The organism is Roseomonas genomospecies 6 (genome assembly GCF_008365375.1).
Lineage (GTDB): Bacteria > Pseudomonadota > Alphaproteobacteria > Azospirillales > Azospirillaceae > Azospirillum.
Genome location: NZ_QOKW01000017.1, coordinates 1 through 57,671, shown reverse-complemented (window position 1 = coordinate 57,671; position 57,671 = coordinate 1). Strand labels below are relative to the sequence as shown.

The 57,671-nt window shown below is 66.4% G+C and carries 50 protein-coding genes, 5 tRNA genes and 1 pseudogene (1 of these 56 running past the window's edge); 9 read left to right on the top strand and 47 right to left on the bottom strand.

The window, feature by feature from the left end:
* From rseP to dnaE, 9 genes are all read right to left on the bottom strand, one after another.
* Positions 1-832, bottom strand: partial view of an RIP metalloprotease RseP gene (gene rseP, locus DS843_RS20060; protein ID WP_149470606.1) — the 5' portion only. The gene continues 302 nt to the left of window position 1, outside the view; only the first 832 of its 1,134 coding nucleotides appear in the window; it begins with the start codon at positions 830-832; its stop codon lies beyond the left edge, outside the window.
* Between the two features lie 54 nt (positions 833-886).
* Positions 887-2,077, bottom strand: coding sequence for a 1-deoxy-D-xylulose-5-phosphate reductoisomerase (locus tag DS843_RS20055; RefSeq protein ID WP_149470605.1), 1,191 nt, complete (start codon positions 2,075-2,077; stop codon positions 887-889).
* Positions 2,078-2,083: 6 nt separating this feature from the next.
* Positions 2,084-2,932, bottom strand: coding sequence for a phosphatidate cytidylyltransferase (locus DS843_RS20050; protein WP_149470604.1), 849 nt, complete (start codon positions 2,930-2,932; stop codon positions 2,084-2,086).
* Complete coding sequence (locus DS843_RS20045) at positions 2,877-3,614, bottom strand: isoprenyl transferase (RefSeq protein ID WP_149470603.1); 738 nt, start codon at positions 3,612-3,614, stop codon at positions 2,877-2,879. The genes DS843_RS20050 and DS843_RS20045 overlap by 56 nt, the downstream gene beginning before the upstream one ends.
* A gap of 4 nt (positions 3,615-3,618) precedes the next feature.
* On the bottom strand, positions 3,619-4,140 hold the full coding sequence (gene frr / locus DS843_RS20040) for a ribosome recycling factor (RefSeq protein WP_286192212.1): 522 nt from the start codon (positions 4,138-4,140) through the stop codon (positions 3,619-3,621).
* Between the two features lie 52 nt (positions 4,141-4,192).
* Complete coding sequence (gene pyrH, locus DS843_RS20035; RefSeq protein ID WP_149470601.1) at positions 4,193-4,948, bottom strand: UMP kinase; 756 nt, start codon at positions 4,946-4,948, stop codon at positions 4,193-4,195.
* A 54-nt stretch (positions 4,949-5,002) separates the two neighbouring features.
* Positions 5,003-5,932, bottom strand: a complete 930-nt coding sequence (gene tsf / locus DS843_RS20030; RefSeq protein ID WP_149470600.1) for a translation elongation factor Ts — start codon at positions 5,930-5,932, stop codon at positions 5,003-5,005.
* A gap of 115 nt (positions 5,933-6,047) precedes the next feature.
* Positions 6,048-6,836, bottom strand: coding sequence for a 30S ribosomal protein S2 (rpsB, locus tag DS843_RS20025; RefSeq protein ID WP_149470599.1), 789 nt, complete (start codon positions 6,834-6,836; stop codon positions 6,048-6,050).
* 222 nt (positions 6,837-7,058) lie between these two features.
* A complete protein-coding gene (gene dnaE, locus DS843_RS20020; protein WP_149470675.1) occupies positions 7,059-10,541 on the bottom strand; it encodes a DNA polymerase III subunit alpha in 3,483 nt (1,160 codons plus the stop codon).
* 165 nt (positions 10,542-10,706) lie between these two features.
* Between dnaE and DS843_RS20015 the strand changes: the two genes are divergently transcribed.
* Both DS843_RS20015 and DS843_RS20010 read left to right on the top strand, forming a co-directional pair.
* Positions 10,707-11,303, top strand: a complete 597-nt coding sequence (locus DS843_RS20015) for a hypothetical protein (protein ID WP_149470598.1) — start codon at positions 10,707-10,709, stop codon at positions 11,301-11,303.
* Between the two features lie 82 nt (positions 11,304-11,385).
* Positions 11,386-12,273, top strand: a complete 888-nt coding sequence (locus DS843_RS20010) for an EamA family transporter (RefSeq protein WP_149470597.1) — start codon at positions 11,386-11,388, stop codon at positions 12,271-12,273.
* A gap of 4 nt (positions 12,274-12,277) precedes the next feature.
* Here DS843_RS20010 and DS843_RS20005 read toward each other — a convergent pair whose 3' ends face one another.
* The 38 genes from DS843_RS20005 to DS843_RS19820 form a co-directional block, all read right to left on the bottom strand.
* Positions 12,278-13,135 carry a dienelactone hydrolase family protein gene (locus DS843_RS20005; RefSeq protein ID WP_149470596.1) on the bottom strand — a complete coding sequence of 286 codons (858 nt, stop codon included), beginning with the start codon at positions 13,133-13,135 and terminating at the stop codon, positions 12,278-12,280.
* Positions 13,136-13,233: 98 nt separating this feature from the next.
* Positions 13,234-13,929 carry an ABC transporter ATP-binding protein gene (locus tag DS843_RS20000; protein ID WP_149470595.1) on the bottom strand — a complete coding sequence of 232 codons (696 nt, stop codon included), beginning with the start codon at positions 13,927-13,929 and terminating at the stop codon, positions 13,234-13,236.
* Positions 13,922-15,166 (bottom strand): lipoprotein-releasing ABC transporter permease subunit, encoded by a 1,245-nt coding sequence (locus DS843_RS19995; protein ID WP_475849258.1) that lies wholly within the window; start codon positions 15,164-15,166, stop codon positions 13,922-13,924. Before DS843_RS19995 ends, DS843_RS20000 begins: the two co-directional genes overlap by 8 nt.
* Before the next feature lie 154 nt (positions 15,167-15,320).
* Positions 15,321-16,634 carry a proline--tRNA ligase gene (gene proS / locus DS843_RS19990; RefSeq protein WP_149470593.1) on the bottom strand — a complete coding sequence of 438 codons (1,314 nt, stop codon included), beginning with the start codon at positions 16,632-16,634 and terminating at the stop codon, positions 15,321-15,323.
* 124 nt (positions 16,635-16,758) lie between these two features.
* Positions 16,759-17,157 carry a hypothetical protein gene (locus tag DS843_RS19985; RefSeq protein ID WP_149470592.1) on the bottom strand — a complete coding sequence of 133 codons (399 nt, stop codon included), beginning with the start codon at positions 17,155-17,157 and terminating at the stop codon, positions 16,759-16,761.
* Between the two features lie 9 nt (positions 17,158-17,166).
* Positions 17,167-18,048 carry a hypothetical protein gene (locus tag DS843_RS19980; RefSeq protein WP_149470591.1) on the bottom strand — a complete coding sequence of 294 codons (882 nt, stop codon included), beginning with the start codon at positions 18,046-18,048 and terminating at the stop codon, positions 17,167-17,169.
* A 445-nt stretch (positions 18,049-18,493) separates the two neighbouring features.
* Positions 18,494-19,063 (bottom strand): DNA-3-methyladenine glycosylase I, encoded by a 570-nt coding sequence (locus DS843_RS19975; RefSeq protein WP_149470590.1) that lies wholly within the window; start codon positions 19,061-19,063, stop codon positions 18,494-18,496.
* A 19-nt stretch (positions 19,064-19,082) separates the two neighbouring features.
* Positions 19,083-19,331: a DUF1467 family protein gene (locus DS843_RS19970; RefSeq protein ID WP_149470589.1), complete on the bottom strand. Its 249-nt coding sequence runs from the start codon at positions 19,329-19,331 to the stop codon at positions 19,083-19,085.
* Between the two features lie 136 nt (positions 19,332-19,467).
* Positions 19,468-19,872 carry a methylmalonyl-CoA epimerase gene (mce, locus tag DS843_RS19965; RefSeq protein ID WP_149470588.1) on the bottom strand — a complete coding sequence of 135 codons (405 nt, stop codon included), beginning with the start codon at positions 19,870-19,872 and terminating at the stop codon, positions 19,468-19,470.
* 33 nt (positions 19,873-19,905) lie between these two features.
* Entirely contained in the window at positions 19,906-21,570 is a 1,665-nt protein-coding gene (locus tag DS843_RS19960; protein ID WP_475849253.1) for an MBL fold metallo-hydrolase, read from the bottom strand.
* Positions 21,571-21,620: 50 nt separating this feature from the next.
* Positions 21,621-22,394: a type III pantothenate kinase gene (locus tag DS843_RS19955; protein ID WP_149470587.1), complete on the bottom strand. Its 774-nt coding sequence runs from the start codon at positions 22,392-22,394 to the stop codon at positions 21,621-21,623.
* A gap of 1 nt (position 22,395) precedes the next feature.
* On the bottom strand, positions 22,396-23,157 hold the full coding sequence (locus DS843_RS19950) for a biotin--[acetyl-CoA-carboxylase] ligase (protein WP_475849252.1): 762 nt from the start codon (positions 23,155-23,157) through the stop codon (positions 22,396-22,398).
* Positions 23,158-23,186: 29 nt separating this feature from the next.
* The gene (gene nuoN, locus DS843_RS19945; RefSeq protein ID WP_149470585.1) at positions 23,187-24,635 is read right to left on the bottom strand and encodes an NADH-quinone oxidoreductase subunit NuoN; all 1,449 of its coding nucleotides are present in this window, start codon (positions 24,633-24,635) and stop codon (positions 23,187-23,189) included.
* A gap of 10 nt (positions 24,636-24,645) precedes the next feature.
* Entirely contained in the window at positions 24,646-26,172 is a 1,527-nt protein-coding gene (locus DS843_RS19940; protein ID WP_149470584.1) for an NADH-quinone oxidoreductase subunit M, read from the bottom strand.
* A 24-nt stretch (positions 26,173-26,196) separates the two neighbouring features.
* Positions 26,197-28,278 carry an NADH-quinone oxidoreductase subunit L gene (nuoL, locus tag DS843_RS19935; RefSeq protein WP_149470583.1) on the bottom strand — a complete coding sequence of 694 codons (2,082 nt, stop codon included), beginning with the start codon at positions 28,276-28,278 and terminating at the stop codon, positions 26,197-26,199.
* Between the two features lie 9 nt (positions 28,279-28,287).
* Entirely contained in the window at positions 28,288-28,596 is a 309-nt protein-coding gene (nuoK, locus tag DS843_RS19930; RefSeq protein WP_014240130.1) for an NADH-quinone oxidoreductase subunit NuoK, read from the bottom strand.
* A gap of 2 nt (positions 28,597-28,598) precedes the next feature.
* A complete protein-coding gene (locus tag DS843_RS19925) occupies positions 28,599-29,213 on the bottom strand; it encodes an NADH-quinone oxidoreductase subunit J (RefSeq protein WP_149470582.1) in 615 nt (204 codons plus the stop codon).
* A gap of 35 nt (positions 29,214-29,248) precedes the next feature.
* Positions 29,249-29,737: an NADH-quinone oxidoreductase subunit NuoI gene (nuoI, locus tag DS843_RS19920; protein ID WP_014240128.1), complete on the bottom strand. Its 489-nt coding sequence runs from the start codon at positions 29,735-29,737 to the stop codon at positions 29,249-29,251.
* A gap of 94 nt (positions 29,738-29,831) precedes the next feature.
* Positions 29,832-30,842 (bottom strand): NADH-quinone oxidoreductase subunit NuoH, encoded by a 1,011-nt coding sequence (gene nuoH, locus DS843_RS19915; protein WP_149470581.1) that lies wholly within the window; start codon positions 30,840-30,842, stop codon positions 29,832-29,834.
* Positions 30,835-32,907, bottom strand: a complete 2,073-nt coding sequence (nuoG, locus tag DS843_RS19910; protein ID WP_149470580.1) for an NADH-quinone oxidoreductase subunit NuoG — start codon at positions 32,905-32,907, stop codon at positions 30,835-30,837. Before nuoG ends, nuoH begins: the two co-directional genes overlap by 8 nt.
* A 15-nt stretch (positions 32,908-32,922) precedes the next feature.
* Positions 32,923-34,215: an NADH-quinone oxidoreductase subunit NuoF gene (gene nuoF / locus DS843_RS19905; RefSeq protein ID WP_137140375.1), complete on the bottom strand. Its 1,293-nt coding sequence runs from the start codon at positions 34,213-34,215 to the stop codon at positions 32,923-32,925.
* Positions 34,216-34,225: 10 nt separating this feature from the next.
* A complete protein-coding gene (gene nuoE / locus DS843_RS19900) occupies positions 34,226-34,846 on the bottom strand; it encodes an NADH-quinone oxidoreductase subunit NuoE (protein ID WP_149470579.1) in 621 nt (206 codons plus the stop codon).
* Positions 34,843-35,991 carry an NADH-quinone oxidoreductase subunit D gene (locus DS843_RS19895; protein WP_286192211.1) on the bottom strand — a complete coding sequence of 383 codons (1,149 nt, stop codon included), beginning with the start codon at positions 35,989-35,991 and terminating at the stop codon, positions 34,843-34,845. The genes nuoE and DS843_RS19895 overlap by 4 nt, the downstream gene beginning before the upstream one ends.
* Positions 35,992-36,059: 68 nt before the next feature.
* Positions 36,060-36,689, bottom strand: coding sequence for an NADH-quinone oxidoreductase subunit C (locus tag DS843_RS19890; RefSeq protein WP_149470578.1), 630 nt, complete (start codon positions 36,687-36,689; stop codon positions 36,060-36,062).
* A gap of 25 nt (positions 36,690-36,714) precedes the next feature.
* A complete protein-coding gene (locus tag DS843_RS19885; protein ID WP_014240121.1) occupies positions 36,715-37,257 on the bottom strand; it encodes a NuoB/complex I 20 kDa subunit family protein in 543 nt (180 codons plus the stop codon).
* On the bottom strand, positions 37,248-37,616 hold the full coding sequence (locus DS843_RS19880) for an NADH-quinone oxidoreductase subunit A (RefSeq protein WP_149470577.1): 369 nt from the start codon (positions 37,614-37,616) through the stop codon (positions 37,248-37,250). Before DS843_RS19880 ends, DS843_RS19885 begins: the two co-directional genes overlap by 10 nt.
* A gap of 329 nt (positions 37,617-37,945) precedes the next feature.
* Positions 37,946-38,022 (bottom strand) — tRNA-Asp (locus DS843_RS19875).
* Positions 38,023-38,190: 168 nt separating this feature from the next.
* A tRNA-Val gene (locus tag DS843_RS19870) sits at positions 38,191-38,265 on the bottom strand.
* Between the two features lie 116 nt (positions 38,266-38,381).
* On the bottom strand, positions 38,382-38,654 hold the full coding sequence (locus tag DS843_RS19865) for an HU family DNA-binding protein (protein WP_149470576.1): 273 nt from the start codon (positions 38,652-38,654) through the stop codon (positions 38,382-38,384).
* Positions 38,655-38,817: 163 nt separating this feature from the next.
* Entirely contained in the window at positions 38,818-41,232 is a 2,415-nt protein-coding gene (lon, locus tag DS843_RS19860) for an endopeptidase La (protein ID WP_094306026.1), read from the bottom strand.
* Between the two features lie 284 nt (positions 41,233-41,516).
* Complete coding sequence (clpX, locus tag DS843_RS19855; protein WP_014240114.1) at positions 41,517-42,785, bottom strand: ATP-dependent Clp protease ATP-binding subunit ClpX; 1,269 nt, start codon at positions 42,783-42,785, stop codon at positions 41,517-41,519.
* 216 nt (positions 42,786-43,001) lie between these two features.
* A complete protein-coding gene (gene clpP, locus DS843_RS19850; RefSeq protein ID WP_149470575.1) occupies positions 43,002-43,637 on the bottom strand; it encodes an ATP-dependent Clp endopeptidase proteolytic subunit ClpP in 636 nt (211 codons plus the stop codon).
* Positions 43,638-43,739: 102 nt separating this feature from the next.
* Positions 43,740-45,074, bottom strand: coding sequence for a trigger factor (gene tig, locus DS843_RS19845; protein ID WP_149470574.1), 1,335 nt, complete (start codon positions 45,072-45,074; stop codon positions 43,740-43,742).
* Positions 45,075-45,165: 91 nt separating this feature from the next.
* Positions 45,166-45,250, bottom strand: a tRNA-Leu gene (locus DS843_RS19840).
* A gap of 149 nt (positions 45,251-45,399) precedes the next feature.
* Positions 45,400-46,944 (bottom strand): malonyl-CoA decarboxylase, encoded by a 1,545-nt coding sequence (locus DS843_RS19835; RefSeq protein ID WP_149470573.1) that lies wholly within the window; start codon positions 46,942-46,944, stop codon positions 45,400-45,402.
* Between the two features lie 108 nt (positions 46,945-47,052).
* Positions 47,053-48,534 (bottom strand): NAD(P)H-hydrate dehydratase, encoded by a 1,482-nt coding sequence (locus DS843_RS19830; RefSeq protein WP_149470572.1) that lies wholly within the window; start codon positions 48,532-48,534, stop codon positions 47,053-47,055.
* A gap of 129 nt (positions 48,535-48,663) precedes the next feature.
* A tRNA-His gene (locus DS843_RS19825) sits at positions 48,664-48,739 on the bottom strand.
* Between the two features lie 109 nt (positions 48,740-48,848).
* Positions 48,849-48,924 (bottom strand) — tRNA-His (locus DS843_RS19820).
* Positions 48,925-49,249: 325 nt separating this feature from the next.
* Between DS843_RS19820 and DS843_RS19815 the strand changes: the two genes are divergently transcribed.
* From DS843_RS19815 to DS843_RS19785, 7 genes and pseudogenes are all read left to right on the top strand, one after another.
* On the top strand, positions 49,250-49,588 hold the full coding sequence (locus DS843_RS19815) for a P-II family nitrogen regulator (protein ID WP_014240107.1): 339 nt from the start codon (positions 49,250-49,252) through the stop codon (positions 49,586-49,588).
* A gap of 241 nt (positions 49,589-49,829) precedes the next feature.
* Complete coding sequence (glnA, locus tag DS843_RS19810) at positions 49,830-51,239, top strand: type I glutamate--ammonia ligase (RefSeq protein ID WP_149470571.1); 1,410 nt, start codon at positions 49,830-49,832, stop codon at positions 51,237-51,239.
* A gap of 263 nt (positions 51,240-51,502) precedes the next feature.
* Positions 51,503-55,030: a type I restriction-modification system endonuclease gene (hsdR, locus tag DS843_RS19805; RefSeq protein WP_149470570.1), complete on the top strand. Its 3,528-nt coding sequence runs from the start codon at positions 51,503-51,505 to the stop codon at positions 55,028-55,030.
* 10 nt (positions 55,031-55,040) lie between these two features.
* Positions 55,041-55,556, top strand: coding sequence for a hypothetical protein (locus tag DS843_RS19800; protein WP_149470569.1), 516 nt, complete (start codon positions 55,041-55,043; stop codon positions 55,554-55,556).
* Positions 55,557-55,566: 10 nt separating this feature from the next.
* Positions 55,567-57,018: a class I SAM-dependent DNA methyltransferase gene (locus DS843_RS19795; protein ID WP_149470568.1), complete on the top strand. Its 1,452-nt coding sequence runs from the start codon at positions 55,567-55,569 to the stop codon at positions 57,016-57,018.
* Positions 57,015-57,506 carry a restriction endonuclease subunit S domain-containing protein gene (locus tag DS843_RS19790; RefSeq protein WP_149470567.1) on the top strand — a complete coding sequence of 164 codons (492 nt, stop codon included), beginning with the start codon at positions 57,015-57,017 and terminating at the stop codon, positions 57,504-57,506. The genes DS843_RS19795 and DS843_RS19790 overlap by 4 nt, the downstream gene beginning before the upstream one ends.
* 50 nt (positions 57,507-57,556) lie before the next feature.
* Positions 57,557-57,671 (top strand): annotated as a pseudogene (locus DS843_RS19785) (IS5/IS1182 family transposase); the annotation flags it as partial.

Here is a 57,671-nt window from a genome sequence, read left to right as displayed (position 1 = left end):
GCGGACCGCCCAGCTCCTCCGTCCCGCGCGACCCCTCGACCATCTGGCCAAGCGCCACGAAAGTGCCGGAAATCATGCCGACGACCTCACGGCCCGCCTGCCACATGGCCGTCAACGGGTCGTGCCGCTTCGTCTCCGCCCCGCCGCGCATGATGCCGAGCTGGCCGATGCGGTGGGTGTTGCCGAGTCGGTCGGTGACCTCCCGCACGTCCGGAGTCGCCGTCAGATTGACCGTGCGCCCGTCGCGCTGAACCACCATCTCCAGCGCCGCGCCTGGCTGCATGGACACGATCTGCCGGATTTCCTCGAATCGCTGGATGCCGCTGCCGTTGATGGAGACGATCAGGTCGCCCGGCTGAAGCCCGGCGCGCTCCGCAGCACTGCCCGGCTGCACGCCGCCGACGTCCGGCGGGGTGAAGGACTGGCCGGCGGTGGCGAAGAGGATGGTCAGGGCGACGATGGCGAAGAGGAAATTCGCGATGGGTCCCGCCGCCACGATGGCGGCCCGCTGGCCGAGCCGCTTGTGGTGGAAGGACACCTCCCTCTCCGCCGCGGACATGCTCTGCGTGTGGGCGCCGGGCGTGCTGGCCGGATCGGCGTCGCCGAACATCTTCACATAGCCGCCAAGCGGGATGGCGCTGAATTTCCAGCGCGTTCCGGAACGGTCGGTCCAGCCGAACAGCTCCGGCCCGAAGCCGATGGAGAAGACCTCGATGCGCACGCCGTTGCGGCGCGCCACGAGGTAGTGACCGAGTTCGTGCACAAACACGAGCACGGTGAGGACCAGCAGAAAAGAGAGAAGCGTGGTCCCGAAGCCGCCCATGACGTCCATCACATCCTTCGCATTCCGGCGCGGCCCGACGACGGCCCCCGTCCGGAAAAAGACTCAGCGTCCCAGCGCCGAAACTCGATCCGCCGCGGCCCGGCGCGCCTCGGAGTCGGTGCCGCGCACCTCCTCCAGGTCGCGAAGCGGCCGGTGCGGCAGCGCCCCCAGAACCTCCTCGACGATCCGTTCGATGTCGAGAAAGCCGATCCGGCGGTCGAGAAACGCCTGCACGGCCACCTCGTTGGCGGCACTGAGAATAGTAGGAGCGCCCCCCCCGCTTTGCAAGGCGGCCCGGGCCAGCCGCAGGGCCGGGAAACGCACGGGGTCCGGCGCCTCGAAGGTCAGGGTTGCGGCCCTCACGAGGTCCAGCCGTTCCGCGGGCGTGGGGATGCGCGCCGGCCAGCCGAGCGCGTAGGCGATGGGCGTGCGCATGTCCGGCGTGCCGAGCTGCGCCAGGACGGAGCCGTCCACATATTCGACCAGCGAGTGCACGACCGACTGGGGGTGGACCAGCACGTCGATTTTCTCTTCGGGAACGCCGAAGAGGAAATGCGCCTCGATGATCTCCAGCCCCTTGTTCATCATGGTCGCGCTGTCGATGGAGATCTTGGCGCCCATGTCCCAGGTCGGATGGGCCACCGCCTGCTCCCGCGTGGCTGCCGCCATGAAGGCGCGGTCCCGCGTTCGGAACGGACCGCCGGAGGCGGTCAGGATCAGGCGCCGGACGCTGTCCAGCCGGTTGAAATCGAAGACCTGGTAGATGGCGGAATGCTCGCTGTCCACCGGAAGCAGCGTGGCGCCGTGGCGGCGCACCTCCTCCATCATCAGGGCGCCGGCGCAGACCAGCACCTCCTTGTTGGCGAAGGCGACGCAGGCGCCGCGGCGGACGGCGGCCAGGGTCGGCTCCAGGCCGGCGGCGCCAACGATGGCGGCCATGACCCAGTCGGCGGGCCGCTCCGCCGCCTCGGCCACGGCCTGCGGCCCGGCGGCGGCCTCGACGCCGGTGCCGGCCAGTGCCTCCTTGAGGTCGGCGTAGGCGGCGGGGTCGGCGACCACGGCCAGCTTCGGACGGAGCTGCCGCGCCTGCTCGGCCAAAAGGGCGACGTTGCGGTTGGCGGTCAGCGACTCCACCGGGAAGCGCTCCGGATCGCGGGCGACGAGATCGACCGTCTGCGTGCCGACCGACCCGGTCGAACCGAGAATCGTCACGCGGCGCGGCGCGTCCGCCGCCCCTTCAGCCTTCACAACCATACCCCGTCACCACCATGCGATTGCCGTGCCGATGCTCGCGTGGAACAGGGCCAGCACCGGGGCCGCGGCGAGCAGCCCGTCGATGCGGTCCAGGATGCCCCCGTGACCAGGAATGAGATGGCCGCTGTCCTTCACGTTGTAACGACGCTTGACCGCGGATTCGAAGAGGTCACCCGCCTGCGCCACGACGGCCAGGATGGCACCAACCGCAAGAGCCAGCAGAGGCTTCTGCGCCCCCGCGGCCAAGGCCACCCCCCACCCCACCAGAGCGGAGGATGCCATGCCGCCGATCAGGCCGGCCCAGGTCTTCTTCGGGCTGATGCGCGGGGCCAGTTTCGGCCCGCCGATGGTCCGCCCCGCGGCGTAGGCGCCGATGTCGGTCGCCCAGACCCCCAGCATGGTGAAGAGGAACAGCGCAAGGCCGGACTCCGGATCGTCGCGCAGCCACATCAGCCCGGCCAGACCGGCCACGATGTAGAGGATGCCGCCCCCGGCCAGCCCGCGATCCGGGCCGCCGGACGCCAGCGCCACGGCGGCGGTGGCCGCAAGGGCGACGGCAACCGCCGCCCAAGGTCCCGCAGCGAGTTGAGCGGCGAGGGCCAGCAGAACGCCGGCAACCGATAACCCAATGGCGACGCCCCGGCGGCGGCAGGGAACGAGATTGCCCCACTCCACCGCGGAGGCCACGGCGCCGAGCGCGATCAGGGCGAGAAAGGCCCACCCGCCGGCCCAGACGGCGCCGAGCACGAGCGGCGCCAGGACGAGCGCCGAAGCGGCGCGCGTCTTCAGGTCGCCGGATTTAGCGGATGCCGGTGGTTGCGCCGAAGCGACGTTCCCGTCGGTGGAACTCTTCAATCGCCGCCTCCAGGTCGCGCTTGCTAAAGTCGGGCCAGAGCGTGTCCACGAAGACCAGCTCGGCGTAAGCCGCCTGCCAGAGCAGGAAGTTGCTGATGCGCTTCTCGCCGCTGGTGCGGACGATCAGGTCGGGGTCGGGGATGTCGGCGGTGAACAGATGTTCGGAGAACCGATCCTCGGTGATGTCCGCGGGATCGAGCGCGCCCGCCCTCACCTCTTCGGCCAGACGCCGCGCCGCCAGCGTGATCTCCTGACGTGAGCCGTAGCTCAGAGCCACCACGAGCGTCAGCTTCCGGTTGTCGCCGGTCAGGGCCTCGGCGTTTTCGATCAGCGCGGTGATGTCGTTCGACAGGCGCGACCGGTCGCCGATGACGCGCAAGCGCACGCCGTTCCGGTGGAGGTCCGCAATCTCGCTGCGCAGATAGAAGCGCAGGAGTTGCATGAGGTCGGACACCTCCTCCTCCGGCCGACGCCAATTCTCGGACGAGAAGCTGAAGATCGTCAGATAGCCGATCCCCAGCTCGCCCGCGGCCTCGACCGTCCGGCGGACGGCGTCCACGCCCTTTTTATGGCCGGCGGTGCGGGGCAGCCCTCTGGCCTTGGCCCAGCGCCCGTTGCCGTCCATGATCACGGCCACGTGCGCGGGCGGGCGCAGGGGGCGGCTTTCTTCCGCGTCGCGCATGCCGTCAGACCTGCATGATGTCCTTTTCTTTCGCCGCAAGCGCGTCGTCGACCAGCTTGATGTACTGATCGGTCAGCGCCTGGACCTTCTCGCCAAGACCCTTGTGCTCGTCCTGGGAGATGTCGCCGGCCTTCTCGGCCTTCTTCAGCCCGTCCATGCCGTCGCGGCGCACGTTGCGCACGGCGACGCGGGCCTGCTCGGCGTACTTGTGGGCGACCTTGGCGAGTTCCTTGCGGCGTTCCTGCGTCAGGTCGGGCAGCGGCACGCGGATCGACTGGCCTTCCGTCTGCGGGTTCAGGCCGAGACCCGAATCGCGGATGCCCTTCTCCACGGCCTTGACCATGCCGCGATCCCACACCTGCACGACGATCAGCCGCGGCTCCGGAACGCTGACGGTGCCAACCTCCTTGAGGTGCATCCTCGCGCCGTAAGCCTCGATGGTGACGGGCTCGAGCAGGCTGGCGGAGGCGCGGCCGGTGCGCAGACCGGTCAATTCCTTGCGAAACGCCTCAAGCGCTCCTTCCATGCGGCGCTTGAGATCCGCCTGGAGGGCCGATGTATCAGACGCAGCCACGGGCTCACTCCGTTTCTTCGTTGATGATCGTAAACTTGCCCCGGCCCTGCATCACCTCGGCGAAGGCGCCGGGCGTGTGGATCGAGAACACGAGTATGGGGATGTGGCTCTCGCGCGCCAAGGAGATTGCGGACGCGTCCATCACCTGGAGATCCTTGGCCAGAACCTCCAGATAGCCGAGACGGTCGTAGCGTTCCGCGTCCTTCACCTTCTTCGGGTCGGCGGTGTAGACGCCGTCCACCTGCGTGCCCTTCAGCAGGGCATCGCAGCCCATTTCCGATGCGCGCAGCGCGGCGGCCGTATCGGTGGTGAAGAAGGGGTTTCCGGTGCCGGCGGCGAAGATCACCACGCGGCCCTTTTCCATGTGCCGGATGGCCCGGCGCCGGATGTAGGGCTCGCACACCGACGACATCGGAATGGCCGACTGCACGCGGGTCACCACGCCCATCCGTTCCAAAGCGCTCTGCATCGACAGGGCGTTCATCACGGTGGCGAGCATGCCGATGTAGTCGGCCGAGGCGCGCTCCATGCCGCTCGCCGCACCCTTCACGCCGCGGAAGATGTTGCCCCCGCCGATGACCAGGCTGACCTGGACGCCCAGTTCGATCACCGCCTTCACCTCGTTGGCGACGCGGTTGACCACCTCCGGATCGAGGCCGTAGTCGCGCTGACCCATCAACGCCTCGCCCGACACCTTCAGAAGGACTCGTTTGAAGCGGATGCCGTCAGCCGGCTCGGTGGTCCCGGTGGTCTGGGCCATGGGGGGCTTTCTCCCGGTTGGTGTGAAGAGTGCGTGCGGCGGGTCGCCGGTTCCTTACTTCTGGCCGGCGGCGGCGGCGACTTCGGCGGCGAAATCGCTCTCCGCCTTCTCGATGCCTTCGCCGAGCGCGAAGCGGACGAAGCCCGTCACCTTGACCGGGGCGCCGATGTCCTTGGCGGCGTTCTCCACCACCTTGCGGACCTTCGTCTCGCCGTCGATCACGTAGGTTTGCTCCAGCAGCACCACTTCCTCGTAGTACTTGCGGATGCGGCCTTCGAGCATCTTCTCGACGATGTTCTCCGGCTTGCCCGACGCGCGGGCCTGCTCGGCGAGCACGTTGCGCTCACGCTCCAGCGCCGAGGTGTCGACGTCGGCGATGTCCAGCGCGTCCGGACGGGCGGCGGCGATGTGCATGGCGATCTGCTTGCCCAGATCGTTCAGCTTGGCGGCGTCGCCGGTGGACTCCAGGGCGACCAGAACGCCGATCTTGCCGAGGCCCGGCGCGATGGCCGAGTGGACATAGGACACGACGACGCCCGCCGGGACCGACAGCTTGGCCGAACGGCGGATGTTCATGTTCTCGCCGATGGTGGCGATCAGGTTGGTCAGCTCTTCCTGCACCGTGCGGCCGGCGTCCGGATAGGCGGTGGCCTTCAGACCCTCGACATCGCCCGAACCGGACAGGGTCAGTTCGGCGGACTTCAGGGCGAAGGCCTGGAACTTGTCGTTGCGCGCGACGAAGTCGGTCTCGGCGTTCACCTCGACGACGGCGCCCGCGGTGCCGGCGGTGGCGACGGCGACCAGGCCCTCGGCGGCGACGCGGCCCGACTTCTTGGCGGCGGCGGCGAGGCCCTTCTTGCGCAGCCAGTCAACGGCGCCCTCGAGGTCGCCCTGGGTCTCGGCCAGCGCCTTCTTGCAGTCCATCATGCCCGCGCCGGTCTTCTCGCGCAGTTCCTTGACGAGCGCGGCGGTAATCTCGGCCATGGTATCGCCCTCTTCCTTCCGAACAGATCCAAGCGGATCGGGTTGATCCAAACAACTCATAAAAAAGGCAGCCGGGCCGTAGGTCATAAGGCCCGGCTGCCCCGTATCACCGGGATCAGGCCTGGGCTTGTTCAGCCGGGGCGGCCTCTTCCTCTTCCGGCAGTTGCTCGGCCGGAGCCTCCTCGGAGGAGCCCACGTCGATGCCGGCGGCGCTCATCTCGGCCTGCAGACCGTCGAGCACGGCGCCGTTCACCAGCTCGCAGTACAGGTCGATGGCGCGCAGGGCGTCGTCGTTGCCCGGGATCGGGAAGGCCACGCCGTCCGGATCGGAGTTGCTGTCGATCACCGCGATGACCGGAATGCCCAGCTTGTTGGCTTCCTTGACCGCGATCGACTCCTTGTTGGTGTCGATGATGAAGAGGACGTCCGGCAGGCCGCCCATCTCCTTGATGCCGCCCAGCGCACGCTCCAGCTTGTCGCGCTCGCGGGTCAGCTCCAGGATTTCGCGCTTGGTCAGGCCCGAGGTGTCGCCGCCCAGACGCTCTTCCATCTCGCGCAGGCGCTTGATCGACTGGGAGATGGTCTTCCAGTTGGTCAGCATGCCGCCGAGCCAGCGGTGGTTGACGTAATACTGGCCGCACTTCGACGCGGCCTCGGCCACCTTCTCCTGGGCCTGGCGCTTGGTGCCGACGAACAGGACGCGGCCGCCGCCGGCGACGACGTCACGGACCGCCTGCAGGGCGCGGTGCAGCGCCGGAACGGTCTGCTCCAGGTCGATGATGTGCACGCCGTTGCGCACGCCGAAGATGTACGGACCCATCTTCGGGTTCCAACGGCGGGTGTGGTGACCGAAGTGGACGCCGGCTTCGAGCAGCTGGCGCATGGTGAAAGACGGAATAGCCATTTGGAAAAGTCCTTTTCCGGTTGCTCCGCCGCGGGCACTGTCCGTTTGACAGGACACCGGATCGGGCCATCGGGGTAAAGCCGAGGGACCGCCAGCCCGCGTGAGGTTTTGACGACGGCGCTTACATAGCCCGCCGCAACCGCTTTGGCAACACCGGTTTGGCAATTGGTTGGGGCAGAATTCGGTGCGGCGCGCACCGCTTCGTCTTGAAAGGTGTGGTCCTTACAGTTCCACCACCTCCACCACGCCCGGCACGGCCTTCAGTGCGGCGCGGCTCTGGTTGGTGATGTTGAAGGAGCCGGGAAGCTGGATCTCCACCTCCTTCAGCGGGTCGATCTCGACCAGCAGGTGGATCTTGCCCTTCCCTCGCGCCAGCCGCTCCAGCATGCCGCGGATGCTCTCCACCGGCGCGTCGTCGCGCACCACCACCTTCAGGCCGTCCGAGACCTGGGCGACGGCGTCCTCCAGCGGCTTCACCTCCTGACAGGTCAGGCGGATGTCCTCGCCGTTCATCTGGACATCGACGGTCATCAGAACCGGGCGCCCGGCTTCCAGCAGGTCGCGGTTGGTCGCCAGCACTTCCGAGAAGACGGTCACCTCGTAGCCGCCGCTGCTGTCGGACAGCTCCACGAAGGCGAAGCGGTTGCCAGACTTCGCGGTCTTCTCCTTCCGGCTGACCACGATGCCGGCGACGCTGCGCCGGGTCGAGCCGCCGCCGGTCACCGCCCCGGCCAGATCCGCCGAGCGCACCACCTTCATGCGGGCCAGCGGACCGGCGAAGGCGTCCAGCGGGTGGGCGGACAGGTAGAAGCCGATGGCGCCGAACTCGTGCTTCAGTTTCTCCAGCGGTTCCCAATCCTTCACCTTGGGCAGGTCCGGCTCCTTCAGACCACCCCCGGCGCCGCCGAACAGGTTGCCGATTCCGCTGTCGCGCTCCGCCGCCTCGGCCTGGGCGTAGCGGATCAGCGTCTCCAGCGCCGCGTGAACCTGGGCGCGGTTCGGGTTGATCCCGTCGAAGGCCCCGGCGCAGGTCAGGTTCTCCAACTGGCGCTTGTTGATGGTCTTCAGGTCGAGGCGCCGCGCGAAGTCGAACAGGCTCTTGTAGGGACCATTCTTGCGCCGCTCCTCCACCACCGCCTTCATGGCGGGCAGGCCCACACCCTTCACGGCGGCCAGCGCGTAGCGCACGGCCTTGGTGCCGTCGGGCAGCGCCTCCACCCCGAAGATCGAATCGGATTTGTTGATGTCTGGAGTCAGCAGCTTGATCTTCAGCCGCACCAGCTCCTGGCGGAAGACGTTCAGCTTGTCGGTGTTGCCGAGGTCGAGCGTCATCGACGCCGCCATGAACTCCACCGGGTGGTTCGCCTTCAGATAGGCGGTGTGATAGGCGACCAGGGCGTAGGCGGCGGCGTGCGACTTGTTGAAGCCGTAACCCGCGAACTTGGCCACCTGATCGAAGATCATGCTGGCCTGATCGGGGTCCACGCCCTTGTCCTTGGCGCCCACGACGAACTTGTCGCGCTCCTTGTCCATCTCCTCCTTGATCTTCTTGCCCATGGCGCGGCGCAGAAGATCGGCGCCGCCCAGCGAATAGCCGGCCAGCACCTGGGCGATCTGCATGACCTGCTCCTGGTAGATCATGATCCCGAAGGTTTCCTTCAGGATCGGTTCCAGGGCCGGGTTCATGTAGTCCGGCGGCTCGTCGCCGTTCTTCACCTTGATGTATTTGGGGATGTTGTCCATCGGGCCGGGGCGGTAGAGCGACACCAGCGCGATGATGTCCTCCAGCCGGTTCGGCTTCAGCCGGCGCAGCACGTCGCGCATGCCCGAACTTTCCAACTGGAACACGCCGGTCGATTCGGCGCGGCCCAGGATTTCGTAGCTTCGGGGGTCGTCCAGCGTGACCGTGGTCAGGTCCGGCTTGTCCTCGATCAGGTCCACCGCGGTCTTGAGGACGGTGAGCGTCTTCAGGCCCAGGAAGTCGAACTTCACCAGCCCGGCCTGCTCCACGAACTTCATGTTGAACTGGGTGACCGGCATGTCGGAGCGCGGATCGCGGTACAGCGGCACCAGATCGTGCAGCGGGCGGTCGCCGATCACCACGCCCGCGGCGTGGGTCGAGGCGTGGCGGTACAGACCTTCCAGCTTCAGCGCGATGTTGACGAGGCGCGCCACCGTCTCGTCCCCGTCGCGGGCCTGGCGTAGCATCTCCTCGCTGTCCAGCGCCTGCTGGAGCGTCACCGGGTTGGCCGGGTTGTTCGGCACCATCTTGCAGATCTTGTCCACCTGCCCATAGGGCATCTGGAGCACGCGCCCGACGTCGCGCAGCACGGCGCGCGCCTGGAGCTTACCGAAGGTGATGATCTGGGCGACGCGGTCGTAGCCGTACTTGTCCTGGACGTAGCGGATCACCTCCTCGCGGCGGTCCTGGCAGAAGTCCACGTCGAAGTCGGGCATCGACACGCGCTCGGGATTCAGGAACCGCTCGAACAGCAGGCCGAAGCGCAGCGGGTCCAGGTCGGTGATGGTCAGCGCCCAGGCGACCACCGATCCCGCGCCCGAACCGCGACCCGGCCCCACCGGGATGTCGTGCGCCTTGGCCCATTTGATGAAGTCCGACACGATCAGGAAGTAGCCGGGGAACTTCATCGACACGATGACGTCCAGCTCGAATTCCAGACGCTCGAAATAGCTCTTCCGGGTCTCCGCGCGCTGCTCCGGCGTCATGTCGGGGTTGTAGACGACGCTGTTCAGCCGCATCTCCAGACCCTCGCGGGACTGGGCGCGCAATTCCTCACCCTCGTCGCGGCCGCCCTCGCAGGGGAAGGGCGGCAGGATGGGCTTGATCGGCTTCAGCAGGAAGGAACAGCGCTTGGCGATGGCGACCGTGTTGTCCACCGCTTCCGGCAGGTCCTTGAACAGCTCCCGCATCTCCTCCGCCGACTTGAACCGGTGGTCGGGGGTCAGGCGGCGGCGCTCGGTCTGGCCGATGTAGGCGCCCTCGGCGATGCAGAGAAGCGCGTCGTGCGCCTCGTACATGTCCTCGGTCGCGAAATAGCAGTCGTTGGTGGCGACCAGCGGCAGGTCGTGGGCGTAGGCGAGGTCGATCAGCGCCGGCTCGATGGCGTCCTCGATCACCTGGAAATGGTCGCGGTGGCGCTGAAGCTCGACGTAGAGCCGCCCGGGGAACAGGCGCTTCAGCCGCTCCAGAACCTCCAGCGCCAAATCCTTCTGCCCCTCGCCCAGCAGCCGCCCGACCGATCCGGCGGGGCCGCCGGTCAGGGCGATCAGCCCGGCGGAATGGCCTTCCAGCGCGTCCAGCGCGATCTGCGGCCCGGCCATGGGGTCCGATTCTAGGAACGCCTTGGACACCAGCTTCATCAGGTTCCGGTAGCCCTCCTCCGTCTGGCAGAGCAGGACGAGCTGGTCGGGAACCGCCGCCGCCTTGCCCGGCAGGCCCGGCTTGCCGGCGGCGGGGCCGACTCGGGTGATGCCAAGCACGGTGCCGATGATCGGCTGCACGCCCGAATCCGCGGCGGCCAGCGCGAATTCCAGAGCGCCGAACAGGTTGCCGGTGTCGGTCACGGCGACCGCCGGCATCCCCTTCTTCTGGCAGAGCTTGACCAGCTCCTTCACCTTGATGGCGCCCTCGGACAGGGAATAGGCGGAATGGACGCGCAGGTGGATGAAGTCGGCGTTGGGCATGGCGGGATTGGTCACCGGTTCCGGCGTTCGGGGAAATCTCCCCTAGTCGTCGCGCATCCCGCCCGGCACTGCAAGCGACCAAGCGCGGACACGGCCATGGGGTAAGGGAAGATTCCCCGGTCATGCGTGTTCGTGCTATCCAAAGAGGCAGAGCCACGATCCGAGATGACCCATTCCATGCGCCGTATCCGCTCCGGTGCCGCCCTCGCGGTGCTGGCGGCCATGCTTCTGACGGCCTGCCAGACCACCGGCGCCCCCGCCCCGGTGGCGACGCCCGTTCAGCCGCCGCTCGCCGGGAAGACCGCATCCCCCCTGTCCGACGCGCCGGGGCGTGTCGTCGCGCAGAACAAGGGCTGGGTCGTGCGGGCTCATCCGGCGACCAGGACCGGCTCGGCCTATTGCTACGCCACGCGGGCGGACGACTCCTCCCCCCTCTCCTTCCGGGCGACGGCGAAGAGCGCCGCCATGCTGGTGAACGCCGATCCGCAGGCCCAGGCCAAGGGCACGGAAAGCCGCCTGACCGCCATCTTCCCGGACGGCGAGACCATGGCGCTGGAGGCCAGCCCCCTTCCGGACGGCGGCGTCGTGGTGCCGGTCGAGCTGCCGAAATACGAGGATCTGTTCGAACCCTTCATGCGGTCCCGGGCTGTGACCCTGCAACGGGAAGGCGGCGGGTCGGCCATCGGTGACGTGAATCTGGGCGGCTCCTCCTGGGCGCTGAACGCGCTGGACGAGTGCCGCATCCTCCACACGGACAGTTGAGCGGGCGTCCGGGGATCTGATCCGCGCGCGGCGCAGGGGGTGCCGCGTTGACCGCGGCAGGATGCGCCACTAGCCTTCCCGCATGCGCACCGCCCACATCGCTCTTGCCGTCGCCGTTGCGGCGGTCTGGGGCTTCAACTTCGTCGCCATCAAGGTCGGCCTCGCGGATTTTCCGCCGATCCTGTTCTGCGCCCTGCGCTTCGCTCTGGCAGCCTTGCCGCTCCTGGTGCTGGGTCTGCGCGGCGGCCCGCCGGTGCCCTGGCGTTTCATCCTGGGCATCGGGTTGGTGCTGGGGGTGGTGAAGTTCTCGCTGCTGTTCGTCGGCATGGACATCGGCATGCCGGCGGGGCTGTCGTCGCTGGTGCTGCAATCGCAGGCCTTTTTCACCGCCCTGTTCGCCGCGGTGGTGCTGGGCGAACGGCCCGGCCCGAAGCAGATTCTCGGCATGGCCGTGGCCTTCTCCGGCATCGGCCTGATCGCCTTGGAAATGCCGGCGGGCGACTCGCTGCTCGGGCTGGGGCTGGTGATCGCCGCCGCCGCTGCCTGGGGCGTGTCGAACCTGCTGATGAAGCAGGCCAAGGCGCCGGACCTGTTCCGCATGATGCTGTGGGTCAGCGCGGTCCCGCCGATCCCGCTGCTCCTGCTGTCGCTGGGGCTGGAGGGGCCGGACCGGGTGTGGCACGCGCTGACGCACCTGACGCCGCTGGGCATCGGGGCGGCGGCCTACATCGCCTTCGGCGCGACCCTGTTCGGCTTTGCCGCCTGGGGCTTCCTGCTGCGCCACCATCCGGCCAGCCTCGTGGCGCCCTTTTCCCTGCTGGTGCCGGTCTTCGGCATGAGTTCCAGCGCGCTGTTCCTGGGAGAGAGCTTCACGCCGCTGAAGCTGGCCGGCGCGCTGCTGGTCCTCGCCGGGCTGGCGGTGGCCGTGCTGAAGCTGCCTTCCCCACGGCCCGCCACCACTCAACCTTGACGGATCAGGTCAGGTTCTTCTTCAGGAACTCCACCGAGCGGTTCCAGGCGAGATCCGCCGCCTCCTTGTTGTAGCGCTCCGCCGACGTGTCGTTGTGGAAGGCGTGGTTGACGTCCTCGTACATGAACAGCTCATAGGACTTGCCCGCCTGCTTCAGAGCGCCCTCGTAGGCGGGGACCTTGGCGTTCACGTTCTTGTCGAGCCCGGCATAGTGAAGCTGGAGCGGCGCCTTGATGGTGGTGACCAGCGCCGGGTCGGGCGACGGGCCGTAGAAGACGACGCCCGCCCGCAGGTCCGGTGCCTTGATGGCCAGCCGATTGGTCATGCCGCCGCCCCAGCAGAAGCCGATCGCCCCCACCTTGGCGTTGGAATAGCGGTAAGCCATGAGGTCGCTCATCGCCGCGATCAGGTTGTTCACCGTCTTGTCGGCGTCGAGCTGGCCGATCATCTCGCGGGCGCGGTCAGGGTCCTGCGGGGTGCCGCCCAGCGGGGACAGCAGGTCCGGCGCCATGGCGACGAATCCGGCCGCGGCCAGCCGCCGGGTCACGTCCTCGATGTGCGGGTTCAGACCGCGGTTTTCATGGATGACCACGACCGACGGCGCCTGCTCCGCCAGCTTCGGGCGCGCCCGGTAGGCCTGGACGTCGCCGGTCGCCCCCTGGTAGGTGACGCGCTCCGTGGCGATGCGCTTGTCGTCCTCCGGGACGGCGGCCGCGAAGGCGTAGTTCGGCTCGATCTGGGAGAGGATGGCGGGAATGGCCGCCGCGCTGCCGGCCAGAATCGCCAGCCGTTCCAGGAAGACCCGGCGCGGCAGCGGTCTGTGCGTGTACTCGTCGTACAGGTCGATGATCTTCTGATCCATCCCTCAGCCTCCCGATTGGTTCCGAACCCAAGCCTGTGCTGGAGTGTGGGGTGCGGCACCGGATCTGACAACGGCAGGGTGCACGGATTTCCTGCCGCCTATGCCGGGTTGGGTGCGTGCTCCACCAGCAGCCCGTCGCGCATTTCCAGCACGCGGTCCATGCGCTGCGCCAGTTCCAGATTGTGGGTGGCGATCAGCGCGCCGACGCGGGCCTGCCGCACGATGGCGGTCAGCATGGCGAACACGCCGTCCGCCGTGTGCGGGTCCAGATTGCCCGTCGGCTCGTCGGCGATCAGCAGCCCCGGCCCGTTGGCGAGCGCGCGGGCGATGGCGACGCGCTGCTGTTCGCCGCCGGACAGCCGGGCGGGACGGTGGCCGGCGCGCGGCTCCAGCCCGACCATGCGCAGAAGCTCCAACGCGCGTTCGCTGGCGGTGCGCTTTGAAACGCCGTTGATCATCTGCGGCAGCACGATGTTCTCCAGCGCGGAGAATTCCGGCAGCAGATGGTGGAACTGGTAGACGAAGCCGATGGAGCGGCGGCGCACCTCCGTCCGCTTGCCGTCGTCCAGCACGGACACGTCGGTCCCGGCGATCCGCACGCTGCCCGACGTGGGCCGCTCGAGCAGGCCGGCGATGTGCAGCAGCGTGGACTTGCCGGCCCCCGACGGACCGACCAGCGCCACCAGCTCGCCCGCACGCACGGTCAGCTCCGCCCCGCGCAGCACCTGAAGCTCCGTCCCCGCCTGTTCGAAGGTGCGGACGATTCCCGACAGTTCCAGCATCGCGTCACTCATAGCGCAGGGCCTCCACCGGATCGAGGCGGGCCGCCCGCCAGGACGGGTAGACGGTGGCGGCGAAGGACAGGCCCAGCGCCATGAAGGTGACCTGGATCACCTCCGACCAGTCGATCTTCGCCGGCAGTTGCGACAGGAAATAGATCTCGGCGTTGAACAGGTTCGTCCCGGTCAGCGCCTGGATGCCCTGGCGGATCGTCTCGATGTTCAGGGCGAAGGACACGCCCAGCAGCAGCCCCAACAGGGTTCCCGCCACCCCCACGGAGGCGCCGGACAGGAAGAAGATGCGCATGATCATGCCGCGGGTGGCGCCCATGGTGCGCAGGATGGCGATGTCCCGACCCTTGTCCTTCACCAGCATGATGAGGCTGGAGATGATGTTGAAGGCCGCCACGGTGATGATGAGCGACAGGATCAGGAACATCACGTTGCGTTCGACCTGGAGCGCGGTGAAGAAGCTGGCGTTCGACTGCTGCCAGTCCACCACCCGCCCCACCCCGGCCACCGCCGCCTGGATGGCGTCGCGCGCCGCGCGGATCTGGGTCGGGTCATCGACGAAGACCTCCAGCGAGGTCACCGCGTCGCCGGTGCGGAAGAAGGCCTGGGCCTCCGGCAAGGGCAGGAAGATGAAGCTGTTGTCGTATTCGAACATGCCGACGTCGAACACGGCGCCGATGGTGAAGCTGCGCATCCGCGGCACGGTGCCGAACGCCGTCACGTTGCCCTGCGGCGCGATCAGGGTGAGCTGGTCGCCGACCACCAGCCCAAGCCGCTGCGCCATTCGGATGCCGATGGCAATGTTGTCCTCGCCGAAGGCCTCCGCCGTGCCGCGCACGATGTTGCGGGACAGGGTCGGCCGCACCCGGAAATCCTCCGGCCGCACGCCGCGCACCACGGCGCCGGAGGCGACCCCCCGCACCGACACCAGCGCCTGCCCCTCCACCGTCGGCGTGACGCCGACGACGCCGGGCACGCCCTGGAGCCGCTGCACCAGCGGGTCGTAATCCGGCAAGGGGCCGCCGCGGACGCTGTAGACGTTCAGATGGCCGTTGAGGCCCAGCACGCGGCCCAGCAGTTCCGCCCGGAAGCCGTTCATCACCGACATGACGATGATGAGCGTCGCCACGCCGAGCGCGATGCCCAGCAGCGAGAATCCGGCGATGACCGAGATGAACCCTTCCTGGCGGCGCGCCCGCAGATAGCGCATCGCGACCATGCGTTCGAAGGCGGAGAAGATCATGCGGCTCCCGATGGGCGAAGAACGGGCGACGGAGGCCCGGCAAAAGCAAAGGCGGCGGACCGCAACCAGCCCGCCGCCCCGCAACATAAGTGCTTAACCGTGGCAGGAAAAGGGCGAGCTTTCCAAGGCGCCGCTCCCCTGCCCCACGGTGTTACGCCGAGAGCTTCTCCAGCGCGCTTTCCACCGACAGCTCCTGCTTTTCCCCGGTGGCGCGGCGCTTCAGCTCGACCACGCCGTTCTTCAGGCCGCGCGGCCCGACGACGAGCTGCCACGGCAGGCCGATCAGGTCCATATCGGCGAACTTCACGCCCGGGCGGTCGTCACGGTCGTCGTACAGGACGTCCAGCCCGTTGGCGCGCAGCTTGTAATACAGCTCCTGGCAAACCCGATCGGTCTCGGCGTCGCCGACCTTCAGGTTGACGAGGCCGACGTTGAAGGGCGCTACGGCGTCCGGCCAGATGATGCCGTTGTCGTCGTGGCTGGCCTCGATGATGGCGCCCATCAGGCGCGACACGCCGATGCCGTAGGACCCCATCTCCACCGGGACCGGCTCGCCGCCTGGACCGGCGACGACGGCGTTCATCGGCTTCGAATATTTGGTGCCGAAGTTGAAGATGTGGCCGACCTCGATGCCGCGGGCCGAGACCAGATCCGACTCCGGAACCGGGCAGTTGCCAGGCTCGTGCTTCTCGTCGGTCGCCGCGTAGATCGAGGTGTAGGTGTCGAAGAAGGGCTGGAGATCCTCGTCGAAGCCCGGCGCGTTCTGAAGAACGTCCAGGGTCAGCCAGTCCTTGTGGCAGAAGACGCCGCTCTCGCCCGTCTCGGCCAGGATGATGAACTCGTGGCTCAGGTCGCCGCCGATGGGGCCGGTGTCGGCGCGCATCGGGATCGCCTTCAGCCCCATGCGGGCGAAGGTGCGCAGATAGGCCAGGAACATCTTCTGGTAGGAGCGCTTGGCGCTGGCCGGGTCGATGTCGAAGCTGTAGGCGTCCTTCATCAGGAACTCGCGCCCGCGCATCACGCCGAAACGGGGGCGGATCTCGTCCCGGAACTTCCACTGGATGTGGTAGAGATTCAGCGGAAGCTGGCGGTAGCTCTTCACGAAGGCGCGGAAGATGTCGGTGATCATCTCCTCGTTCGTGGGGCCGAACAGCATCTCGCGGTCGTGACGGTCGGTGATGCGCAGCATCTCCTTGCCGTAATCGTCGTAGCGGCCGCTTTCCTTCCACAACTCCGCCGACTGGATGGTCGGCATCAGCAGTTCCTGGGCGCCGGCGGCGTCCTGCTCCTCGCGGACGATCTGCTCGATCTTCTTCAGGACCCGATGGCCCAGCGGCAGCCAGGCGTAGATGCCGGCGCTGGTCTGGCGGATCATCCCGGCCCGCAGCATCAGGCGGTGCGAGACGATCTGCGCCTCGGTCGGGGTCTCCTTGAGGGTCGGCAGGAAGAAGGTGGACAGCCGCATGGGTCTGCTCTCGATTTCGAGGGGATAAGTCCGGCCCTTCGCCGGACCGCAACGGGGACAGGGACTTTAGGAAGCCGCCACGCGATTGTCCATCGTCACGGCGCGCATCATAGGGCGCAGCGCATCACCGGACGGTGCGGCAATAGGCGTACAACTCCGCCTCGCTCGGACCCCCGATGGGCTGGCCGTTGAAATAGAGCCGGTCGGCGTACCAGGTCAGATAGCCGACCTCGACGCCCGGCGCCGCCGCGCCCTGGGGCACCGGAAAGCCCATGCGGCGGGCGAAATCCACGGTCACGGGAAGGTCGAACCGCTCCAGCGGCGGGGCGGCGCCCGCGGAACCCGGCAGGTCGGCCGGGGCCACCGGCTTGCCCGTCGCGTCCACGCCCGGTGTGTATTCCACCCCCGCCGCCGGGCGGTGAGCGGTCAGGAACCGGCAGGCCGACAGGTCGACCGGCTGCGCCGCCGCACCGCCCGGAAACGCCAGCAGGGCGGCGAGAAGGATGGCGGGACGCTGGATCATGGCGGGCCTTCAGCTTTGGGCGACGGCGGAATGATGCATGGATTTCCAGTAGGTGGCGAGATAGGGCATGCCCTTCTCCGCCTCCTCCTGGGTGCGGGCCGACTGGCGGATGTACTTGCCGATGAAGGGCTTGTTGACGAACTCCATGTCAACGGCGGCCTTCAGGACCAGGAACTCGCCGATCCGGTCCGGCAGGTTGTAGTGCCATTTCTGGAGGCAGTCGGAGGTCACCCCGGGCTTCGCCTGTTCCTGGCCGGAGAGGTAGAATTCCTGGTGATGGTACTGCTTGATCTCCTTCCATGCCTGGAAGATGCGCGCCGGCTTCACGCGGACCAGCCCCTTCAGCACCTTGATGTCGTCGTGGAACAGCGGCAGGTAGCCGCGCCGTTCCGCCTGCTCGTTCAGCATGGTGTAGAGGCCGGCCATCACGTCGCCTTCCGCCCCGGCATCGGCCTTCACTTCGGGCTTCGTTTCCTTGCGCCCGAACAGGGACGAAAAGAATCCCTTCTTCTTCGGCGGCGCGGAGGAGCCGTTGTCAGCCCCGATCTTCCGCTCGTCCCACAGCGCGTCCCAGGCGTAGTCCCAGGCGGTGAAGATTGCGTTGGAGCGGTCGTCCAGCACGGTGAGCAAGTATTCGCGCCCGTCCCGAGGCCAGTCCACGTCGCCGACGATGGCCCGCACCGGGCGGCGGCTGAGCACCACCGGGAAAATCCCGACGCGCACCAGTTCGGCATACATTTCCTGAAAGGAGGGGGTCAGCGCAAAGGGGAGCTTCGCCGACGGCGGCTCCTCCGGGGTGAGCAGTTCAAGACTTTTGCGGGTGCGGTCGAGCAGTTCCGTGGTCAATATGGCCGCGAACTGGTCGAACTTCTCGTTGTCACCCGCGGTCATAGGCGCCTCGACATCGTTCTCCCCGCTGACGGCCGCAGAATGTTTGCGAACGCCGCCGCGCTTGAATCCAAAGTCGGAACGGACGCTCGCCCGCTTCCTTCGCAATGGGATGAAGCTATAACCGATAAAGGGTTAATTCATTCTGTACCGAATCACAACGCTCCGCCATCCTCGAAGGACGACGGCACCACCGAACGTCGTGAAAGGGACCGGACGAAAAAAGGACCGCGCGGCGGTCGCGGCGCGGCCCAAGTTTAGGGAGGAATCGCCACCAGGCGTCGGAAAAGAGGGAAGAACCCCTCTCGTCACACAAAGTACATTGAACCCGCCGCACCGCGATGACAAGACGGATTTTTGATTACGCCAAGTCGTCGCCCAATAAACATCGGGTTTTGCATATCGATCGGGCAGTTGATTGCATCGTGGGCTGGTGTATGCCGAAGGTTTAGGCACCGTAGCCTGCAAACCCCTGGCGAACCGCGGTCATCCACGGCGGCTCGACCGCGGCGACCGCGGCCCAGACCGAGCATTCCCTCTGATGCGCGCCGGGCAGATAACCGAGACTCATCAGGAACTCCCCGGTGATCTCCCCACCGGTGAAGCGGAAGGTGCGCTTGAACAGGCGGACCCAATCCGCCTTGCCCAACGGGTGATGGGCGCGCAGCCAGCCGTCGAAGGAACCATGCGAGGAGCGCAAGGCCACGATGCGCCGTGCGTTCTCGATGGCGGCATCGATCTTCAGCCGGTTGCGGACGATGCCGGCATCGGCGAGCAGCCGGTCCCGCTCCGCCTCGCCGTAGGCTGCGACGCGGTCGATGTCGAAACCGTCGAAGGCGGCCCGGAAGGCGTCGCGCTTTCTCAGAATGGTCAGCCAGGACAGGCCCGCCTGGTTGATCTCCAGCACCAACCGCTCGAACAGCACCCGGTCGTCGCCGCTGGGAAAGCCGTACTCGGTGCCGTGATAGGGGCCGTGATGGGGGTGGCCGGGCGCGACGTCGCAATAGGTCAGGCTCACGGGCGCTCTCCTGCGGGTATCAGCGCGGCTTGGCCATCTCGCGGAAGGAAATCAGGTCCGACTGGACCACGGCGTAGATGATCAGCCACACGACCGCCGCGACCAGGGTCGTGGCGGCGAATTTCAGGAGAATGCGCGGGCGTTCGGGCGCGCTGTTCGCCATGCCCGGCTCGGGCTGGGCCGGCGTGCGCACGCCCCAGGGCAGCACCGCGAACAGCACCACCCACCAGACGACCACATAGACGCTGATGCCCGTCACCCAGCCCATCGCACCCTCCCGGCTTTCCGGCCCTTAAAGCGGATTGCGATCCGCTTTGGACCGCGACGGCGGTACCGGCCGCATGTGCGGCCGAAGCCCGCTGGCGAATGAAGCGAAATGAATCTAAAGCGAACGGACGTTCGCTTTAGGCCTGTTCCAGTTCCACCAGGGTCCCGCAAAAGTCCTTCGGGTGGAGGAACAGCACCGGCTTGTCGTGGGCGCCGATCTTCGGCTCGCCATCACCGAGGACGCGGGCGCCCTGCTCCTTCAGACGGTCGCGTGCGGCCAGAATGTCGTCCACCTCGTAGCAGATGTGGTGGATGCCGCCGGACGGATTCTTCTCAAGGAAGGCGGCGATGGGCGACGTGTCGCCGAAGGGGTGCAGCAGTTCGATCTTCGTGTTGGGCAGGTTGACGAAGACGACCGTGACGCCGTGCGCCGGCAGGTCAACCGGCTGCGACACGGCGGCGCCCAGGGTGTCGCGGTAGAGCGCCGTCGCCGCCGGCAGATCCGGCACGACGATGGCGACGTGGTTCAGCTTCCCGATCATGGGTCCTCCCGAAAGGCAGATAGTCGGAAACGCTTATACACGGACCAGATGCACTTCCGTCACCGGCTTCTTGCCGTGGGTCGCGTTGAAGCAGCGCCGGACGGCGATGCGGGCGGCGTTGCGCACCTGCTCGTCGTCCATTCGGCCCGATTTCGGCAGATCGGCCACCGCCTCGCGCACGGCGTCCACCACGTCGAGCAGCATGTCGCGGTCCGCCGAGTCGTCCAGAAGCCCCATCACCGCGATCTGCGGAGCGGTCACGAGTTCGCCCTTCCCGTTCATCACCAGGGTGGCGACGGCGGCCCCGTTGTGGACCATCCGGTGGCGCGCCCGCATCAACCCGGTGTCGAGCGGCACCAGACGCTTGCCATCCAGCGCCATGCGGCCCGAACGCACCTGAGCAACCACCCGCGCCGGACCGCCCGGCCCCAGCCGGATCAGATCGCCATTGCCGGGGATCAGCGCTTCGGGAACCTGGCAGGCGCGGGCGAGCTTGGCGTGCTCCATCTGGTGGCGCTGCTCGCCATGCACCGGTACGGCGATCTGCGGGCGCACCCACTGATACATGCGGACCAGTTCGTCCTGCGCCGGGTGGCCGGAGACATGGACGGGCGCCTCGTCGGCGGTGACGATGCGGATGCCCTGGCTGACCAGCAGGTTCTGCATGCGGCCGATAGCCCGCTCGTTGCCCGGAATCTCGCGCGAGGAGAAGATCACCACGTCGCCGCGCTGGAGCGACACCTGGGGATGATCGTCGGACGCGATGCGGGCAAGCGCGGAGCGCGGCTCCCCCTGGCTGCCGGTGCAGACCAGCACCAGCTTGTCGCGCGGCACGTAGTTGGCGTCGTGTTCGGTCAGGAAGGCCGGAACCTCGGCCAGATAGCCGTTGGACCTTGCGGCCTCGTTGATCCGCCACATCGACCGCCCGACCAGAGCGACATGGCGCCCGTGCGCCGCGGCGGCGTGGGCGATGCTCTCCAGCCGGGCGACGTTGGTGGCGAAGCAGCTCACCGCAATGCGCACGTCCGGATACTGCCCGATCAGCTCGGTCAGGGCCTTGCGCACCCCCGCTTCCGATCCGGAACTGCCTGGAACCAGCGCGTTCGTGCTGTCGCCGATCAGCGCCAACACCCCTTCGTCTCCGATGGCGCGCAGCCGCCCCTCATCGGCGGCCTCCCCCACCAGCGGCTCGGGGTCGAGTTTCCAGTCGCCGGTGTGGAGCACCATGCCGGCGGCGGTGCGGATCGCCAGGGCGTTCGGCTCCGGGATCGAATGGGTGACGGTCACATACTCGACCGAGAAGGGACCGACCTCCACCGTGCTGCCCAGCGCAACCTCATGAACCGGCACCACCCCGGCCAGCCCGCGCTCATGCAGCTTGGCCCGCAGGACGGCGGCGGTGAAGGGCGTGCAGTAGACGGGCACGCGAAGCTGCGGCCAAAGATACTGGATGGCCCCCAGGTGGTCCTCGTGCGCGTGGGTCAGCACGATGCCCAGCAGGTCGTGCCTGCGCTCCGCGATAAAGGCGGGGTCCGGCATGATGACGTCCAACCCCGGCATCGTGTCGTCCGCAAAGGAGATGCCGAGATCCACCATCAACCACTTGCCGCGATGGCCGTAGAGGTTGAGGTTCATGCCGATCTCGCCCGAACCGCCCAGAGGGAGGAAGTAGAGCGCGTCGTCCTCGGGAGCGAACAAGTCGCCGTCTCCCTCGACCGGGTGGGCGGGGAGAGCGGAGTCGGGTTGGGTCATTGGGCCGTGTTGCGCTTGTGGATCAGGAGGAGGCCGCGCAGCGTGAGTTCGCCGTCGGTGTGTTCGATTACATGGGTAGCCTTGGCGAAAAGCACACCCAGCCCACCGGTCGCAACGACCGTCATCGGCTCGCCGTACTCCGCACGGATGCGGTTCACCAGCCCTTCGATGAGACCCACATAGCCCCAGAAGACGCCGGACTGCATGCACTCGATGGTGTTGGTGCCGATGACATGGCCCGGCTGCTGGATCTCCACGCGCGGCAGTTTGCTCGCGGCCATCTGGAGCGCCTCCAGCGACAGGTTCAGTCCCGGCGCGATCACGCCGCCGCGGTAGTTGCCGTCGGCGTCCACCACATCGAAGGTGGTGGCGGTGCCGAAATCGATGACGATCAGCGGCGCCTTGTAGGTGGCCGCCGCGGCCACGGTGTTGACCAGCCGGTCCGCGCCGACCTCGTCCGGCCGGTCCACCAGAGCCCGCGTGCCGAGATCCACCCCCGGCTGGCCGACCACCAGCGGCTCACAGCCGAAATGGTCCTTGCACAGGCGCTTCAGATTGAAGGTGGCGCCGGGGACGACACTGGCGATGATCGTGCTGTCGATGTCCGCCGGGCGCATCCCCTTCAGCGCCATCAGATGGGTCAGCCACACCATGTATTCGTCGGCGGTGCGCTTCTTGTCGGTCGCCGTGCGCCACAGGCCGCGCTGTTCGTCGCCCTCATAGATCGCGAACACCACGTTGGTGTTTCCGGCGTCGATGGCGAGCAGCATTTCAGGTCTCCACCACGGGTGGGAAAAACACGTCACCGGCGGCGATGCGCTGGCGCCCCGCCCCGTCCTCCCGATCAAGCAACAGAACGCCGTCGCTGTCCAGATCGGCGAAGGTTCCGGTCAGCGTCCGGTCCGGCAGGCGGACGACGATCGGCTCGCCAAGCCCCCTCGCCCGCCTCAGCCAGGCCTCGCGCACCGGGCCGAAGCCATGCTCCGTCCACAGCCCGTACCAGCGCGCGAGATGCTCTGCGTAGATTTCGAGAAGCGCCCCGGGCTGGAGCGCCGGAGCCCCCTCCGCCAGCAGCGACGTGGCCGCGAACTCGGTGCTTTCGGGAAAGTGCCGCAGGTTGATGCCGACTCCGAGCACCAGCCAGGAGAGCCCTCCCCCGGCGGCGGCTTCCGACTCGAGCAGGATGCCGGACAGCTTGCGTCCGTGCACCAGCACGTCGTTCGGCCATTTGCAGCGGACCCCTTCCGGATCGGGAAGGACGGAGGCCGCCGTGTCCGCGATGGCGAGCGCCGCCACGAACGAAATCTGCGCCGCCTCGGCCGGCGGACGCGAGGGGCGCAGAATGGTCGAACTGTAGAGATTGCCTTCCGGCGAGGTCCAGGCTCGGCCACGACGGCCACGGCCAGACTCCTGCCGCTTGGCCCAGACGATGGTGCCCTCGGCGGCACCCGAACGCGCGAAGGTCTTCGCCTCGTCGTTCGTGCTGCCGACGGAGTCGAAGACCATCACCCGGAAGCCCGGAGGCAGACGCAAACGCGCCGCCTCCGCTTCATGACGTGCCGTCATCCGGCGAACAGGGACGCCGCCGCCGACGCCGCGTAGTTCAGGATCGGGGCCGGAACCACGAAGAACAGCAGCGTGAAGAGACCGGTGGCGACCAGGATGCCCGTCATCCCGTCGTCATTGATCTTGTCGAACGCCTCCACCGGCTCATCGAAGTACATGATCTTGATGATGCGCAGGTAGTAGTAGGCGCCCACGACGCTGGTCAGCACGCCGATCACCGCCAGCGTGTAGAGCTGCGCCTCGATGGCGGCGAGGAAGACGTACAGCTTGCTGAAGAAGCCGGCCATCGGCGGGATGCCCGCCATGGAGAACATGAACACCGCCATCGCACCCGCCAGCAGCGGGTTGGTGCGCGACAAGCCGGCGAGGTCCTTGATCTCCTCGACCATACGGCCCTGCTGCTTCATGCACAGGATGACCGCGAAGGTGCCGATGTTCATGACGATGTACACCGCCATGTAGATCAGCACGCCGCGCACGCCTTCCTGAGTGCCGGACGCGAGGCCGACCAGGGCGTAGCCGACGTGGCCGATGGAACTGTAGGCCATCAGCCGCTTGATGTTGCTCTGGGTGATCGCCGCGAAGGCGCCGAGCGACATCGAGAGGATCGAGCTGACGATGATGATCTGTTGCCACTGGTGCGCCAGATGACCGAACGGCTCGATCAGCAGACGGGTGAACAGCGCAATGGCGGCGACCTTCGGAGCGGCGGCAAAGAAGGCCGTGACCGGGGTCGGCGCACCCTCGTAGACGTCCGGCGTCCACATGTGGAACGGAACGGCGGAGATCTTGAAGGCCAGACCGGCGGCGACGAAGACGAGACCGATGATGACGCCCACCGACGGGTGCGCGCCACCGGCGAACAGCGCGGCGATCTTGTCGAAGGAGGTCGTACCGGCGAAGCCGTAGACCATCGAGGCGCCGTACAGCAGCATGCCGGAGGAGAGCGAGCCCAGCACGAAGTACTTCAGGCCCGCTTCCGACGACTTGGCGCTGTCGCGGCGGAAGGCCGCGATGACGTAGAGCGCGAGGCTCTGCGTCTCAAGCCCGACATAGAGCGAGATGAGGTCGTTGGCCGACACCATCATCAGCATGCCGAGCGTGGCGAAGAGCATCAGCACTGGGAACTCGAACCGGGCCATCTTTTCGCGCTCGTTGAAGCCGAGCGCCAGAAGGACCGACAGCGAGGCGGCGACGAGGATCAGCACCTTCATGAAGACGCCGAAGGCGTCCATCACGAAGAGGCCGTTGAAGGTGACGACCCGGCCCGTGCCGTAGCCCATGGTCAGGATGGCGGCCAGCAGCAGCGCCACCATCGTCATGTAGCCGATGGGGCGCGTGAAGCCGTCGCCGCGGAACACGCCGATCAGCAGCAGGGCCATGCCGGCGCAGGCGAGGAAGATTTCCGGCAGGGCCGGCCAGATGTCGGGAAACACAGCGGTCATGTCGGAACCTCTAGCGCGCGGCGACGGAGACGTCGGCCCCGCCCTGAGCGGCGGCCAGCTTGGTCTGGTAGGTCTGGATCAGTTGGCCGACGGACGCCGACGTGATGTTCAGGAAGCTGTTCGGATAGATGCCCATCCACAGCACCACGGCGATCAGCGGCAGGAAGATGGCGACCTCGCGGGTGTTCAGGTCGAACATCGCACGGACATCCGCCTTGACCAGCTTGCCATACACGACGCGGCGGAACAGCCACAGCGCGTAGGCCGGGCCCAGGATCAGGCCGGTGGCGGCCAGGAGAGCGACCCAGGTGTTGTCGCGGAAGGCGCCGAGCAGGACCAGGAACTCGCCCACGAAGCCGGAGGTGCCCGGCAGGCCGACCGAAGCCATGGTCATGAACAGGAACACCACCGCGTATTTGGGCATGTTCTTCACCAGACCGCCGTAGCGGGCGATCTCGCGGGTGTGCAGCCGGTCATAGACCACGCCGACACAGAGGAAGAGCGCGCCCGAGACGATGCCGTGCGACAGCATCGTGAAGATCGAGCCCTCGATGCCCTGCTGGTTCAGCGCGAACATGCCGATGGTGACGAAGCCCATGTGGGCGACGGACGAGTAGGCGATCAGCTTCTTCATGTCCTCCTGCGCCAGGGCGACGAGGGAGGTGTAGATCACCGCGACGATCGACAGGGCGTAGACCATCGGGGCGAAATACTCGGTCGCTTCCGGCAGCATCGGGATGTTGAAGCGCAGGAAGCCGTAGCCGCCCATCTTCAGCAGCACGCCGGCCAGAATGACCGACCCGGCGGTCGGTGCCTCGACGTGCGCATCCGGGAGCCAGGTGTGCACCGGCCACATCGGCACCTTCACCGCGAAGGAGGCGAAGAAGGCCAGCCACAGCCAGAGCTGCATGTTGCGCGGGAAGTGCGTCGCCGTGATCGTCGGGATGTCCGTCGTGCCGGCCACGAAGTACATGGCCAGGATGGCCAGCAGCATCAGGACCGAGCCGAGCAGCGTGTAGAGGAAGAACTTGAACGCCGCATAGACGCGCCGGGCACCGCCCCAGACACCGATGATCAGGAACATCGGGATCAGCACGCCCTCGAAGAACATGTAGAAGAGGACGAAATCCAGCGCGCAGAACATCCCCACCATGAGGGTTTCCAGCACCAGGAAGGCGATCATGTATTCCTTCACCCGGTTCTGCACCGCTTCCCAGGAGGAGAGGATGCAGAGCGGCATCAGGAAGGTGGAGAGGATGACGAACAGCATCGAAATGCCGTCCACACCCATGTGGTAGGAAATCCCGAATTCGGGAATCCACTCCGCCTTCTCCACGAGCTGGTAGCCCGGGTTGCGCGGGTCGAAGTTGAACCAGATGAACAGCGACAGGACGAAGGTGATGACCGTCGTCCAGAGCGCGACGTAACGGACGTTCCGAACCACATCCGGCGTGTTGCCCCTGCAGAAGAGCAGGATCAGCGCCACACCGGCCAGCGGCAGGAAGGTCGTGAACGACAGGAGCGGCCAGCTAGCCATTGTTCTTGTTCCCCTTCAAACCGCTCAACCGAACACCGAGAGCCAGGCGACCAGCAGGACGACACCGATCACCATCGCGAAGGCGTAGTGATAGACGTAGCCGGACTGGAGGCGGCTGGCGCGCGCCGCGACGTCGCGGGTGGCGGCGGCGATTCCGTCCGGACCGACACCGTCGATCACGGCGCCGTCGCCGGATTTCCACAGGCCGTAGCCCAGATACTTGGCCGAGCGCACGAACAGGCGGTCATACAGCTCGTCGAAGTACCACTTGTTGTACAGGAACTGGTGCACGCCGCGGAACGTGCCGGCAACCTTCTCCGGCAGGCCGGGCATCGCCATGTACATGATGTAGGCGAGCGCGATGCCGATCAGACCGACGACCAGCGGAGCCAGCTTGACCCAGCCCGGCGTGTGGTGGTGCGCCGCCTCGATGCTGTTGTTGTCCGCCAGCACCAGGATCGTCTTGCCCCAGAAGTGCTCCATGCTGTGGCCGATGAACAGCTCGTGGAAGCCGAAGCCCGCGAACAGGGCGCCCAGCGCCAGAACCGCCAGCGGGATCAGCATGACGACCGGCGACTCATGGGCGTGATCGAAGACCGACTTCTCCATCCGCGGCTTGCCATGGAAGGTCATGAACAGCAGACGCCAGGAGTAGAAGGCGGTCAGCAGCGCGGCGGCGATGCCGAGCGCGAAGGCGAACTTGCCGACCGGGCTGGCCGAGGCGAAGGCCGCCTCCAGAATCATGTCCTTGGAGTAGTAGCCGGCGAAGAAGGGCAGACCGGCAAGAGCGAGGTTGCCGATCCACATCACCGCGTAGGTGAAGGGGATCTTCCTCCAGACGCCGCCCATGTTGCGCATGTCCTGCTCATGATGCAGGGCGTGGATCACCGAGCCGGCGCCGAGGAACAGCAGAGCCTTGAAGAAGGCGTGCGTGAACAGGTGGAACATCGCGGCGCCGTAGGCGGAGACGCCCGCGGCGAAGAACATGTAGCCGAGCTGGCTCATGGTCGAATAGGCGATGACGCGCTTGATGTCGAACTGGGTGAAACCGATCGTCGCCGCGACGAAGGCCGTCAGGGCGCCGATCACGGCAACCACTTCCAGCGCCGTCGGCGCATACTCGAACACCGGAGACAGACGGCAGACCATGAAGACGCCGGCGGTCACCATGGTGGCCGCGTGGATGAGGGCCGACACCGGGGTCGGGCCTTCCATGGCGTCCGGCAGCCAGGTGTGCAGGCCGAGCTGGGCCGACTTGCCCATGGCGCCGATGAACAGCAGCAGGCAGGTGACGGTCAGCGCGTCCACGTTCCAGCTCAGGAAGTGCAGCTTCTGGCCGACCAGCTCCGGGGCCTTGGCGAAGATCGCATCGAACTGGACGGAACCCGTCAGCACGAAGATCGCGAAGATGCCGAGCACGAAGCCGAAGTCACCGACGCGGTTGACCAGAAAGGCCTTGATCGCCGCATTGTTGGCCGAGGGCTTCTCGTACCAGAAGTTGATGAGCAGGTAGGAGGCGAGACCGACGCCTTCCCAGCCGAAGAAGAGCTGCACGAGGTTGTCGGCCGTCACCAGCATCAGCATGGCGAAGGTGAACAGCGACAGGTAACCCATGAAGCGCGGCTTCTGCGGGTCCTCGGCCATGTAGCCGATGGAGTAGACGTGCACCATCGCGGACACGGTGTTGACCACCACCAGCATGACCGCGGTGAGCTGGTCGACGCGCAGCGCCCAGGACACGTCCAGCCCACCGCTGCGAATCCAGCTCATCAGCTCGATCGTGCGCGGGTTGCCGCCGACGGCGACGTCGAAGAACAGAACCCAGGACAGAACGGCGGACAGCAGCACGGCACCGGCGGTGACGAACTGCGATGCCCGGTCGCCCGCGGTGGGCGGTCCGGCGACCGCATGATGGTCATCGTGACCGTCGTCGTGCTCGTCGTGAGCGTGCGCATGATCATGGGCGTCGTGCCCATGATCATGCCCATGGTCGTGGTGGCCGTGGCCGCCGGCATGCGCCGGCTCCGCCTTCGGTCCGCCGAACAGGGCGATCGAACCGGCGACGAGGAACGCCAGGAGCGGGAGGAATACGACAAGGACTTCCATGGCGCGGCCTTAGCCCCTCATCAGATTGATGTCTTCGACCCGGATGGAGCCGCGGTTGCGGAAGTACACCACCAGGATGGCGAGACCGATGGCCGCCTCGGCAGCAGCGACGGTCAGGATGATCATGGAGAAGACCTGCCCGACCAGATCGTTCAGGAAGACCGAGAACGACACCAGATTCAGGTTCACGGCGAGCAGCATCATCTCGATCGACATCAGGATGATGATGACGTTCTTCCGGTTGAGAAAGATGCCGAGGACGCCGAGCGTGAAGATGATGGCCGAGACTGTCAGATAATGCCCGAGACCGATTTCCATGATCACACGCCCTCCCCGGTCGGCACCTTGCGGATGGCGACCACATCCTCGCGCCGACGGGCGAGCTGGGAGCCGATGTTCTGCTTCCGGACACCCTCACGCTCGCGCAGGGTCAGGACGATGGCGCCGATCATGGCGATCAGCAGCACCATGCCCGACGCCTGGAACAGATAGACGTAGTGGGTGTAGATGAGCTGCCCGAGCTGCTCGGTGTTGGTCGCGTCCCCCATCGCCGCCATCGGCGCCGAGGCGGACTGCACCGCCGCCGGGGCGATGATCCAGCCGCCGAGCACGGCGGCGAGTTCCGCCAGAAGGATCAGCCCAATCAGCCCGCCGATCGGCAGATACTGCAAGGCCCCCGCCCGCAATTCGCGGAAGTTGATGTCGAGCATCATCACCACGAACAGGAACAGGACCGCGACCGCGCCCACATAGACGATCACCAGGATCATCGCGATGAACTCGGCCCCGAGCAGCACGCACAGGCCGGCGGCCTGGAAAAAGGCCAGGACCAGATAAAGGACCGAATGAACCGGATTCCGCGCCGAGATGACCATCACACCGGAGGCCACCAGCAGCGCGGCAAAGACGTAGAAGGCGATGCCTTGAACAATCATCGTTATCCCCGTTTCCGCTTACCGCACTGCAAGACTTACCGGTACGGCGCCTCGGCCGCGAGGTTCTGGGCGATCTCCGCTTCCCAGCGGTCGCCGTTCGCCAGCAGCTTCTGCTTGTTGTAGAAAAGCTCTTCACGGTTCTCGGTCGAGAACTCGAAGTTCGGACCCATCACGATGGCGTCCACCGGGCAAGCCTCCTGGCAATAGCCGCAGTAGATGCACTTCGTCATGTCGATGTCGTATCGCGTGGTGCGGCGGCTGCCGTCCTCACGCGGTTCGGCCTCGATGGTGATGGCCAGGGCCGGACACACCGCCTCGCACAGCTTGCAGGCGATGCAGCGTTCCTCGCCGCCGGGATACCGGCGCAGGACGTGCTCGCCGCGGAAGCGGGGGCTGATGGGGCCCTTTTCGAACGGGTAGTTCAGGGTCACCTTGGGCTTGAACATGTAGCGCAGGGTGAGCCCGAGGCCGCCCAACAGTTCGGTCAGGAACAGGCTGCGCGCCGCACGATCGAGGAACGCCATGGCCTCTTCGTCTCCTTCCTTGCGGGCGCCCCGTTCCGGGTGACGCCCGCTCTTTCTCTTTGAATCTCGATCCGATGGTCCGTTCAGGCGCCGATCACTTCGGCAGCCAGCCGAACGTCACCAGCACGCCGGCCGTCAGGACGACCCACAGCAGCGAGAACGGCAGGAACACCTTCCACCCCAGCCGCATGAGCTGGTCGTAGCGGTAGCGCGGCATGGTCGCGCGCACCCACACATAGACGAACAGGCAGAAGGCGATCTTCAGGGCGAACCAGATCGGACCGGGTATCCAGGTGAAAGGCGCGAACGGCAGCGGCGGCAGCCAGCCTCCCAGGAACAGGATGCTGGTCATCGCGCTCATCAGGATCATGTTGGCGTATTCGCCAAGGAAGAAGAGCGCGAAGGGAGCCGAGCTGTATTCCACCATGAAGCCGGCCACCAGCTCCGACTCGCCTTCCGGCAGGTCGAAGGGCGAACGGTTGGTTTCCGCCAGCGCCGAGATGAAGAAGATCACGAACATCGGCAGCAGCGGGATGGCGAACCAGACCGTCTCCTGCGCTTCCACGATCTTCGTCAGGTTCAGCGATCCGACGCAGAGCAGGACGGTGATGATGACGAGGCCCATCGAGACTTCGTAGGACACCATCTGCGCCGCGGAGCGGAGCGCGCCGAGGAAGGCGTAGCGGGAATTCGACGCCCAGCCGGCCATCACGATGCCGTACACGCCCAGCGACGAGATCGCGAACAGGTACAGGATGCCGACGTTGATGTCGGCCAGCACCATGCCGTAGTCGAAGGGAATGACCGCCCAGGCGACCAACGCCAGGAAGAAGGTCAGCATCGGCGCCAGATAGAAGACGAAGCGGTTCGCCCCAACCGGCAGGATCTGCTCCTTCGCGAACAGCTTCAGGCCGTCCGCGAAGGGCTGCAGCAGACCGAACGGCCCGACGATGTTCGGACCCTGGCGGAGCTGCATGGCGCCCATGATCTTACGCTCGGCGTAGGTCATGAAGGCCACCGCCACCAGGAGCGGCACGACGATCGCCAGGATCTTGAGGACGATGATGATCAGCGGCAGCAGGAAGCCGCTCCAGAACTCAGCCATGGGTACCGGTCCTCTCCTGAGCGGTCTCGGCGGGCTTCACGAACGTCTCGGCGCAACGAGCCATGGTCACCGAGGCGCGGCTGATCGGGTCGGTCATGTAGTAGTTCGCGACCGGCGACACGAACGGGGCCGCGTCGAGCGCGCCCTCGGCGCCGAACGGCGCCCAGGCCGCCGGCGTGGTGGTTCCAACCGCCGCGAAGACCGGGTTGACCTCTGCCAGGCGGCGGCGAATCTGGATCAGGCTGTCGTAAGGCAGCTTGTGGCCGAGATGTTCCGACAGGGCGCGCAGGATCTTCCAATCTTCCCGCGCCTCGCCGGGCGGGAAGGTGGCGAGACGCGCCTGCTGCGGACGGCCTTCGGTGTTGACGTAGATGGCGTTCTTTTCGGTGTAGGCGGCGCCCGGCAGGATAACGTCGGCGCGGTGCGCGCCCTTGTCGCCGTGGTGGCCCTGGTAGATCACGAAGGCTTTTCCGAGCCCGGCGGTGTCGATTTCGTCGGCGCCCAGCAGGAACACGACGTCGATCTCGCCCTTCCCGGCCCCCTCAACAATTCCGGCGGTGCCGCGACCGCCCTCGCCCGGCAGGAAGCCGATGTCGAGACCGCCGACGCGCGAGGCTGCGCCGTGCAGCACGTTGAAGCCGTTCCAGCCGTCCTGAACGACGTTGAAGGTTTCGGCCAGCTTGCGCACCGCGGCCTGGACGGCGGGACCGTCCTTGCGGCGGAAGGCGCCGGCACCGAGGATGATCATCGGGTTCTTGGCGCCGCGCAGCACGTCCGCGAAGGCGTGCGAGCCGTCGAGAAGCTGCTGCAGGGCGTCGGTCCCGGTGCCGAGATGGCTGTACGGGTAGGTCAGCTCGCGCGCCTCGCCGATCACCGCGACCTTCAGGCCACCCATCAGGTAGCGCTTCCGGATGCGGGCGTTGACGATGGTGCCTTCCCAGCGCGGGTTGGTGCCGACAAGCAGGATCACGTCCGCCCGCTCGATCCCGGCGATGCCGCTGTTGAACAGATAGCCCGCACGGGACGACGTGTCGAACAGCGCGCCGTCCTGGCGGCAGTCTATGTTGGCCGAGCCGAGGCCAGCCATCAGTTCCTTGAGCGCCAGCATGGACTCGGTGTCGGCCAGATCGCCCGCGATGGCGGCGATGCGGTTGCCCGGAACACCCTTCACCTTGGCGGCGATGGCCTGGAATGCCTCCGCCCAAGTCGCCGGCTGGAGCTTGCCGTCCTTGCGGACGTAGGGGCGGTCGAGACGCTGGCGCTTCAGCCCGTCATAGGCGAAGCGGGTCTTGTCGGCGATCCACTCCTCGTTCACGTCCTCGTTGACGCGCGGCAGGACGCGCATCACCTCGGGGCCGCGGGTGTCGACGCGGATGTTCGAGCCGACCGCGTCAAGCACGTCGATCGTCTCGGTCTTGCGCAACTCCCACGGACGGGCCGTGAAGGCGTAGGGCTTCGAGAGCAGAGCCCCCACCGGACAGACGTCGGCGAGATTGCCCGACAGTTCCGACCCGATGGCCTTCTCGACGAAGGTGGTGATCTCCATATGCTCGCCGCGGTAGACCGCGCCGAGGTCCGGAACGCCGGCGATCTCGTTCACGAAGCGGATGCAGCGCGTGCAGTGGATGCAGCGCGTCATCTCGGTCCGGATCAGCGGCCCCATGTACTTGTCCTGGACGGCGCGCTTGTTCTCGCCGTAGCGGCCACGGTCGAAGCCGTAGGCCATCGCCTGGTCCTGGAGATCGCACTCGCCGCCCTGGTCGCAGATCGGACAGTCCAGCGGGTGATTGATCAGCAGGAATTCCATGACGCCCTTGCGGGCCTTGTGCACGAGGTCGGTGTTGGTCTTCACGACCATCCCGTCGCCGCAGGGCATGGCGCAGGCGGCCACCGGCTTCGGGGCACGCTCCATCTCCACGAGGCACATGCGGCAATTCGCCGGCACGCTCAGCCGCTCGTGGTAGCAGAAGCGCGGGATCTCGATGCCAAGCTGTTCGCAGGCCTGCAGGATCGAGGTGCCCGGCTCGACTTCGATCTCGATCCCGTCGATGGTGAGTTTCGGCATTGGAAACCGGGCTCCTTACTCGGCCGCCAAGGACTTGGCGGCGTTGCGGTAGTCGAGGATGCGGCGCTCGACCTCCGGCCGGAAATGCCGGAACAGGCCCTGGATCGGCCAGGCCGCGGCATCGCCGAGCGCGCAGATGGTGTGCCCCTCGATCTGTTTGGTGACCTCCAGCAGCATGTCGATTTCCTCGACGCGCGCGTTGCCGGTCACCATGCGCTGCATGATGCGGTTCATCCAGCCGGTGCCTTCGCGGCACGGCGTGCACTGGCCGCAGCTCTCATGGGCGTAGAACTGGGACAGGCGGGCGATGGCCTTCACCACGTCGGTGGACTTGTCCATCACGATCACCGCCGCGGTGCCCAGACCCGACCGCACGTCGCGCAGGCTGTCGAAGTCCATCAGCACCGTGTCGCAGATTGACTTCGGCAGCAGCGGCACCGACGATCCGCCGGGGATGATCGCCAGCAGGTTGTCCCACCCGCCGCGCACGCCGCCGGCGTGCTTCTCGATCAGTTCCTTCAGCGGGATGCCCATCTCCTCTTCCACGTTGCACGGCTTGTTGACGTGCCCGGAGATGCAGAAGAGCTTTGTGCCGGTGTTCTTCGGACGGCCGAGACCGGCGAACCACGCCGCGCCGCGGCGCAGGATGGTCGGAACCACCGCGATGGATTCGACGTTGTTCACCGTGGTCGGGCAGGAATAGAGACCGGCCTGGGCGGGGAACGGCGGCTTGTTGCGCGGCTGTCCCTTCTTGCCCTCGATGGACTCGATGAGCGCGGTTTCCTCGCCGCAGATGTACGCACCGGCACCCCGGTGGATGTAGATGTCGTAGTCGTAGCCCGTGCCGCAGGCGTTCTTGCCGATCAGCCCCGCCTCGTACGCCTCGTCGATGGCGCGCTGGACGTTGGAGCCCTCGTTGTAGAACTCGCCACGGATGTAGATGTAGCAGGCGGACGCCCCGATGGCGAAACCGGCGAGCAGGCAGCCCTCGATCAGCTTGTGCGGATCGTGGCGCAGGATGTCGCGGTCCTTGCAGGTGCCCGGCTCGCCCTCGTCGGCGTTGATGACGAGATAGACCGGCTTGTCCGTCACGTTCTTCGGCATGAAGGACCACTTCATGCCGGTGGAGAAGCCCGCGCCGCCGCGCCCGCGCAGGCCGGATTCCTTGACCTGCTCGATAATCCACTCTTTGCCCTGGGCGATCAGAGCCTTGGTGTTGTCCCAATCACCACGCTTCCGGGCGGCGTCCAGGCCAAAGCTCTGGTAGCCGTACAGGTTGGTGAAAATGCGGTCCTCGTCACGAAGCATCGCATCCCCCTCAATCGGCCTGGGTGGTGGTGAAGGCCTTCAGAGTCGTCGGGCCGCCCACCGGTTCGGAGGACTGCCGGCCGATCTGTGAGCCGTGCTTGGGAATCTCGCCGCCCTTCAGAGCGTCGATGATCTTTTCCATGTGTTCCGGGCTGACGTCTTCATAATAGTCGTCGCCGATCTGGACCACCGGCGCGTTGACGCAGGCGCCCGAACACTCGACCTCGCGCAGCGTGAATTGGCCGTCCGCCGTCGTCTCGCCGACGCCGATACCGAGCTTGCGCTCGCAGGTGTGCACGATGTCGTCGGACCCGCGCAGCCAGCACGGCGTGGTCGTGCAGACCTGGATGACGTGTTTGCCGACCGGGGCCTTGTTGTACATCGTGTAGAAGGTCGCGACCTCGTACACGCGGATGCGCGGCATGCCGAGCAGGTCGGCGACGGCGTCCATGGCGACACGCGGCAGCCAGCCGTCGTTCTGGCGCTGGGCCAGATCGAGCAGCGGCATGCAGGCGCTGGCCTGCTTGCCCGCCGGGTACTTCGCGATGATGGCCTTCGCCCGCTCCAGGTTCTCCGGAGTGAAGGCGAAGGAGGCCGGCTCCTTGGCCGGGTCGTGAGCCGGGGCGCTCATCGGTCAATCTCTCCGAACACGATGTCCATGGACGCGATGTTGGCCACCGCGTCGGCCAGCATGTGGCCTTTCGACATGAAGTCGAGGCCTTGCAGGTGGGCGAAGCCCGGCGCGCGGATCTTGCAGCGGTACGGCTTGTTCGTGCCGTCCGACACCAGATACACGCCGAACTCGCCCTTCGGCGCCTCGATGGCGGTGTAGGTTTCGCCCGCTGGGACGTGGAAGCCCTCGGTGAAGAGCTTGAAGTGATGGATCAGCGCTTCCATCGAACGCTTCATCTCGCCGCGCGGCGGCGGCGCGACCTTGCGGTCCTCCACGCGCACCGGACCGTCGGGAAGCTCCTTCAGGCACTGGCGGATCATGCGGTTCGACTGGCGCATCTCCTCCATGCGGACGAGGTAGCGCGCCCAGCAGTCACCCGTCAGGCCGACCGGAACGTCGAAATCCATGCGGTCGTAGACCTCGTAGGGCTGCGACTTGCGCAGATCCCAGGCGACGCCGGAACCGCGGAGCATCGGGCCGGTGAAGCCCCAGTCGTATGCCTCTTCCTTGCTGACGATGCCGATGTCGACGGTCCGCTGCTTGAAAATGCGATTGTTCGTCAGCAGATTGTCGATGTCGTCAACAAACTTTGGGAAGCGCTCCGTGAACTCCCAGATGTCGTCGGTCAGACCCGCAGGCAGGTCCCAGGCCACGCCGCCGGGACGGAAGTAGTTCGCGTGCAGACGCGCGCCCGAGGCACGCTCGTAGAACTCCATGAGGATCTCGCGTTCCTCGAAGCCCCACAGCGCCGGGGTGATCGCGCCGACGTCGAGCGCACCGGTGGTGATCGACAGGATGTGGTTCAGGATGCGCGTGATCTCGGAGAAGAGCACGCGGATGTACTGGGCGCGCAGCGGCGCCTTGATCTGCAGCAGATTTTCGATGCCGAGCACATAGGCGTGCTCCATGCACATCGGGCTGACGTAATCCAGCCGGTCGAAATACGGAACGGCCTGCAGGTAGGTCTTGTACTCGATCAGCTTTTCGGTGCCGCGGTGCAGCAGGCCGATGTGCGGGTCGCAGCGCTCGACCACCTCGCCGTTCAGCTCCATCACCAGGCGCAACACGCCGTGGGCCGCAGGGTGCTGCGGCCCGAAGTTCATGGTGTAGGGCTTGATCTGAGTCTTGCCGCCGGCCTGACCGGCGGAGGGGTGTGCGGACGTGGCGATGGTCACGGCTTGCTCCCGGTGTCAGGGGCCTGGGCCTTCTCGTCGCCGGGCAGCATCACGTTGGTCATGCCTTCCCAGGGCGACAGGAAGTCGAAGGTGCGGAAGTCCTGTGTCAGGCGGACCGGCTCGTAGACGACTCGCTTCTGGTCCTCGTCGTATCGGCACTCGACGTAGCCCGTCAGCGGGAAGTCCTTGCGCAGCGGATGCCCTTCGAATCCGTAGTCGGTCAGGATGCGGCGCAGGTCCGGGTGGTCGGAGAAGAAGATCCCGTACATGTCCCAGGTTTCGCGCTCGAACCAGTTGGCCGCGCTGTACACCGGCATGGCGGAGGCCACAGGCGTGTCCTCGTCCGTCCTGACCTTCACGCGGATGCGCCGGTTGTGCTTGTAGCTCAGAAGGTTGTAGACGACTTCGAAGCGTTCCTCCCGCTCCGGCCAATCCACCGCGGTGATGTCCAGCAACTGCTCGAACGAGCAGTTCGGATCGTCACGCAGGAAGGTGAGCGACTTGATGAGCGAGGGCCGGCGAACGGTCACCATCAGCTCGCCATGCTTCAGCTCGACCTTCAGGACATCGTCGCCGAGCGTCGCGGCGATATGGTCCCCGAGTTCCTTCAACGCCTGTTCGGACATGGGCCAGGACCTGCCTTTTTCTTATTCAGCGAGCAATGCGGTTGCCGCGCCGGATCTTCTTCTGGAGCTGCAGAATGCCGTAGACCAGCGCTTCCGCGGTGGGCGGACAGCCCGGCACATAGATGTCGACCGGCACGATCCGGTCGCAGCCACGCACCACCGAGTAGGAGTAGTGGTAGTAGCCGCCACCGTTGGCGCACGAGCCCATCGAGATGACCCAGCGCGGTTCCGGCATCTGGTCATAGACCTTGCGCAGCGCGGGGGCCATCTTGTTGGTCAGCGTGCCGGCCACGATCATGCAGTCGGACTGGCGCGGGCTGGGGCGCGGGATGACGCCGAATCGGTCCAGGTCGTACCGGCTCATGTAGGCGTGGATCATCTCCACCGCGCAGCAGGCCAGACCGAAGGTCATCGGCCAGAGCGACCCGGTGCGGGCCCAGGCGAGGACGTCCTCGTACTTCGCCGTGATGAAGCCCTTTTCCTGGATCTCCTCGGTGACCGCGCGGAGATAGGCGTCCTGTTCCGGTCCGGGCGGAATCGGCGCCAGCTTGGCAGCCTCTACTCCCATTCCAGAGCTCCTTTCTTCCACTCATAGATGAAGCCGATGGTCAGAATCCCGAGGAACACCATCATCGACCAGAAGCCGAACAAGCCGATGTCCCCGAGCGCCACGGCCCACGGAAACAGGAAGGCGACCTCGAGGTCGAAGATGATGAACAGGATCGAGACCAGGTAAAACCGCACGTCGAATTTCGTGCGCGCATCCTCGAACGGCTCGAAGCCGCACTCGTAGGGGGAGAGCTTCTCCGCATCCGGATTCTTCGGGCTGATGACGTAAGACGCGCCGACCATCACGACAGCCAGCGCAATACCGATCAGCAGGAACACCAGGATCGGAAGGTACTCAATGATCAGCGGGTTGGTCACCGCGGTCCTCCCATAAGCCCACGCCACGAGCGCCGGCACGGCCGGTAATCGGCCGACCCGCGGTGCCGTGGCTGGAATGCCTTGGATTAGCCCATCAGACGGGGCGGAATATATGACGAGAGCGTGATCAAGGAAAGCGCTTTGAATCGCTTTCGGCCAATGAATCCACTCTGCGGAAATGAGTGGATGTCCTTGGTATTACCAGACTTTTTAAATGACCCTGAACTCTATCCGGCTTATCGGATATGGCGGGTCAGCGCATTGGATATAGGCATCGCCAACCCGCCGTTAAACCCATGCATGCTTCATTTTCGATGGGGAAGAAGGAGTGGCGCGAGTGACGGGACTTGAACCCGCGGCCTCCGGCGTGACAGGCCGGCGCTCTAACCAACTGAGCTACACCCGCGCAACGCGGCAATTTGAAAAGCGCCTGAGCCAGCGTCCGTGTCATAGGATCGCAGCGCTGTTTCCGGAACCGTTGTTCCGTCGCCGATGGGCGGTTTCTAGCCGTCCGGCCCATCACCTGTCAATCACGAATTTGAAAGGCGGCGGTTGGGAAAGGCAAAAGGCGCGATGGTGGGCGATGAGGGTTTCGAACCCCCGACCCTCTCGGTGTAAACGAGATGCTCTACCGCTGAGCTAATCGCCCGCGCCATGGTGTCGACCGGACAGACGGGACCGACCGGACCGACAACGCAAAACCGGTCGGCCCCTGCCGACCGGCGCGCACTATGCCCCGGATGCGCCAGCCAGTTCAAGCCGTCTTCAATTCAGTACGTCCTTCAGGGTCTTTCCCGGTTTGAACTTCGGCTGCTTCGATGCAGGAATGGCGATCTTCTCGCCGGTGCGCGGGTTGCGGCCTTCGCTGGCCGCGCGCTCGGTCACGGCAAAGGTGCCAAAGCCGACCAGACGGACCTCGTCTCCCTTCTTCAACGAGTCGGCAATGCCCTCGAGAACGGCCTCCACGGCCTTTGTTGCATCGGTCTTAGACAAACCCACGGAGTCGGCAACGTGGGCGACCAGATCGTTTTTGTTCATTCACGTTCTCTCCCAATCCGCCAAAGAAGTCGGAAGCAAAGCGGTCCCGTGACTTCGCTTTTTTTAAACGATAAACGCGACATCGCCCGCCCGTCAATTGAAGACGGGCGGGCGATGCGAGTCGGGGTAGCGTTCTCAGGCGTGCTTTCGAGTCAAACCTCGGTCAGTGGCGAAGCACTTCGCCGCCTCCATCGGTCTGCGGCTTGGCGACCGCTGGCTCGACCGCTTCGGGTTCCTTCCACTCGATCGGCTCCAGCTCACGCACCAAGGCGTGCTTCAGCACGTCGTCCACGGTGCTGACCGGAATGATTTCGAGACCACGCTTCACGTTGTCCGGAATGTCGGCCAGATCCTTTTCGTTGTCCTTCGGGATCAGCACATGCTTCAGGCCACCGCGCAGAGCGGCCAGCAGCTTCTCCTTCAGGCCGCCGATGGGAAGCACACGGCCACGCAGCGTGATCTCGCCGGTCATCGCCACATCCTTGCGGACCGCGATTCCGGTCAGGACCGACACGATCGAGGTGATCATGGCCACACCCGCCGACGGGCCGTCCTTCGGGGTGGCGCCCTCCGGAACGTGGACGTGGATGTCTCGCTTTTCGAAAAGCGTCGGCTTGATGCCGAAGGCGGTGGCGCGCGACTTGACGTAGCTCTCCGCCGCCTGGACCGACTCCTTCATCACGTCGCCCAGCTTGCCGGTGGTGGTCACGCGCCCCTTGCCGGGCAGGCTGACCGCCTCGATGGACAGCAGCTCGCCGCCCACCTCGGTCCAGGCGAGACCGGTGGTGACGCCCACCAGATCCTCCAGCTCCGCCTCGCCGAAATGGAAGCGGCGGACGCCGGCGTACTTGTCCAGGTTCCGGCGCGTGACGGACACCTTCGCGCCGGCGGAGCCCTTCATCAGGATCTCCTTCACGGCCTTGCGGCAGAGGTTGGCGATCTCGCGCTCCAGGCTGCGGACGCCAGCTTCCCGCGTGTAGTAGCGGATCAGGTCGCGCAGCGCGTCGTCGGAGATGGCGAACTCGCCCTTCTTCAGGCCATTGGCCTCCACCTGCTTTTCGATCAGGTGGCGCTTGGAGATCTCGACCTTCTCATCCTCGGTGTAGCCGGCGACGCGGATGATCTCCATGCGGTCCAGCAGCGGCTGCGGCATGCGCATCGTGTTGGCCGTGCAGACGAACATAACGTCCGACAGGTCGTAATCGACCTCCAGGTAATGGTCGTTGAAGGTGCCGTTCTGCTCCGGATCAAGGACCTCCAGCAGGGCCGACGACGGGTCGCCACGCCAATCGGCGCCAAGCTTGTCGATCTCGTCCAGCAGGAACAGCGGGTTGGACGACTTCGCCTTCTTCATGCCCTGGATGACCTTGCCGGGCATGGAGCCGATGTAGGTGCGCCGGTGGCCGCGGACCTCGGCCTCATCCCGCACGCCGCCCAGCGACATGCGGACGAAGTTGCGGCCCGTGGATTTGGCGATCGACTTGCCGAGCGAGGTCTTGCCGACGCCGGGCGGGCCGACGAGACAGAGGATCGGCCCCTTCACCTTGTTCATGCGGTTCTGGACCGCGAGATATTCGAGGATGCGCTCCTTGACCTTCTCCAGGCCGTAATGGTCGGCGTCGAGGATCTTCTGGGCGAGCTTCAGATCCTTCTTGACCTTGGTGCGCTTCTTCCACGGAATGGACAGCATCCAATCCAGGTAATTGCGCACCACCGTGGCCTCGGCGGACATCGGGCTCATGGAGCGCAGCTTCTTCAGCTCGGCCAGGGCCTTGTCGCGGGCTTCCTTGGAGAAGCGGGTCTTGTTGATCTTCTCTTCCAGCTCGGCCGACTCGTCCCGGCCGTCCTCGGTCTCGCCGAGTTCCTTCTGGATCGCCTTGAGCTGTTCGTTGAGGTAGTACTCGCGCTGGGTCTTCTCCATCTGCCGCTTCACGCGGTTGCGGATGCGCTTTTCCACCTGCAGTACGCCGATCTCGCCTTCCATGAAGGCATAGACCCGCTCCAGCCGCTCCGACACCGTGGCGCATTCCAGGAGCTGCTGCTTTTCCGGAATCTTCAGCGCAAGGTGCGAGGCCACCGTATCCGCCAGCTTGCCCGGCTCTTCGATCTGGTTGATCGAGACCAGAACCTCCGGCGGGATCTTCTTGTTGAGCTTGATGTACTGCTCGAATTGCGAGACGACGGCCCGGCCCAGCGCCTCAAGCTCCTGGCTTTCCCCGACCTTCTCCTCGACGAGATCGGCGTGGGCCTGGAAGAAATCCTCGTTCTCGGCGAACTTGGTGATGGACGCGCGCTGCCCCCCCTCCACCAGCACCTTCACCGTGCCGTCCGGCAGCTTCAGAAGCTGCAACACGGTCCCAACGGTGCCGACGCTGTAGATGTCGGCCGGGGTCGGGTCGTCCTGCGCGGCGTTCTTCTGGGTGACGAGAAGGATCTGCTTGTCGTCCTTCATCACGTCTTCCAGGGCGCGCACGGACTTCTCGCGGCCAACAAAGAGAGGCACGATCATGTGGGGAAATACCACGATGTCGCGGAGCGGCAGGACCGGATAGAGGGCACCACGAGGGATTTCGAACATTGATTGGGCCTCTTGATTGGGACGCCGTCAGCCCGGGATGGGCCTGAGGAGAACCCCACCTCGGGGGGTGAGCGCGGGGAACGTGAACCGGCACTTTTTCTAACGTGGCACAGCCATAGCCCCCCTTCAAGGGCCAGCACCCCAATTCCGTATGGCGGTGCGGCATGCCGGAGCGCCCCGGTCCGCGGCACGGCCGCGTCCCCGATGGTTGCGAAGGCCGGAAACGACGAAGGGCGCCCGAAGGCGCCCTTCCTCTCGACCGATCCTGAGTAGCCGTGATGACCTCAGGCGCCCGGCGCCTGCTGCTCCCCACGGCGTTCGGCATGGACGTAGAGCGGCTTGGCGCGCCCCTCGACGACCTCCTTGTTCACCAGGATGCTCTCCACCCCCGACAGGCCCGGCAGGTCGAACATGGGGTCGAGCAGGATCGACTCCATGATCGACCGGAGACCGCGCGCGCCGGTCTTCCGCTGGATGGCCTTGTGGGAGATTGTGCGCAGGGCGTCGTCGGAGAACTCCAGACGCACGTCCTCCATCTCGAACAGGCGCTGGTACTGCTTGACCAGGGCGTTCTTCGGCTTGGTGAGGATCTCGACCAGAGCCGACTCGTCCAGGTCGGCCAGCGTGGCGACCACCGGCAGACGGCCGATGAATTCGGGGATCAGGCCGAACTTCAGCAGATCCTCCGGCTCGACCTCGCGCAGGATGTCGCCCGTCGAGCGCTCGTCCGGGCCGCGCACGTCGGCGCCGAAGCCGATCGAGGTGCCCTTGCCGCGCTGCGCGATGATCTTGTCCAGCCCGGCGAAGGCGCCGCCGCAGATGAACAGGATGTTGCTGGTGTCGACCTGCAGGAATTCCTGCTGCGGGTGCTTGCGGCCACCCTGCGGAGGCACGGAGGCGACGGTGCCCTCCATGATCTTCAGCAGGGCCTGCTGCACACCCTCGCCCGACACATCGCGGGTGATCGACGGGTTGTCCGACTTGCGGCTGATCTTGTCGACCTCGTCGATGTAGACGATGCCGCGCTGCGCCCGCTCGACGTTGTAGTCGGCGGCCTGGAGCAGCTTCAGAATGATGTTCTCGACGTCCTCACCCACATAACCGGCCTCGGTCAGGGTCGTGGCGTCGGCCATGGTGAAGGGAACGTCGATGATCCGGGCGAGCGTCTGGGCGAGCAGCGTCTTGCCGCAGCCGGTGGGGCCGACCAGCAGGATGTTGGACTTCGCCAGCTCGACGTCGTTGTGCTTCGTGCCGTGCGCCAACCGCTTGTAGTGGTTGTGCACCGCGACCGAAAGGACCCGCTTCGCGTGGTGCTGTCCGATCACGTAGTCGTCAAGCACCGCATGGATGTCGCGCGGGGTCGGCACGCCGTCGCGGGACTTCACGAGGGTCGTCTTGTTCTCCTCGCGAATGATGTCCATGCACAGCTCGACGCATTCATCGCAGATGAACACCGTCGGACCGGCAATCAGCTTGCGGACCTCGTGCTGGCTCTTGCCGCAAAAGGAGCAGTAGAGCGTGTTCTTCGAATCGCCGCTGCTGGACTTGCTCATCGGTACTCCGTCATCTCGCGGGGGACTGATCCGTACAACCTGTCAACCGCCTTCGGCGTCCCCCGACGCCGGTCCTTTCAAAGGTTGTCCCGGGCGAGGCCCGCGACAAGGTTAACGCATCGACTCGGTCATCCTTCGAACCCGATCCATCGGACCGGTTCCCCATCATTCAACAACAGGGAACCGGCGCAATCAATCATTAGTTCGCGCGCGCCGTCAGGCCGCACCGCCATCGCCGACCGATCCGGGGCGCTTCTCCACCACCTCGTCGATCAGACCGAAGGCCTTGGCCTCCTCCGGCGACATGAACTTGTCGCGCTCCATGGCCGCTTCGATGGTGTCGAGCGCCTGGCCTGTGTGCTTGACGTAGATGTCGTTGAGGCGCGAGCGCAGCTTCAGGATTTCCTGGGCCTGGATCTCGATGTCCGACGCCTGGCCCTGGGCACCGCCCGACGGCTGGTGGATCATGATCCGGCTGTTCGGCAGCGAGAAGCGCTTGCCCGGCGCGCCGGCGGCGAGCAGCAGCGAGCCCATGGAGGCCGCTTGCCCCATGCACACCGTGGACACCTGCGGACGGATGTACTGCATGGTGTCGTAGATGGCGAGCCCGGCGGACACGTAGCCGCCCGGCGAATTGATGTAGAGCGCGATGTCCTTGCTCGGGTTCTCCGATTCCAGGAACAGCAACTGCGAGCAGATCAGGCTGGCGACGGCGTCGTTCACACCGCCAATCAGAAAGATGATCCGTTCCTTCAGCAGGCGCGAGTAAATATCGTACGCTCGTTCGCCCCGGTTGGTCTGCTCGATGACCATCGGGACCAGAGCATTCATCTTCGGTTCGAAGTCGTACATGTTGGTCTTCCCTGCCCCCGCAGCTCGGCTCGTCGTCTGAGCAGCTTACATATAGGAATGGAAAGGGGCGACCGGTAGGCCGCCCCTCAACCTTTCTGACGATCAGGCCGCCTCGGCCTCCTCGTCGGGGTCCTTCATCAGTTCCTCGGCGGAGACCGGCTTCTCGTTCACCTTGGCCACGTCCAGGATGAAGTCGACGACCTTGTCCTCGAAGATCGGGGCGCGCAGGTTCTCCAGCGCTTCCCGGTTCTGCTTGAAGAACTCGAACACCTGACGCTCCTGGCCGGGGAAGCGGCGGGCCTCCGCGATCAGGGCGCGGTTGATCTCGTCCTGGGTCACCTGGATGTCGTTGCGGCGGCCCACCTCGGACAGCAGCAGGCCCAGGCGCACGCGGCGCTCGGCGATGCCGCGGTACTCGGCCTTCAGCTCCTCTTCCGGCTTGTCGGCGTCCTCACCGGCGGTGCCGTTCTTCAGCTCCTGCTGGAGGCGCTGCCAGATGCCCTCGAACTCGACGTCCACCATGCCCGGCGGGACCTCGAAGGAGTGGGACTCGGCGAGCTTGTCGAGGAGCTGACGCTTCACGCGCAGGCGCGACACGTTGGCGTACTCGCTCTTGATGCGGTCGGCCACGGCCTCGCGCAGCTTCTCCAGGCTCTCCATGCCGAACTCCTTGGCGAGGTCGTCGTTGACCTCGGCCGGGACGTTCTTGCGGAGTTCCTTGACGTCCACCTCGAACACGGTGTCCGCGCCCTTCAGGCGCTCGTGCGGGTAGTCCGCCGGGAAGGTGACCTTCACGGTGCGGTGCTCGCCGGCCTTGGCGCCGACAAGCTGGTCCTCGAAGCCCGGAACGAACTGGTTGGCACCCAGCTCCAGCGGGTAGTCCTTGCCGTCCATGCCCGGCAGAGCCTCGCCATCGACCGAACCGGCGAAGTCGATCACGGCGATGTCGCCCTTCTCGGCAGCGCGGTCCTCGGTGACCGGAGCCTGCACGGAGTGGGCGGAAGCCAGACGGGCCAGAGCCTCGTCGACGGCCGTGTCCTCGACCGTGGCGACCGGCTTCTCCAGCTCCAGGGCGCTGAAGTCGCCCGGCTCGATGTCCGGCAGCAGCTCCACGCCCATGGTGTAGGACAGGTCGCCGCCGTCCTCGTACTTTTCGACGTTGATCTTCGGCTGCATGGCGATGCGCAGGCCGCGCTCGCTCAGCGCCTGGCGCGAGCTGTCGGCGATCGCATCCTCCAGAGCCTCGGCCAGCACGCTGCCGCCGTAGCGCTGCTTGATCACGGCAACCGGCACCTTGCCCGGACGGAAGCCGGGGAGCTGCACCGTCCGGCGCAGCTCTTCGAGCCGGCCCTGCACCTTCTGTTCGATATCCTGGGCGGAAATGACGACCTTGTACTCGCGCTTCAGGCCGTCGGCGCTGGTCTCGGTGATGTTCATCGGAACGAAAGCCTATCTCGTTGTCCGGCCCGGCGGCGCCCGTCCGGGCGGCCCGAGACCGTGTGTTCCCATGCGGTCCAAGCTGTTGCCATGGTGCGGGCGAAGGGACTCGAACCCCCACGACCGAAGTCACCGGAACCTAAATCCGGCGCGTCTACCAGTTCCGCCACGCCCGCAATGGCATAGACAGCCCGCGACGGGTGCGGAACACCCGACGGACTGCCGGCGAAGTCCGCTCTATAGCACAGGGTTCGCGCCGCAAACAGGCAAAATGGGCTCTCTTCGGCACGCCATTGGGGGGTGCCCCGGGACATGGCGGAGCGGCTCATGCGCCGCCCTTCGCCAGCGACCGGATCGTGGAGGAGGCGCTGACCTTGCCCTCCCCCGTGTAGGCCTCGTGGTTGGCGTCGATTTCGCCCAGCTTGTAACGGTAATTGATCATCATCCCGCAGGACTGCCGCAGCCCCTTGGCCGAGCGGTCGCCCAGCCAGTTCAGCCGTTCCATGCGGGCGCCGTTGCTCAGGTGGAAGTGCGCAACGGGGTCGAGCGCCCGCGCCGGCGCCGTCCCGGGCCGTTCGCTGCGGCGATCGGACGCGCGAACCGAGGTCAGATAGTGGGCGCACAGCCGCATGAGCGGGCCGCGGAGCTGCTTCTGAAGCTCCTCCTGCGTGTGCCAGGCGGGCAACGCCAGGGCCGAGGTCAGCACCGGACGGTCGTCCGGCTCGCCGTCCGTGTCCGATTCGCGGGCATCCGGATGGGCGGCCACGGCCTCCGCGATGCGCTCCGCCTCCGACGGGCTGAGCAGCGAGTCGCCGCGTTCGGCCAGTTCCCGGTCCAGCCAGCGGCGGAAGCCGGGGATCGGCGACAGGGTCGCGAAGCACTTGATGTTGGGGAATTCCCCGGTCAGCCCGTCCACCACCCGCTTGATGAGGAAATTGCCGAAGCTGATGCCGGCCAGCCCCACCTGGGCGTTGGAGATGGAATAGAAGATGGCGCTGTCGGCGCTCTTCGGATCGCAGACCGGGGCGGAGGGGTCGAGCAAGGCCTGCACGTTGTCCGACATGCCCTGGACCAGCGCGACCTCCACGAAGATCAGCGGCTCGTTCGGCATGCGCGGGTGGAAGAAGGCGAAGCAGCGGCGGTCGGAGTCGAGCCGGTCCTTCAGATCCTGCCAGCCGCTGATCTCGTGAACCGCCTCGTATTTGATGAGCTTTTCCAGAAGGGAGGCCGGGCTGTCCCAGGTGATGCGGTGCATTTCCAGGAAGCCGACGTCGAACCAGTTGCGCAGCAGGCTCTTGAGATCGTCCTCCAACGCCTGGAGCAGAGGTTCGCCGCGTGCCATCTCCATCAGCTCGGCGCGCAGGTCCACCAGGAACTTCACCCCTTCCGGCAGGGCGTTGAACTGGGTCAGCAGGCGCAGCCTCGGCGGCTCCAGCGCGCGGCGAAGGGCGCGTTCGGCGTGGCCGCGCGACACGGGGTCGCCCGCCATGTGGAAGGTCGCCATGGCCTGGTCGACGGCGGCGCGGTCCACGTCGAAGTCGCGCGCCAGCATCATCAGGAAGTTGCGCCGCCCCTGCCCGTCCAACGCCAGATAGGTGCGCCCGAGCTGCGCCGCCCGCGCCCGCGCCGACACCTCGCCGCCGCGGCCCTCCAGGCAGGCCTCGATCTGCTCCTTCAGGCGGTCCGCATCCTCCTTGGGCAGGGAGGCGCGGGGCGCGGCGCCGACCACCCCGCGGGCGGAAGCGGCGATTTCACGCCAGCGCGCGCGCAGCGTGTCCAGGGTACGGTCGAGCAGACCCGGCGGCTGCGCCGCGTTGGGCGTGGGGGTCGAGGCCGGCTCGGCGGTGTTGATCTCGGGCGTCTCACTCATGAGCCTGAGTCTGGCGTGACCGTCCGCGCTCGGCAAGCCATAGCTTGAGCCTCTGCGTAAGGGGAATGCCTCCTGTCCGCCTGTATGTACGCCCTCCGGACGGCAGGTTCAGCGCACACCCGCCTTCAGCCGCTTCAGCACCCCCGGCAAGGCATCCGGCAAATCCTCGGCGATCAAACCCGGCCCGAAGGCGTTGGCGGCTTCGCCATGCAGCCAAACCGCGGCGCAGGCCGCGTCGAACACGTCCATTCCCTGAGCGATCAGCCCGAGCGCCATGCCTGCCAGCACATCCCCAGACCCCGCCGTCGCCAGATCCGGCGGCGCGTTGGCGTTGATGACGGCGCGTCCGTCCGGAGCCGCGACCACCGTGTCCGCTCCTTTCAGAAGGACGACGGCGCCGCAGCGCGCCGCGGCGGCCCGGGCGCGCGTCAGTTTGCCGCCCTCCTCCGCAGCGCCCTCATATCCCACAAGATCCGGGAAAATCCGCGCGAACTCGCCCTCATGGGGGGTCAGCAGGCAGCGCCCGTTCAGCCGTTCGCACAGGTCGGCGGGCGACTCGGCGAAGCTGGTCAGCGCGTCGGCGTCCAGCACACAGCTCTTCCCGGCGTCCAGCGCCGCCAGGACGCGAGCCCGCGTCTCCGCGCCCACCCCGGCGCCCGGCCCCAGCAGCGCCGCGTTCTTGCGCGGGTCCGCCAGCAGGGCTTGGAAGGCGGCGACGTCCGCCACGTCGCTGACGATCAGGCTGGGCGATCCGGCGGCGTAGACCGGCACCGATTCGGGCGGGCAGGCAACGGTCACCAGCCCCGCACCGGCGCGCAGGGCACCCCGCGCGGACAGCCGGGCCGCCCCGGTCATCCGCGCTCCGCCCAGCACCACCGCGTGCCCCCGCGCGTATTTGTGCGCGTCGAGCCGCGGCCAGGGATAGCGGCGGCGCCACAGGTCGGGACCGTTCAGCAGGGTCTGCGGCGCAATGCCGTCCAGCACCGTGTCGGGAATGCCGATGTCGGCGACCACCACTTCCCCGCACAGGGCGCGGCCCGGCAGCAGCAGGTGGCCGGGCTTGCGCCGGAAGAAGGTGACGGTCAGCGCGGCCTGCGGAGCGATGCCCATCACCTGGCCGCTGTCGCCGTGCACGCCGCTCGGCACATCCACCGCGACGACGGTGCGTCCATCCATCGCCTCGACCACCGCCCGCGCCATGCCGTCGAGCGGACGGGCGAGACCGGCGCCGAACAGCGCGTCGATGACCAGGGGATTGCCTTCCAGAAGCCAGGGGTCCGCGGCCTCCACCGGACCGGTCCAACGCCCTGCCGCCACCGCGGCGTCGCCGCGCAGGGCGGAGCGCGACCCCAGCAGGGCCAGCCGCACGGGCCATCCCGCCTCAAGAAGAAGACGCGCGATGACGAATCCGTCGCCACCGTTGTTGCCCGGCCCGCACAGGACGACCGTCGGATGCGGAGCCCATCGCTCGCACACCGCGCGCACCACCGCGGCGCCCGCCGCCTCCATCAGCACAGGCCCCGGCACGCCGCCCGCGATGGTCATCGCATCGGCCCGATACATCTCCGCAACGGAAAGCAGCTCGTCCATCGCTTCCACCTGCCGCAAAACCGCGTCACCATCACCCGGCACAATAAGCGCCGCAACGGCCGCAGCATAGCCGGGCACAAGAGGAATGGGAGGGTCGGCCGGTCTGGCACGGAATTTGGAAAGGGAGGATGGGGCGATGGATGGGACTCGAACCCACGACCGCTCGGACCACAACCGAGAGCTCTACCAACTGAGCTACCACCGCCACCGCAGGACAGGATGACCCGTCCGAAAAGCCCCTGCCGCCGTTTCGGTCGATGCAACGTCGGCGCGAGACACCGACGATACAAGCGCATCCACCGTCTAAGGGGGACTGGGGCGATGGATGGGACTCGAACCCACGACCGCTCGGACCACAACCGAGAGCTCTACCAACTGAGCTACCACCGCCACCGGGGTCGCCTATTTGCCTCAAGGGACGGGGCGGGTCAAGCTCTATTTTCCGCTGAATTCATCAATGTGAAAAGACCGCCCTACCCCCTCCGATCGGCGATGGCTGCGCGGATTGCTTGCAGGATATGCACAAATATTGTTCACTTCGCCCTATCCGTTGGCAGCGGCGTGCCGCCCCCGGTGGCATCGGCCGGTTGCGGCCCGGCATCCCACGCAGCCGGCCCGCAGCCGGTCCGCTTGGCACGCTACGTGCTTACATCGGCGCGTCGGCAGAGCCGTGGACGGTGCCTGCCGGCGTTGGCACCTCGTACACGAGAGACCCATGAAGAAGATCGAAGCCATCATTAAGCCGTTCAAACTCGACGAGGTGAAGGAAGCCCTTCACGAAGTCGGCATCAAGGGCATCACCGTCACCGAGGCCAAGGGCTTCGGCCGTCAGAAGGGGCACACCGAGCTGTACCGCGGCGCGGAGTATGTTGTCGACTTCCTGCCGAAGGTGAAGATCGAGGTGGTGATGGAGGACTCCCTGGTGGAGCGGGCGATCGAGGCGATCCAGCAGGCCGCCCATACCGGCCGCATCGGCGACGGCAAGATCTTCGTCACCCCCGTGGAAGAAGTGGTCCGCATCCGGACCGGCGAGAAGGGAGGCGACGCGATCTGATCGCGTCCCGAAAACCCGACCACCGGCCAACATGAACCAGCCCCGCCCACAACCGACGCAAACCGGCGCAACGCGTGCGGAACGATCCGTGCGCGCACACCCACCCGGGCGCGACTTTTTGTGCTGCCACGTTGTGTGCTCGGGAAAGGCATGACATAACGTCCGCCGCGAGTGCCGTCACCCGCCCCCCGGTCGGTTTGACGCAGCGGGACCCAAACCTCTTAAGCGTGGAAAAAGAGATATGTCCGACATCAGCAAGGTCTTCGACCTGATCAAGGAACACGACGTCAAGTACGTGGACCTCCGCTTCACCGACCCGCGCGGCAAGCTGCATCACACCGCTCAGCACGTCTCGACCATCGACGAGGACGTGTTCGAGGACGGCATCATGTTCGACGGCTCCTCGATCGCCGGCTGGAAGGCGATCAACGAGTCGGACATGATCCTCCAGCTCGACCCGACCACCGCCGTGATGGACCCGTTCGCGGCCCAGCCGACGCTGAACATCCTCTGCGACGTGTACGAGCCGTCGACCGGCCAGCCCTACGCCCGCTGCCCGCGCGGCATCGCGAAGGCCGCCGAGAAGTACATGGCGTCGGCCGGCATCGGCGACACCGCCTATTTCGGTCCGGAAGCCGAGTTCTTCGTGTTCGACGACGTGAAGTTCAAGGTCGAGATGAACAAGGTCTCCTACGAGTTCGACTCGGAGGAAGGCCCGTACACCTCGGACAAGGACTATGAGGACGGCAACCTGGGCCACCGCCCGGGCGTGAAGGGCGGCTATTTCCCGGTCGCTCCGATCGACAGCGGCTCGGATCTGCGCGCCGAGATGCTGAGCGTCCTGGCCGAGATGGGCGTGCCGGTCGAGAAGCACCACCACGAGGTGGCCGCCTCGCAGCACGAGCTGGGCATCAAGTTCGACACGCTGGTCCGCACCGGCGACAACATGCAGTACTACAAGTACGTGGTGCACAACGTCGCCCACGCCTACGGCAAGACCGCGACCTTCATGCCGAAGCCCGTCTTCGGTGACAACGGCTCGGGCATGCACATGCACCAGTCGATCTGGAAGGAAGGCCAGCCGCTGTTCGCCGGCAACCAGTACGCCGACCTGTCGGAGCTGGCGCTGTACTACATCGGCGGCATCATCAAGCACGCCAAGGCGCTGAACGCCTTCACCAACCCGACGACCAACTCCTACAAGCGTCTGGTCCCGGGCTACGAGGCTCCGGTTCTGCTGGCCTACTCGGCCCGCAACCGTTCGGCCTCCTGCCGCATCCCGTACGTCGCCTCGCCGAAGGGCAAGCGCGTCGAGGTCCGCTTCCCGGACCCGTCGGCCAACCCGTACCTGGCCTTCGCCGCCCTGCTGATGGCCGGCCTGGACGGCATCCAGAACAAGATCCATCCGGGCGACGCGATGGACAAGAACCTGTACGACCTGCCGGCCGAAGAGCTGGCCAAGGTTCCGACGGTTTGCGGCTCGCTGCGCGAGGCCCTGGACAGCCTGAAGGCCGACAGCGCCTTCCTGCAGAAGGGCGACGTGTTCACCAAGGACATGATCGAGTCCTACATCGAGCTGCGCACCGAGGAGCTGCTGGCCTTCGAGACCATGCCGCACCCGATCGAGTACAAGATGTATTACTCCGTTTGATGTAAGTTGTTGATTTCGTTGGGGGTCGTTAGACTTTTGCTCCAGATTTGGCGCAAAGAAAACCAAGGAAAATCAACAGCCACAGTCTCGGATGTCTAACGTGGAAACGGGTCGGCTTGCCGGCCCGTTTCTCGTTTCACGAGTGCGAATTGGTCTTCACTTCGCCTTCTTCAAGGACATGGCTTCTCCAACCCTAGCGTGATCGAACCTGATGACAGCGGCCACACCCGCGTGTAGAGTTTTCTACCGACGGGAGAATTCTTGTGGCGCGTTCGTCCAATTTCGGGTTCCTGGCACAGCATGATGTCCAGCTCGAACGGCTGGGTGCCCTGGCCGAGCGCTTCTTCGCCGAGGACGCGAACACCTCCATCATCAAGATCGGGCAGTTCGCCGAACTCCTGGCGCAGTTGACGGCGGCCAAGCTCGGGATGTGGACATCGCCGGAGGAAAAGCAGGCCGACCTGCTGCGCCGCCTGCGCGACCGCGGCGTGCTGACCCGCGAGGTCGGCGACCTCTTCCACTTCCTCCGCAAGGCCCGGAACGACGCTGCGCACGATCTCGACGGCGATCATCGGATGGCGCTGTCCTGTCTGAAGAACGCACGGACGCTGGGCGTCTGGTTCCACCGGACCATCACCGGCGACCGGACCTTTGCCCCCAGCCCGTTCGTGCCGCCAGCGGACCCCCGTGCCGAGGGCGCCGCCTTGAAGGCGGAACTGGAGCGGCTGCGCCTGGAACTCGCCGAGCGGCAGTCGGCGCACGAGCGCATGGCGGTGGAGGCCCAAGCGGCGGCCCAGGCCGAGGCCGATCGCCGGCTGTCCGCCGAGGAGCGCGCCGCGCGCGCCGAAGCCGAGCGCCAGTCGTGGGAACGGCTCGCCCAGGAGGCCGACGCCGACCGCGCGCGACTCGAGGCCGAGCTGACCGCCGCCCAGGCCCAGGCGGCGAGCGAGCCGGCGGAGGCCATCCAAGACCGCGTCGAGGTGGCCTACGCCATCGGCCAGGGCATCGACCTCGACGAGCGCGAAACCCGCCGCCTGATCGACGCCCAGCTCCGCGACGCGGGCTGGGAGGCCGACAGCGAGGTGCTCACCCACGCCGCCGGCGCCCGCCCGCAGAAGGGACGCAACCTGGCGATCGCCGAGTGGCCCACCGCCGACGGCGTGGCGGACTACGCGCTGTTCGCCGGCCTGACCATCGTCGGCATGGTCGAGGCCAAGCGCGCCAACGCCAACGTGTCGGAGTTCATCAACCGGGCAGAGCGCTACAGCCGCGGCTACGTCCCGCGCGGCGACGAGCAGCCGCCGGTGGAGGGGCCTTGGGGCGACCTGCGCGTCCCCTTCCTGTTCTCGACGAACGGCCGCCCCTTCCTGCGCCAGTTCGAGGCGCTGTCTGGCATCTGGTTCCGCGACGGCCGTCACCCGCAGAACCTCGCCAAGGCGCTGGACGGCTGGTACACCCCCGCCGGCCTCCTCGAGGCGCTGCGCAACGACCCGCGCGCCGCCGACGCCCGGCTGTCGCGCGACCCGTTCGCCTTCAACTTCCCCCTGCGCGACTACCAGCAACGCGCCATCCGCGCCGTCGAGGAGGCGATCTCCGCCGGCCGCCGTGAGATCCTGGTCGCCATGGCGACGGGCACCGGCAAGACCAAGACCTGCATCGCGCTGGTCTATCGCCTGCTGAAGGCGCAGCGCTTCCGCCGCATCCTGTTCCTGGTCGACCGGACCGCGCTGGGCGAGCAGGCCGGCAACGCGTTCAAGGAAACGCGGATGGAGCACCATCAGGTCTTCGCCGACATCTTCGCGGTGAAGGAGCTGGGCGACATCGTTCCCGACGCCGAGACGAAGCTGCACATCGCCACCGTCCAGGCGCTGGTCAAGCGCGTCCTCTACGGCGAGGAGCCGCCGGCGATCGACCAGTACGACTGCATCGTCGTCGACGAGTGCCATCGCGGCTACCTGCTCGACCGCGAGATGGGCGACGAGGAGCTGAGCTTCCGCAGCCAGGACGACTACGTCTCCAAGTACCGCCGCGTGCTCGACCGCTTCGACGCGGTGAAGGTTGGGCTGACGGCGACGCCGGCCCTGCACACCGTGGAGATCTTCGGCGAACCCGTCGTCCGCTACACCTATCAGGAGGCGGTGATCGATGGCTGGCTGGTCGACCACGAGCCGCCCATCCGCGCCCACACCGCGCTCAGCCAGGAAGGCATCCACTGGGACGCCGGCGAGCGGGTGGACGTCCTCGACACCCGGACCGGGCAGCTCGACCTCATCCATCTGGATGACGAGGTCCGGTTCGACGTGCAGGACTTCAACCGCAGGGTCCTGACGCCCGACTTCAACCGAGTCATCGCCGAATGGCTCGCCGGACACATCGACCCCGACCTTCCGGGGAAGACGCTGGTGTTCTGCGCCACCGACCTGCACGCCGACATGGTGGTCGGCGCCTTGCGCACCGCCTTCGCCGCCCGCTACGGCGCCGTGGAAAACGACACGGTCGCCAAGATCACCGGGCGGTCGGACGACCCGATGCGCCAGATCCGCCGCTTCAAGAACGAGGCGCTGCCCAAGGTCGCGGTCACCGTGGACCTGCTGACCACCGGCATCGACGTGCCGGAGATCGTCAACCTCGTCTTCATCCGCCGGGTCAACAGCCGCATCCTGTACGAGCAGATGATCGGCCGCGGCACCCGCCTGTGCGAGGACCTGTTCGGCCCCGGCCGGCACAAGACCGCCTTCCGCATCTTCGACGCGGTCGGCCTCTACGCCGCAATGCAGGACCTGACGGAGATGCGGCCGGTCGTCGCCAACCCAAACATCACCTTCGCGGCGCTGATGGAGGAACTGGCCGAGGCCACCGGCACGCCCTTTCCGCCCCCAGCGCCGGCGCTGCCGCCGACCGGCTTCGCCGAAGAGGAACAGGCACCGTTCGAAGGGCCGCCCCCGGAGCATCAAAGGATTGCCCCGGAGGTTGCGGAACGCCGCGCCCAGCAGGCGCGCTGGCTGGTCGGCCAGATCGTCGCCAAGCTGCACCGCAAGCGCCGCCGCCTGTCGGAGGCCGGCGAGCGCCGGTTCCGCGAGCTGGCCGGCACCGACCCGGACAGCTTCATCCGCCGCGTGAAGGACGCGCCGCCCGAGGAAGCGGCCCGCACCCTCCTCGAGCACCGCGCCCTGATGGAGTTGCTGGATACCCGCATCGCCGACGACCCCATCCATGTGCCGCTTTACGGCGGGGCCGACGAGTTCCGGCACGAGGAGACCGGCTATGGCCCGAACATCACCCGGCCCGAGGACTACCTCGCCAGCTTCCGCAGCTACCTAGCGGAGAACCTGAACCGGGTCCCGGCGCTGAACGCTGTCGCCAACCGCCCCCGCGAGCTGACCCGCGCCCAGCTTCGCGAGGTCCGCCTGCTGCTGGAACGGGACGGCTTCGGCGAGGCCGAACTGCGCGCCGCCTTCCGCGACGCGACGAACGCCGACATCGCTGCTTCGGTCATCGGCTACATCCGTCAGGCGGCTCTGGGCGATCCGTTGGTTCCCTACGACGAGCGGGTGGACCGGGCGATGCGCCGGGTGCTATCCAGCCAGCCCTGGACGAAGGCGCAGCGCGACTGGCTGGAGCGGATCGGGCGGCAGATGAAGAAGGAAGTCATCGTCGATCGCGAGGTTCTGGACCAGGGCGAGTTCCGCCAGCAGGGCGGCGGGTTCGCGCGGCTGGATCGCGTGTTCGACGGGCGTTTGGGCGCGCTCATCGCCGAAATCTCGGACCAAGTGTGGCAAGACGTTGGATGAACGGGCAGACATGATGAGCCGATCGATTCGTGTTCGTTACCTGAAGGCCGTCGAAGGAGTCGCGGAGCCGGGGGAGATCCTCGGCGGCACGCGCCGGAACGCGAAGCCGATGCAGCGCATGTGGGACGACATCGGCGGAACCGACGACGCCATCGCCCTGTACATCAAGCGCAACCCACGGTGGCATTACAATCCGGCGACGACGGCAGGCCGTCATGAACATCGTCCTGAACATGTCGCGGCCCTCCTGTGGTTGCCCGCTCCGCCGGAAAAGGCGACCGTGTATGACTTCACGGAAGACGAACAATACGAAATCGGCTGCCCGGTCGCGGCGGTGAACGCAACCTGCGGTCCCCATCTGCGCGACCTTGTTTTCCGCCTCTTCGGCTCCGACGCTGACGGCGTGTGGCGCCAATTGCGCGGCTCCCTGACCGGGGGACGCCCCTTCCGGATCGACGACGGGGCCTATGCCCCGCTCGGCGACGCCCTCACGTCCTTCTACGCGGCGTTGCCCGTAAACCCCTGAGATACACGCCATGACCGCGACCACCGACATCGTCTCTAAGCTCTGGGGCCTGTGCCACATCCTGCGGGATGACGGCATCACCTACCACCAGTACGTCACGGAGCTGACCTATCTGATCTTCCTGAAGATGGCGGCGGAGACGGGGGCGGAGGAGCAGTTGCCGGACGGCTACCGCTGGACCGACGTCAGCCGGCGCCAGGGGCTGGAGCAGCTCACCTTTTACAAGGAGATGCTGATCCACCTGGGCACCTACGGGTCATCGCAGGTGCAGGCGATCTTCCAGAACGCGCAGACCAGCCTGCGCCAGCCCCGCATTCTCAAGGCGCTGGTCGAGGCGATCGACGGGCTGGACTGGTACTCGGCGCGGGAAGAAGGCCTCGGCAACATGTACGAGGGCCTGCTGGAGCGCAACGCGACGGAGAAGAAGTCGGGCGCCGGGCAGTACTTCACGCCGCGCCCGCTGATCGACAGCATGGTCGCGCTGATGCAGCCTCAGCCGCTTGAATACATCCAGGACCCGGCGGCGGGCACCGGCGGCTTCCTGATCGCCGCCGACCGCTGGATCAAGGCCCACACCAACAACCTGTGGGACCTGAAGGAGGCCGAGCAGTACTTCCAGCGCCACACCGCCTTCTGCGGGATGGAGCTGGTGCCGGACGCCCACCGGCTGGGGCTGATGAACCTGATGCTGCACGACGTCACCGGCGACCTCCAGCTCGGCGACGCGCTGTCGGAGCAGGGGACGCGGCTGCCGAAGGCGCATGTCGTCCTGACCAACCCGCCCTTCGGGACGAAGAAGGGCGGCGGACTGCCCAGCCGCGACGACTTCACCTACCCCACCTCCAACAAGCAGTTGGCCTTCCTCCAGCACATCTACCGGGGCCTGCGGCCCGGCGGGCGGGCGGCGGTGGTGCTGCCCGACAACGTGCTGTTCGAGGACAACGCCGGCCGCGACATCCGCCGCGACCTGATGGACAAGTGCGACCTGCACACCATCCTTCGCCTGCCCACCGGCATCTTCTACAGCCAGGGCGTCAAGACCAATGTCCTGTTCTTCACGCGCGGCCAGACCGACCGGGGCAACACCGGGGAGGTCTGGATCTACGACCTGCGCTCCAACATGCCGCAGTTCGGCAAGACCCGCCCCCTGACCCGCGCGAACTTCGCCGCCTTCGAGGCCGCCTACGGTCCCGACCCGCTGGGCAAGGCCCCGCGCACGGACGAGGGCGAGCAGGGCCGCTTCCGCCGCTTCACCCGCGAGCAGATCGCCGCGCGCAACGACAACCTGGACATCGCGTGGCTGCGCGACGACAGCGCCGAGACGGAGTTGCCCGAACCGGACGTGATCGCCGCCGAGATCATGGACGCGCTCCGCACCGCGCTGGAGGAGATGGAGGCGCTGTCCGATCTGCTGGGGACGGACGAGACGACTGGTGACGCCGTGGCGGAGGCCGCGGAATGAGCGAACGGGATTTGCCAGCGGGGTGGGCCGCTGCCGAAATAGGCGATTTGCCCGCCCCGGAACCGAACTCGCTCACCGATGGTCCCTTTGGCAGCAAGCTGAAGTCGGCCCACTATGTGGCTTCGGGCGTTCGCGTCGTACGGCTCGGCAACATCGGTGCCGGAACGTTCAATGACACGGACCAGGCATTCATTGAAAAGTCCCATTTCCAAGAGCTGGAGAAGCATGCCATTGGACCAGGGGATTTGGTTGTGGCGGCCCTCGCAGAGCCCGTTGGACGCTGCTGCGAAGTTCCAGAAAACATCGGCCCAGCGCTGGTAAAGGCCGATTGTTTGCGCTTTAAGCCCACGCAGCACGTTGAGCGTCGGTTTGTCATGCATTGGCTCAACTCACCCATTGGTCGGAAAGCCATTGAGGAGTTAAGTCACGGGATTGGCCGATTGCGGATCAACATTCAAGATCTCAGAGCCTGTCCGGGAAGAAGTTGAATCGGATGAATCGGTTGTGATTCAAGGTAGCCTCCAAGACGGAGGCGAAGATGTGGACAGCGGAGAAGCGAGACCGCCACGATCGCAGCGGGCTGCGTTACCCGAGCGATCTGAGCGATGAGGAATGGTGGATCATCGCGCCGCTGATCCCCCCGGGGCGGCGTG

Excerpts from the sequence above, each read along its gene's own strand:
- dnaE (WP_149470675.1), bottom strand. The coding sequence starts at position 10,541 with ATGCCCAACGCCGACTTCATCCACCTGCGCGTCCATTCCGCCTATTCC.
- DS843_RS19985 (WP_149470592.1), bottom strand. The coding sequence starts at position 17,157 with ATGATCCAGCGTCCCGCCATCCTTCTCGCCGCCCTGCTGGCGTTTCCG.
- DS843_RS19800 (WP_149470569.1), top strand. The coding sequence starts at position 55,041 with ATGATGAGCCGATCGATTCGTGTTCGTTACCTGAAGGCCGTCGAAGGA.
- glnA (WP_149470571.1), top strand. The coding sequence starts at position 49,830 with ATGTCCGACATCAGCAAGGTCTTCGACCTGATCAAGGAACACGACGTC.
- DS843_RS19830 (WP_149470572.1), bottom strand. The coding sequence starts at position 48,534 with ATGGACGAGCTGCTTTCCGTTGCGGAGATGTATCGGGCCGATGCGATG.
- DS843_RS19925 (WP_149470582.1), bottom strand. The coding sequence starts at position 29,213 with ATGATTGTTCAAGGCATCGCCTTCTACGTCTTTGCCGCGCTGCTGGTG.
- nuoH (WP_149470581.1), bottom strand. The coding sequence starts at position 30,842 with ATGGCTGAGTTCTGGAGCGGCTTCCTGCTGCCGCTGATCATCATCGTC.
- DS843_RS19885 (WP_014240121.1), bottom strand. The coding sequence starts at position 37,257 with ATGGGAGTAGAGGCTGCCAAGCTGGCGCCGATTCCGCCCGGACCGGAA.
- nuoN (WP_149470585.1), bottom strand. The coding sequence starts at position 24,635 with ATGACCGCTGTGTTTCCCGACATCTGGCCGGCCCTGCCGGAAATCTTC.
- DS843_RS20000 (WP_149470595.1), bottom strand. The coding sequence starts at position 13,929 with ATGAGTGACGCGATGCTGGAACTGTCGGGAATCGTCCGCACCTTCGAA.
- tsf (WP_149470600.1), bottom strand. The coding sequence starts at position 5,932 with ATGGCCGAGATTACCGCCGCGCTCGTCAAGGAACTGCGCGAGAAGACC.
- nuoI (WP_014240128.1), bottom strand. The coding sequence starts at position 29,737 with ATGGCGTTCCTCGATCGTGCGGCGCGCAGCCTGTTCCTGACCGAACTG.
- DS843_RS19815 (WP_014240107.1), top strand. The coding sequence starts at position 49,250 with ATGAAGAAGATCGAAGCCATCATTAAGCCGTTCAAACTCGACGAGGTG.
- DS843_RS19955 (WP_149470587.1), bottom strand. The coding sequence starts at position 22,394 with ATGCTGCTCGCCATCGACGCCGGAAACACCAACGTGGTGTTCGCGATC.
- DS843_RS19795 (WP_149470568.1), top strand. The coding sequence starts at position 55,567 with ATGACCGCGACCACCGACATCGTCTCTAAGCTCTGGGGCCTGTGCCAC.
- DS843_RS19895 (WP_286192211.1), bottom strand. The coding sequence starts at position 35,991 with ATGAACTTCGGGCCGCAGCACCCTGCGGCCCACGGCGTGTTGCGCCTG.
- DS843_RS19865 (WP_149470576.1), bottom strand. The coding sequence starts at position 38,654 with ATGAACAAAAACGATCTGGTCGCCCACGTTGCCGACTCCGTGGGTTTG.
- nuoK (WP_014240130.1), bottom strand. The coding sequence starts at position 28,596 with ATGGAAATCGGTCTCGGGCATTATCTGACAGTCTCGGCCATCATCTTC.
- nuoE (WP_149470579.1), bottom strand. The coding sequence starts at position 34,846 with ATGAGCGCCCCGGCTCACGACCCGGCCAAGGAGCCGGCCTCCTTCGCC.
- clpX (WP_014240114.1), bottom strand. The coding sequence starts at position 42,785 with ATGAGCAAGTCCAGCAGCGGCGATTCGAAGAACACGCTCTACTGCTCC.
- nuoL (WP_149470583.1), bottom strand. The coding sequence starts at position 28,278 with ATGGAAGTCCTTGTCGTATTCCTCCCGCTCCTGGCGTTCCTCGTCGCC.
- nuoF (WP_137140375.1), bottom strand. The coding sequence starts at position 34,215 with ATGCTTCGTGACGAGGACCGCATTTTCACCAACCTGTACGGCTACCAG.
- DS843_RS20005 (WP_149470596.1), bottom strand. The coding sequence starts at position 13,135 with ATGGATCAGAAGATCATCGACCTGTACGACGAGTACACGCACAGACCG.
- DS843_RS19835 (WP_149470573.1), bottom strand. The coding sequence starts at position 46,944 with ATGAGTGAGACGCCCGAGATCAACACCGCCGAGCCGGCCTCGACCCCC.
- proS (WP_149470593.1), bottom strand. The coding sequence starts at position 16,634 with ATGCGGCTGTCCACCTTCTTCCTGCCGACCCTCAAGGAGACCCCGACC.
- lon (WP_094306026.1), bottom strand. The coding sequence starts at position 41,232 with ATGTTCGAAATCCCTCGTGGTGCCCTCTATCCGGTCCTGCCGCTCCGC.
- rpsB (WP_149470599.1), bottom strand. The coding sequence starts at position 6,836 with ATGGCTATTCCGTCTTTCACCATGCGCCAGCTGCTCGAAGCCGGCGTC.
- DS843_RS19940 (WP_149470584.1), bottom strand. The coding sequence starts at position 26,172 with ATGGCTAGCTGGCCGCTCCTGTCGTTCACGACCTTCCTGCCGCTGGCC.
- DS843_RS19980 (WP_149470591.1), bottom strand. The coding sequence starts at position 18,048 with ATGACCGCGGGTGACAACGAGAAGTTCGACCAGTTCGCGGCCATATTG.
- DS843_RS20015 (WP_149470598.1), top strand. The coding sequence starts at position 10,707 with ATGACCCATTCCATGCGCCGTATCCGCTCCGGTGCCGCCCTCGCGGTG.
- DS843_RS19790 (WP_149470567.1), top strand. The coding sequence starts at position 57,015 with ATGAGCGAACGGGATTTGCCAGCGGGGTGGGCCGCTGCCGAAATAGGC.
- DS843_RS19890 (WP_149470578.1), bottom strand. The coding sequence starts at position 36,689 with ATGTCCGAACAGGCGTTGAAGGAACTCGGGGACCATATCGCCGCGACG.
- pyrH (WP_149470601.1), bottom strand. The coding sequence starts at position 4,948 with ATGGCCCAGACCACCGGGACCACCGAGCCGGCTGACGGCATCCGCTTC.
- frr (WP_286192212.1), bottom strand. The coding sequence starts at position 4,140 with ATGGAAGGAGCGCTTGAGGCGTTTCGCAAGGAATTGACCGGTCTGCGC.
- nuoG (WP_149470580.1), bottom strand. The coding sequence starts at position 32,907 with ATGCCGAAACTCACCATCGACGGGATCGAGATCGAAGTCGAGCCGGGC.
- clpP (WP_149470575.1), bottom strand. The coding sequence starts at position 43,637 with ATGTACGACTTCGAACCGAAGATGAATGCTCTGGTCCCGATGGTCATC.
- tig (WP_149470574.1), bottom strand. The coding sequence starts at position 45,074 with ATGAACATCACCGAGACCAGCGCCGACGGCCTGAAGCGCGAGTACAAG.
- DS843_RS20045 (WP_149470603.1), bottom strand. The coding sequence starts at position 3,614 with ATGCGCGACGCGGAAGAAAGCCGCCCCCTGCGCCCGCCCGCGCACGTG.
- DS843_RS19970 (WP_149470589.1), bottom strand. The coding sequence starts at position 19,331 with ATGGGCTGGGTGACGGGCATCAGCGTCTATGTGGTCGTCTGGTGGGTG.
- mce (WP_149470588.1), bottom strand. The coding sequence starts at position 19,872 with ATGATCGGGAAGCTGAACCACGTCGCCATCGTCGTGCCGGATCTGCCG.
- DS843_RS20010 (WP_149470597.1), top strand. The coding sequence starts at position 11,386 with ATGCGCACCGCCCACATCGCTCTTGCCGTCGCCGTTGCGGCGGTCTGG.
- DS843_RS20055 (WP_149470605.1), bottom strand. The coding sequence starts at position 2,077 with ATGGTTGTGAAGGCTGAAGGGGCGGCGGACGCGCCGCGCCGCGTGACG.